Below are 54,168 nucleotides of genomic sequence, written 5' to 3'. Positions count from 1 at the left end.
GAACCGGTCGAGTTCGTCACCGCTAGCACCCGCTTGCCCTTGAGGTCCTGCGGCTTGGTGACGCTCGTATCGCCCTTGCGCGCCATGATCGCGGGCCCGGACACGAAATACGGCCCGGCGAAGGACACCTTTTCCGCGCGGGCGGGCGTGATCGAATAGGTGTGCAGAACCACGTCGACAGTGTTGTTCTGCAGCAACGCCTCACGGATCTGAGATGTGGAATTGACGATCTTGACGTTCGGCTGGCCCAGGATGTACTTCGCCAGCAACCGGCCGAGGATCGCGTCGAACCCCTCGGTCTGGCCGGTCGTCGGGTTCTGCTGGGACAGCAGGGGCGTGTCCAGCTGGCTGCCGATCAGGATCTGCCCGCGCTGCTTGATCGCCTGCGCCGCCGGGCTGGTCGCGAGGTCCGCGTCGGACGCCACCGGCGCGCGGTCGAGGAGGCTCTGCTCCTGGTTCGCGCTCCCGCCGCTGTCCGGTACCGCGCCCCCGCTCGAGGTGCACGCGGTCACTGCGCCGAGCGCGACCGCCGTGAGCAGGACAGCGAGGCGCCGTCGCCGTGTCGAAGCCGTCATGGTGTGGCCGGATCCCTCCTGGAAGTGGAGCCTGTCGCCCCTATCTACTCTCGGTGAGGCAAGGGGTACCCGAACGGGTGGAAGTAGATCACGAGTTAAAGTGCAGGATCGTGCAGCTCCAACGGCTCCGTCAAGCCCCTGTGAGGTCATCGGGGTCCAGTGGGACATTCGCCGCCGACTTGTCACAGCGGTGTCCCACCTTCCGGATGGTGAGATAGATAACACTGGACAGGGGGTGCTCGGCTGCACGCAGCGTGACGTGCAGCCGCTCTGTTCCTGAGACAGTTGGTGAGAATTCGTCACCAGGGTGACCGCTAAAGTTCGTGGTGAGAGCCATCTGCCCGGCTTCCCTTTCATCCCGGCAGCCGATAGCCTCTACCCCAATCGGGTGGCCCCGTGTTAACCGTTCACGTCCTGGTTCTCATGGCTTGGAACCCGAGTGTGGAAACGCGGAAACTGGACAGCTCGAACCGGGAAGGAAGTCCTCGGTGCCCCAGCCCACGAGCGGGGAGCGCGGTCGCAAGGCAGTGTCCCCGGCGGAGTCGCCTGTCGCGCAGAGTAACGACGTCAGTGCGCAGGACAACGCGATCGGAGCATCGACCGGTGGTGGCGGTCGTCGTGTCCGCGGTCTCGCGAACTGGCGCGTCAACGCCAAGATCGCCGCGGTGGTCGCCGTGCCGACCGCCGCCGCGCTGTCCCTGGCCGGCCTGCGCGTGTACGACAGCTTCGACACGATGACCGTCTACCAGCACGCCGAACAACGCATCGAACTCAGCCAGAAGGTCGCCGCCGAGGTCGACGCGTTGCAGCGTGAGCGGGACGCGATGTCGGCCTGGATCGCCTCGGGGCGTCCGACCGACCGGACCGAGCTCGACGACGCCATCAGCACCGCGGAGAACGCGGCCGACACCGTGCGCGGCGCGGTCAGCGAGGTCGCCGCGATCAGCGACGACGCCACGTCCGCGCGCTACCAGCAGGGCCTCGCCCGGCTCGACGGCCTGAGCCAGCTGCGCTCCTCGGCGGGCGCCACGGACTTCCCGAGCCTCGCCGCGCAGGCCGGCTACACCGGGGTCATCGACGCGCTGCAGCTGATCGCCGAGGAGTTCGACGCCGACATCACCGACCAGGGCCTGCAGGACCGGCACGAGGCGCTCGGCTTCCTCGCCGACGCCAAGGAGTTCTCCGCACAGCAGAACTCCTACCTGCGCAGCGCCGCGATCCGCGGCAAGTTCGACCCGGCCGAGCTGAAGAACCTCACCACCGCGCAGTCGAATCTGGTCGCCGCGATCGACCGGTTCAACGCCGTGGCCACCCCGCAGGCCCAGCTGGACTACTCGACCACCCTGTCCGGCCCGCAGGTCTCGCAGCGGTTCACCCTCCAGCAGCTGGCGTTGCTGCGCGCACAGGCGAACCCGCCCCTCGCGCTGGCCATCGAACCGGGCGCGGTCGCGCAGTCCTCGTCGCAGACGCTCGACCTGATCAGCCAGGTCCAGAACCGGCTGCTCGACGACGCCAAGACCTACACCGACGGGCTGATCAGCGCGCAGCAGCAGAACCTGCTGATCACGATCGCGATCATCCTCGCCGGGCTCCTGCTGGTGCTCACGCTGATGTACGTCGTGGCGCGTTCGCTGATCCGGCCGCTGCACACCCTGCGCTCGACCGCGCTGCAGGTCGCCGAGGTGCACCTGCCCGACGCGGTGGAGCGGATCATGCGCGAGGCCGACCCCGCCGCGGCCGCCGCCAAGGCAATCGAGCCGGTGCCGGTCCACACCACCGAGGAGATCGGGCAGGTCGCCAGGTCCTTCGACGTGGTGCACGGCCAGGCCGTCCGCCTCGCCGCCGAGCAGGCCCTGCTCCGGGACAACGTCAACGGCATCTTCGTCAACCTCTCGCGCCGGTCGCAGCGCCTGGTGGAGCGCCAGCTCGCGGTGATCGACCTGCTGGAGGCCGACGAGCAGGACCCCGACCACCTCGCGAGCCTGTTCGAGCTGGACCACCTGGCGACCCGGCTGCGCCGCAACGGCGAGAGCCTGCTGGTGCTCTCCGGCGCGGGGCTGAGCAAGTCGATGCCCAAACCGGTCTCCGCCGCGGACGTGATCGGCGCGGCGGTGTCCGAGATCGAGCAGTACGCGCGGGTCGACGTCGGCGCGATCCCGGAGGTCGCGGTGCGCGGCCCGTCCGTGCACGACCTCGTGCACCTGCTCGCCGAGCTGCTGGACAACGCCACCTACTTCTCCGAGCCGGAGACGAAGGTCAGTGTGCGGGCCGTGGTCACGCGCAAGAAGGCCCTCGCCATCCAGATCACCGACCGCGGTGTCGGCATGTCGCCCGAGCAGATCGCCGAGGCCAACCGGCGCCTCGCCGACCCGCCGGACCTGGACGTGTCGGTGACCAGGCGGATGGGCCTGTACGTGGTAGCGCGACTGGCCCAGCGGCAGGGCATCGAGGTGCGCCTGCGGGAGAACGAGGACATCGACGGTGGCGTGATCGCCCGCATCGTCGTGCCGCCGGACCTGCTCGGCCCCGTCGCGCGGGAGCCGATGCCGCGGCCGGCGGAGACGTCGTCACCGAACCTGCCGCCGGTCCCGGCCCAGCGCACGCCGTCGAACCTGTCGCGCCGCGAGCCGGGCCAGCCGCAGGAGGCCGAGACCGGGGTGCTGCGGCCCCTCGACCAGCCGATCAGCCTCGACGACCTGGTCGCGGGCTCGACCGACGCGGCCTACCTGAGCCGGGGCAAGCCGAGCGCCGAGGAGCCGCCGTCGAACGGCTCCACCCCGCCGCAGCCGGAGGAGCAGCCGAACCACTTCGGCTCGTTGGCGCTGCCCAAGCGCGAGCCGCAGTACGTGCCGGTCACCGAGCAGACCGCCGAGGAACCGCCGTCGAACGAGAGCATCTTCGACGACGACGTGCCGACCAAGCGGCTGCCGATCTACCAGTCGGTTGTGTCGAGGTGGTTCAGTGCGGAGGGGGAGGACCCCGCCTCGGTGAGCGGCGACCTCAAGGAGGAACTCCCCGCGGCGGCCGAGGAAGCCCCCGAGGCCGACGACAAAAGCGCCGATCTTTGGCACAGTGTGTCCGATGAGGGCTGGCGCGCGGCGCAATCCCTGCTCGAGTCGCGGGAAGAGGAGATCACTCCGGCCGGGCTGCCGAAGCGGGTGCCGAACGCGCACCTCGTCCCCGGTTCGATCCCGGCGGGCGAGACCGGCGCCTTCACCGACACGACCGTCGGCAGGCCGGGGCAGGGCGCGCTCGCCCGCTCCGCCGAGGCGGCGCGGGAACGCATGGCGAGCTTCCAGCGCGGCTACGTGAGTGGCCGGCACGCGCTGCAGGAGAACACGCCGGGCCCCTATGACCAGGGAGATCCGGTGAGTGGCGGGGGAACCACCCCGCCGGACGAGGCAGTGAGGAGTGAGGAGTGACACGGGCGGGATCGCTGCAGCCGGGAGGCTCCACGCCGCAGGCGCCGCGGAACGGCTTCGCGTGGCTGATCACGGACTTCGTGCACCGGGTGCCCGGTGCGGCGCACGCCGTCGTGGTGTCGGCGGACGGGCTGCTGCTCGCCGCGTCGCGGGGGCTGCCGAAGGACCGCGCGGACCAGCTGGCCGCGGTGGCGTCGGGGCTGACCAGCCTGGCACGCGGCGCGTCGAAGGTGTTCGAGGGCGGGCCCGTGGCTCAGACGGTGGTCGAGATGGCCAACGGCTTCCTGTTCCTCATGTCTGTTTCGGACGGGTCCTGCCTCGCGGTTCTGGGGTCCCCCGACAGCGACATCGGCCTCGTGGTGTATGAGATGACGCTTCTGGTGGATCGGGTCGGTCAGCAGATGACGCCAGAGATGCGGGCACAGCTCCAGGGAGCCGCGCGCGGTTGAGCGCGCCGGGCACGAGAGGGACTGCAGTGGACGGTGGGCAGCCGACGGGCGTGGGCTCGGGACGGCTGGACGACGACGCCGAAACCGCCCGGCCGGACGAGGCGCAGGCGGCGCGGACCGAGGACTGGAGCACGTTCCGGGCCAAGGTCGACCGCGCCTGGCGCCTGCGCCGGGCCGCCGCGGGCGAAAAGCGGTCCAGTACCCTGAGCGACCCCGAGCCACCGGGCTACGGGGCGACCGAATACCCGGAGTTCAGCGGCGACCGGTTGCTGTCCGGGCCGGCGGCGGACCTGTTCGGCGACCCGGGCGGGCCGCTGGCCCCGGCAGGCGAGCTGCGGCCCAACCCGGCCGCGGAGAGCCACCCGAGCTTCCCGCCGGTGCCCGCACCGGTGGCGGCGGAGGAGACCTCCGGTCTGGTCCGGCCGTACTTCCGCACGCGCGGGCGGACACGTCCCAGCTACGATCTGGCGATCGAAGCACTCGTCTCGACCAGCGAGCGGGGACGGATGCTCGATCGGGTGCGGGTGCCCGAGCACCGGTCCATCTGCGGACTGTGCCTGGACACGCGCTCCGTGGCCGAGGTGGCGGCGTACCTGCGCATGCCGCTGGGGGTCGCGCGGGTGCTGATCGGCGACGCCGTCGATCTCGGCCTGGTCCTGGTCCATTCCACGACGTCGGTCGTCGGCGATCGTCCCAGTATCGAGTTCATGGAGAGGGTGCTCAGTGGGCTTCGGAGAATTTGACTCCGACGCGAACACGTCGGCCGCGACGGGACCGACGCAGTCGGCCAAGATCGTGGTCGCCGGCGGCTTCGGTGCGGGCAAGACGACCCTGGTCGGCGCGGTCTCGGAGATCGATCCGCTGACCACCGAGGCGGTGATGACCGAGGCCAGCGTGTCGGTGGACGACACGACCGCCACGCCCAACAAGGCGACGACGACGGTCGCGATGGACTTCGGCCGCCTCTCGCTCGGCGACGACCTCGTGCTGTACGTCTTCGGCACCCCGGGGCAGCACCGGTTCTGGTTCATGTGGGACGACCTCGCGGTCGGCGCGATCGGCGCGGTCGTGCTGGTCGACACCCGGCGCCTGGCGGACGCGTTCCCCTCGATCGACTTCTTCGAGAACCGGAAGCTGCCCTACATCGTGGCGATCAACTGCTTCGACCGGCTGCTGCACCACCAGATCGAGGACGTCCGCCACGCGCTGACGATCTCCGAGTCGGTGCCGATCATCGCCTGCGACGCGCGGGAGAAGGAGTCGGCCAAGCAGGTGCTGATCACGGTCGTGGAGCACGCGATCAACCGGGACCGCGCGTTACAACCGGGGTGATCGGGTAACCGTGCCGCCGGAAGGGTGAATCGATGTGAGATCACCCAGGGCGGCAGGCCACCAGGGCCTGGTTCGGCAATACCCTGTCGGAATAATCGCAGAACAGGCTCGACTGGTGAGGAGGCACATGACGGCATCGGCACAGCAGTCGAGCGGCTTCGGCTTCGGCTGGCTGATCACCGATTTCGTGCGACGGGTCCCGGGCGCGGCGCACGCCGTGGTCGTCTCCGCCGACGGTTTGTTGCTGGCCGGGTCGCAGGGCTTGCCGAAGGACCGGGCCGACCAGCTGGCCGCGGTCGCATCCGGGCTGGTGAGCCTGACCTCCGGTGCCGCGCGGTGCTTCGAAGCGGGCTTCGTGAACCAGACCGTGGTCGAGATGGAGCGCGGGTACCTGTTCCTGATGGGGATCAGCGACGGGTCGAGCCTGGCTGTGCTGGCCGCGCCCAATTCCGACATCGGGACCGTGGCGTACGAGATGACGTTGCTGGTCGACCGCGTCGGGATGCAGATGACGCCGGAGCTGCGCAACCAGCTCCAGGGTGGCGTGCGCTGATGCGGGGACTTTCGCAGGGGGCGGGCCGCCCCGCGGTGGATGCGTGGGACCGGCTGCACCAGGGCACCGACCGCGAGGGAATTGACTCACCGGCGCGGTTCGTGCTGACGAAGAAGCCGGTGGTGCTGCCGGTGCGCACGCCGGTGCGGCAGTCGCCCGGCGTCGGGCGAGCCGCTTCCCGGGCGTCTGCCGGCTGGCCGACCGCCGCCGATGCCGATTCCCGGGCCGGTTCTGGCCGGGGTGGAGCCACTTCGCTGAGCGGGGCGGGCGCCGGCAGGCACGCGGGTGGCGAGGCTGGCGGGCACGGGGGTCTTGACGCTGGTCGGCACGGAGGGTTCGACGCTGGTGGTCGGCACGGCGGTTCCGATGCGGGCCTTGATGCTGGTCGCACGCGGGACGGGGGTCTGGACGCGGGTGCCGGCTGGGAGGCCGGTACTGGTGCCGGCTGGCAGGCTGGTTCGGAGGCTGGCTGGCAGGCGGGCTCCGAGGCTCGCGGCGGTTGGCAGGCCGGTTCCGAGGCCGGCTGGCAAACTGGTCCGGAGGCTGGCGGCGGTTGGCCCTCCGGCGCCGATCTGGACGCTGCCGCACGCGCCGGCCTGGAGCCGGGCTGGACGACCGGCGCGGGGGCCGCTGTCGGCGTTCGGACCGCTGCTGGCGCCCGCGCGGTAGGGGTGCCGCCCGCACAGACGAGGGGCGCCGAGCCGTCGGTCCGGACGCGGATGATGATGCGCCCGTACGCCCGCACTGGAGGCCGCACCCGGCCGGACTACGAGCTGGCCCTCGAGGCGCTGGTCTCGACCACCGACCGGGGGCGCGTGCCACAGGCCGTGACCGGGGTGCAGCACCGGCGGATCTGCGCGTTGTGCTCGGAGGCCCGTTCGATCGCGGAGATCGCCGCGTACCTGGACTTGCCGCTCAACGTGGTGAAGGTGCTGGTCAGTGACCTGGACGCCGCTGGGATGGTGCTGATCCACCAGTCCGGGCTGTCCTTTGGGGACCGCTCCTCGCGCGAGTTCATGGACCGGGTGCTCCAAGGCCTGCGACGCCTCTGAGCCCGAGCGGCGCCCGCTCCGCCGCGTGAGGGAGCTGCTCGTGCGGGCACGACTGGGCCTGTCGCGCAACCATGGTTGGGCATCTCGTACCCGGGCGCCGTCGGCCCCACCGCGTAAGGGACTACTCGTGTGGGCGCGACTGGACCTGTGGCGTGACCATGATGGGGCATTTCGTACCGCTACGAGATGCCCTTCGCGCGAGCTGCAGGGGCGGATCGGGAGGCCCGCCGTTGGGCAGCTCGCGATGCCGCGAGTGGGTATTTCATAAGGCCGCGGTTGGACAGTCGGTGCGGCGACGGTTGGTCAGTTCGCGCCGCTGCTGCGAGTGGACACCTCGCGACGCGACGACTGGGCACTTCGCGGAGTCGCGGTTGGGTGTCTGGTGGGTCTGCCAGCGGAGGCTTCGTGGAGCTGCGGTTGGGCGCTACCACTGGACAGTTCGTGGAGATGCGGTTGGGCACTTGGTGGGGCTACGGCTGGACAGTTCGTGAAGCCGTGGCTGGGCACCTCGTGAAGCTGCGGCTGGGCAGTTCGTGGAGCTGCGGCTGGACACCTTGCGGGAGCGACGACTGGGCACCTCGTGGAGTCGTGGCTGGGCACCTCGTCAAGCGACGACCGGACACCTCGTGCCTATACAGACCGCAAACCGTCCAACGGCCGCCGACCAATCCGTTCAAGGCAGCCAGCCCACTCAAGGCAGCCAGCCCACTCAAGGCAGCCAGCCCACTCAAGGCAGCCAGCCCGTTCAAGCTGGCCAACCCGCTCAAGCCGACCAACCCGCTCAAGCCAGCCGAACACCTCAGCCCAGTCAAACCCGGCCCCGGCGCAGCTGCACCCCAACAGGATCAGTCGTCCACCAGGGCGGCCGAGGTGATGCGGTGCAGGGGGTACCGCTCATCGTCCCGGCCGATCAGTACTCCGCCGCCCACGTGGGTCGGCGTGACGATCCGCTGGCTGGCCGTTCCGTGGGCGTCCACGAAGCCGATCCAGACCTCCCGCTGCTCCCGGTGCGCCCGGGCCAGCAGGGCCATCGTCGCGGCGGTGTCGGAGCCTCCGCCGCCGCCCGGGAGGCGCACCGCCGTGCCCTTGCGGCTCGCCGCGGCCCGGTCGCCCGCCCGGATGTGCGCGACCACCGAGGCGGCCTGCTCACCGGTCAACCCGGACGGCTCGGGCACCACCCGCCGCGCCGTGCGGGGGCGTGCCGGGATCCTCCTGCCGGACGGGCGCAGGTCCACGACCCGCCCGTCCGGTCCCTCGGCCGCCGGCGCGAACCCGGCCGCCCGCAGCCCGTCGAGCACCTCGGCCAGCGGGTACGGGCTGACCAGCACCGTCGGCGCGATCCGGCGCAACTCGTAGTCGCCAGACACGGAGTTGCCCATCACCTCCGCGAGCAGCACCTCGTCATCACACCGCAGGAACGACCCGGCCGCCCCGCCGCGCAGCCTGCCGTGCCGCCGCGCCACGTCGTCGATCAAGTACGTCAGCGACTGCGGCACCTCGGTGGCCGACCGCTTCCGGAACAGCTCGTGCAACTCGTCGGCGGTCCGGCCGGTGTCCAGCGCCCGCCGCACCGACGCCTCCGTGATCCGGTAGACCGTCGCGTGCCCGGCGGACTCCACATCGGCCACCGCGGCGATCTCCGTAGCCAGGTCCATCTCCAGCGGCCCCGGCGCGACCACCGTCAGATCGGCCTGCACCAGCACGTAGCCGATCGGCTTCGGCATCGCGTCGTACACCGCGTTCAGCGCGCCCGCGCGATCACCGGCCAGCAGTGCGCCGCCCGCCGTCGTCAGCGCCCCGAGCGCGATCACGCCCAGCGCGGACGCCTCGGCGAACGTCCACCGCACCGTCTCGTCCCGCAGCCGCCCGCCCCGCCGCGGTGCCCGCCACGCGAGCAGCTCGACCAGGTCGTCCGCGCCGTGCACACCGGCCCCACGCGGCAGCTCGGCCAGCGTCCCCAGCACCCGCCGCCGCACCGACGGCGCCAGCGGCCGCCGCAGCTCGTCGGACAGCGGCACGATCGGCTTGTCCTTCACATCGCGCTGACCGGCCAGCGCAGGCAGCCGCGGCAGGTCCAGCCACGCCTCGGCGAGGATTACCCACCGCTGCGCAGGCTCGGACGCCAGCCACGAGTCCGCCAGTGTCGTCGGCACCCACTCCGGGCTGGTGCTCTGGCTGTCCGCGACTAGCCCGGCCGCGGCCGCCAGCTCGGCCAGCAGCGTGGCGCGTGCGTCGTCGGTGTCCAGTTCGCGCGCCAGCTTTCGCAGCTCCCGCACCCCGAGACCACCGGACTTCAGCACCGGCGGCGGCTGCTCCGACCACTGCGTCAGCAGCGATTCGGTCTGCCGCAGGAACTCCATCGCCTCACCGGCGGCCGCCTCGTCCACTGTGGACTGCTGGTGCGGGCTCGTCGGCAGTTCCGGCTCGCGCAGCGCCTTCGGCGAGCAGATCCGGCCGCCGCGCAGCGCGATCGCCACCTCGCGGGGCAGTTCGACCGTCTCGTCGTCGCGGCGCAGCAGCAGCCCGCGGGCGAGCAGCTTCTGCACTGGCTTCGCCCCTGCGGCGAGCGACGGTTCGGCCGCCGCGTCCCGGGTGCGCCCGATGGGCGGGCCTGCGGCGAGCGCGCCCAGCAGCCCGCGTTCGTCGTCACCGACCTCGGCGAGCGCGGACTCGACGTCCAGCCCGGGTGCGGACGCGCCGAGCCCGGCTGGGAACGGCCCGGCCAGCTCGCGCGCGGCGGGGACGACGCGGACCGCGTCATCGTCGCCCCAGGCCAGCACCCGCGACCGCAGCCGGTCGACGGCGGGCCGGACGTCGGCGCCGACCAGTTCGGTGATCGCGGCGAGCGGGACGGCTTCGGTGTCCGCGTCGGCGACCAACAGCGCGTCGAGCACGGAAAGGGTGAACGTGTCCAGGTCCTCCATCGCCCTGGCGACCGATCCGGCCGTGCCGGCGCGGGTGGCCAGCACTGTGCTGTCGGATGGTGGCGGGGTCGCCAGGTCGCGCCTGGCCTGCAGGAGCGCGCCCAGCTCGTCGTCGGACGCGGACCGCAGCCAGTCCGCAAGGGAGGTCGCGGGCATCACATCGAGGATACCCGCCCTGACCATCGTGTTCGGGCGGCTGTGAGGCAAACTGGGGACCGTACGTGCCGAGCACTGGAGGATGAAGTGGCGAAGGGCGACAAGGACAAGAAGAGCGGTCGTATCGACCCCACCTGGCCGCATCTGCCGGACGGCGAGCACCCGGTCACCGAGCTCTCGGCGGACCGCCAGGGCGCGCTGTCGCCGTTCGGGAACGTGACGTTCCCCCTCGAGACCGTGCCGTACGTGCACCCCGAGACCGAGATCAACAAGTAGACAGCAGGGGGTTACTGCCGTGCCGGTTCCCGGCCCCGGGTATTCGATCACCGTTCGTGTCGAGGCGCCGCCGTCGGCGAGCGCCGCGGGCGACCTCACTTCGGCGGTGGGCCGGGTCGGCGGCGTGCTGACCGCGTTCGACGTGGTCGAGTCCCACTCCGACGCGATCGTCGTCGACATCACGGCGAACGTCTCCAACGCCGACCACGTCGAGGTCGTCACCGAGGCCCTCGACGCGCTGCCCGGCGTGCGGGTGCGCAAGGTCTCCGACCGCACCTTCCTCATGCACCTCGGCGGCAAGCTGTCGGTGTCGCCGAAGGTCCAGCTCCGCAACCGTGACGACCTGTCCCGCGCGTACACGCCGGGCGTGGCGCGGGTGTGCCAGGCGATCGCGGCCAACCCGGCCGACGCGCGGCGCCTGACGATCAAGCGCAATACGGTCGCGGTAGTCACCGACGGTTCGGCCGTCCTCGGCCTGGGCAACATCGGCCCGGCCGCGGCCCTGCCGGTGATGGAGGGCAAGGCGGCGCTGTTCAAGAAGTTCGCCGACGTCGACGCGTGGCCGGTGTGCCTGGACACCCAGGACACCGAGGAGATCATCAAGATCGTCAAGGCGCTCGCGCCGGTGTACGCGGGCATCAACCTCGAGGACATCGCCGCGCCGCGCTGCTTCGAGATCGAGAAGCGGCTGCGTGAGCAGCTCGACATCCCGGTGTTCCACGACGACCAGCACGGCACCGCGATCGTCGTGGTCGCCGCCCTGCGCAACGCGCTGCGCGTGGTCGGCAAGGAGATCGAGGACTGCAAGATCGTGGTGAGCGGCGCGGGCGCGGCGGGCTCGGCGATCATGCGGCTGCTCATGCACAAGAAGCCGGGCGACATCATCGCCGCCGACATCAACGGCATCGTTCACCTCGGCCGGTCCGATTTGGACGACAACCTGCGGTGGCTGGCCGAGAACACGAACAAGGACAACGTGTCCGGCACGCTGCACGACGCGCTCGTCGGCGCCGACGTGTTCATCGGCGTGTCCGCGCCGAACCTGTTCGGGGCCGAGCAGGTCGCGACGATGGCGCCGAACGCGGTGGTGTTCGCGCTGGCCAATCCGGACCCGGAGATCGACCCGCTCGAGGCGCAGAAGCACGCGGCGGTCGTGGCCACCGGGCGCAGCGACTACCCGAACCAGATCAACAACGTGCTCGCGTTCCCCGGCGTGTTCCGCGGTCTGCTGGACGCGCAGGCGCACGAGATCACCGACGAGATGCTGCTCGCCGCCGCGAACGCGATCGCCGACGTGGTGGACGACCGGCTCAATGCCTCCTACATCGTGCCGAGCGTGTTCGACTCCGCGGTGGCCCCGGCCGTCGCGGAGGCGGTCAAGGCGGCGGCCCGGAAGTCCGGCGCCACGAGCTGATGAGCCGCGCCGTCGAGGAGTCGAACCGGCGGATGCTGCGGGCCCGCGACGCGATGGACCGCGCCTACGCGCAGCCCCTCGACGTCGCGGCCCTGGCCCGGATGGCGTACGTCTCGGAGGCGCACTTCATCCGCACCTTCCGGGCCACCTTCGGGGAGACGCCGCACCGGTACCTGCAACGGCGGCGGGTCGAGCGGTCGATGTTCATGCTGCGGGAGAGCGATCGCAGCGTCACCGACATCTGCCTCGCCGCGGGGTTCACCAGCCTGGGCACGTTCAGCCGCACTTTCCGCGACATCGTGGGGCAGTCGCCGTCGGAGTACCGGGCAGCCGGCGCCGGGGCGGTGGCTGCGCCCACGTGTTTCGCGATGGCCTGGACGCGGCCGAGCAGTTTTGGAGAAGCCAGGGGCCGGGCCCGCTGATTAGCGTTGCGGGCATGTTCAACGCGATCACTCTTTCCCAGATCTTCGTGACCGACCAGGACGAGGCGCTCGACTTCTACGTGGGGAAGCTCGGGCTCGAGGTGAAGGTCGACCAGGACCTCGGCTTCATGCGGTGGCTGACGGTGTGCGTGCCCGGCGAGCCCGGGCGCGAGATCCTCCTGGAGAAGCCCGGCCCGCCCGCGATGGACGAAGGGACCGCCGAGCAGGTGCGGGAGCTGCTCGCGAAGGGCGCGACGGGCGGCTGGATCGGCCTGACGACGGACGACTGCCGCAAGACGTACGAGGAACTGCTGGCGAAGGGCGTGGAGTTCACGCAGGAGCCGATGGAGCGCCCGTACGGCATCGACTGCGGCCTGCGGGACCCATTCGGCAACGCCATCCGCATCAACCAGCCCACACGGTCGGCCTGATGGCCGCCGGGGGAGGGCCGGGACTCCGCCGGCCTGACGGCTGCGGGTGTCTCGGGTGGTGCGGTCGGCCGGTGGGCCGGCCGCCTGGACTGGTCTCGCCCCGCCGCCGCCCGGCCAGGCCGCGTGGCGGCGGGGCGAGATGGTGTGGCCGGTGAGGCGCCAGCTCGGCTTCGCCGAGTGGGCTGGTGGTGCGGGCGGATCGGGTGGTCCGGCGCGGCGGGAGGAGGCCCGACCCGATTCGTGCGGTGGTGCGGCGCGGGCCAGGTGCCGCGGCGGGTGGATTTGCGGCCACGCCGAGTGGGGCGCGGCCCTGGGTGGCGGCGCGGGAGACCGGGTGGTGCGGCGCGGCTGGCGGGCCGGTCGGAGGCCCCGTTGAGGGTCCGTCTGGGTGGCACCCCGGATTGGGTGGCGTGGTGGGCGGTGGGTCTGCCCGGTCTGTTCCGGTGGGGGCCTGGGGTGGTGCTGTCGGCCCTGGGCCGGTCGGCGCCCGTCCGGGCGCCGACGCGAATCGGGTGGTGCGGTGCGGCTGTTGAGGCCGGGTGGACGCTCGGCCGGTCCTTCCGGCTGGAGGCGGGCCGCGGTGGCTCGTGAGCCCCTTCACCGGGCGGGCAGTGCTCGGCGTTTAGCCTTGTCTTCGTGAGTGAACTGAGCCACGTCGACGAGAAGGGCGCTGCCCGGATGGTCGACGTCTCCGGCAAGCAGGCCACCGCTCGGACGGCCGTCGCCACGGGGGTCGTGCACACCACGGCCGAGGTGGTCGATCTGCTGTCGCGGGACGGGTTGCCCAAGGGCGACGCCCTCGCGACCGCGCGCATCGCCGGGATCATGGGCGCCAAGAAGGTGCCGGACCTGATCCCGCTCTGCCACCAGATCGCCCTGTCCGGCGTCAAGGTCGAGTTCGACCTCGGGCCGGCCGAAGTGCGCATCACGGCGACCGTCAAGACCACCGATCGCACCGGGGTCGAGATGGAGGCGCTGACCGCCGTCGCCGTCGCGGGGCTCACCGTGCACGACATGATCAAGGCCGTCGACCCCGCAGCCACCTTGGACGGGGTCCGTTTGGAGCGCAAGCTCGGCGGTAAGTCCGGGGTGTGGGAGCGGCCATGAGCAACGACAAGCGCACCGCGCGGGTGATCGTCGCGTCGAACCGGGCCTCGGCGGGCGTCTACGCCGACCACACGGGCCCGGTGATCGCCGCCTGGCTGGCCGAGCGCGGCTTCGACGTGCCGGAACCGCGAGTGGTGCCCGACGGCGACCCGGTCGCCCAGGCACTCCGCGAGGCGCTCGACGACGACGTGCACGTGGTCATCACGACCGGAGGCACCGGGATCTCGCCCACCGACCGCACCCCGGACGTCACGGCGCCGCTGCTGGACCACCAGCTGCCGGGCCTCGCGGAGGCGATCCGGTCCGCCGGGCTGCCGAAGGTGCCGACCGCGGTGCTGTCCCGCGGCGTGGCCGGCGTCGCCGGCCGAACCCTCGTCGTGAACCTGCCCGGCTCACGCGGCGGGGTGAAGGACGGGCTCGGCGTGCTCGACGGAGTACTCACGCACGCCGTCGACCAGCTCGCGGGCGGCGACCACCCGCGCCCGGCCGCCGAAGCACCCGCCACGAAGACCCCGGAAACGCCGATGGTCACCCAGGCGACCGCGCACATCGCGCGGGCCGAGGTGACCGATCAGCCGTTGTCCGTCGAGGAGCACGCGGCCCTCGTGGACGACCAGTCCGCCGGAGCGGTGGTGACCTTCGGTGGCGTCGTCCGCGACCACGACGGCGGCAAGGGCGTGAAGTCCCTGTTCTACGAGGGGCACCCGAGCGCGGGCGACGTGCTGGCCCGCGTGGTCGCTCAGGTCGCCGGCCGCCGCAGCGGAGTGCGGACGATCGCCGTCAGCCACCGGATCGGGGCCCTGGAGATCGGGGACGTGGCGCTCGCATGCGCCGTGTCCGCCGACCACAGGGCCGAGGCCTTCGCAACCTGCGCCGAACTCGTCGACGAGGTGAAGGCCCAGTTGCCGGTGTGGAAGCACCAGCACTTCACCGATGGCACGGACGAGTGGGTCAACTCGCCCTGACGCCGGCGGCGCGGGCGTAACCCGAACCGCCAGGGCGCCGGCGCCCCACCACCCGGGGGATTGCAGTGGGGCTGCCGGACACCCCTAGTGTCACTTCGTGGCGATCTTCTGCCCGACCAGGATCAGGTTCGGGTTCGAGATGTACTGCGAGTTCAGCTCCTGGAGCTTCTGGTAGCCGCCCTCGACGTTGAACTTCTTCGCGATCCCGGACAGCGTGTCGCCGGCCACCACGGTGTAGTCACCGTTCGGGTTGGAGGCCGGAACGCTCACGGCCGGAGCCGGGGTGCTCTTCTTCGGCGTGCTCTTCGGGGCGGTGGACTTCTTCGGCGTGGTGGCCTTCTTCTGGGTCGAGCCCTGGGTGTTCTTGCCCTTGTAGCTCGTCGAAGAACCGGCCTTCTTGCCGCAGACCGGCCAGGCGCCGATGCCCTGGCCCTGCAGGACGCGCTCGGCGACGGCGATCTGCTCCTCACGGGAAGCGTTCGCCGCGCTGCCGGTGCCGCCGTAGGCCTTCCAGGTGCTGGCGGAGAACTGCAGACCACCGTAGTAGCCGTTGCCGGTGTTGGTGCTCCAGTTGCCACCGCTCTCGCACTGCGCGATGGCGTCCCAGTTGACGCTGGCGGCCTGCGCGGGGGTCGCGGCGATCGCCAGCGGGGTGCCGACCGCGAGGCCCGCGACAGCGACGCGAGCGATGTTGCGAGCGGCGGGGGACATCTTGCGGTGCTTGCCTCGGTAGGACATTCCATCAACTCGGCTTTCGCACCGACGGGCCGAAGCTGCGAGGCGAACCCTCACGGGTCCTGCTCCACCCGGCGGGGTCCGGGCGAGCCAATCGGGCCTTCGCGAAAAACGCTCGGGTCCGACCCTCTCCGTCCCTGTCCGGAAAACCTTCTTTCGCTCGGGGTTTGGTCCGGGATTCCGCCGGACAGGGTTTGGCGCTCGGAATCCCGGTGTTGCCGTGGCCGGTCGGGGCCAGCCGAAAAGCGACGGTACGTAACTGCGAGCGTGATCGGAAATTATTCGAGGTGTGTCCTACATCACAGTAACATCGCGCAACCTATGCCGATCTCCCTGTTTCTCCTGGTCAGCGTGCCGTTACCTGGCCGTTTCCAAGTCGAGATATTTCACCGATCGTGAGGTCTGGATCACGTCGTTCTGGCACGGTTGGGCCGATCGTGAACCGCGTTCAACCCCCCGCGAAGGGCGGCAGGACGTCCAGTTCGGCCCCCTCCGGGAGGGGTCGCGAACGGTCGCGGACGGCCACCCCGTCGACGAGGAAGCTGGCCGCCTGGAGGATCCGCGGGAGGGTCTCCGGATGAAGATCACGGAGAGCGACGACGGCCTCGGCGACCGAGGCGCCGGCAGGCAATTGGAGTACCTCTTCTTCCACGCCCGCGGCCGCGCGCGCGGACGCGAAATAGCGCACCAGGACGCTCACGGTCAAGATCTATCCCCCGATCGCGCTCATCGGCCGGATCGGCTGGGCGAAGCCGGCGTCGTTGATCTCGTGGCCGGCGAGCTTGCCCCACATGGTCGTGCGCCAGGCCTGGGCGATCTCCTCGTCGTCCGCCCCGCCGCGCAGTAGTGCCCGCAGATCCGTCTCGTCGTTGCTGAACAGGCACGACCGCACGGCACCATCGGCCGTCAGGCGGGTGCGCTCGCAGGCCGCGCAGAACGGGCGCGTGACCGACGCGATGATCCCGACGTCGCCGGGGCCGCCGTCGACGAGCCAGCGCTCCGCAGGCGCCCCGCCGCGCGCCTCCGGGCTCGGCGAGAGCGTGAACTCCTTGCTGAGCAAGGAAAAGATCTCCTCCGCGGTCACCATGTCGGCGCGGTTCCAGCCGTGCTGGGCGTCCAGCGGCATCTGCTCGATGAACCGCAGGTGGTAGCCGTGGTCGAGGCAGAACCGCAGCAGCGGCGCGGCCTCGTGCTCGTTGATCCCGCGCAGCAGCACCGCGTTCACCTTGACCGGGTCCAGCCCCGCGTCGCGGGCGGCGGCGAGGCCGTCCAGCACGTGGCTCAGCCGGTCCCGCCGGGTGATCCGCACGAACGTCTCCGGATCGACGGTGTCGAGCGAGATGTTGATCCGGTCCAGGCCCGCTTCGGCGAACGCGCGGGCGCGCTTGGCGAGCCCGATCCCGTTGGTGGTCATGGAAAGCCGGGGCCGCGGGCGCAGCGCGGTGATCTCCGCGACCAGGTGCTCGAGCCCGGGCCGCAGCAGCGGTTCGCCGCCGGTGAGCCGGATGTCGGTGATGCCGAGGCGTTCGACCGCTATCCGCAGCAACCGCAGCAGCTCGCTGTCGGTGAGCACGTCGTCACCGGGCAGCCACGGCAGGCCCTCGGCCGGCATGCAGTACGTGCAGCGGAGGTTGCAGCGGTCGGTCAGCGACACGCGCAGATCCGTCGCGACGCGGCCGAACGTGTCGACGAGGGCGGGGTTGTCAGGGCGGGGCTGCGTGGTTCCGCGTGTGCCCGGCACGCGGGGGAGCCCGAGATCTACCGCACTCATTGACACCAGCCTAACCCGCCGACCGGACCGTGGATCCTCACTAGAATGTCTCGGTAGCAGAGTGTTTCAACTACGAAGACCACTTGGGAAGGGACGCGCCGGATGCCGGAGGAAAAAAGGTACCCGGTGCCCGGCGACGTGCTCGCCCGCTTCGCCGAGATCGGCCGGGAATCGAGCACCCTCGCCGTCCTCCGGCACGCCCAGATCGCCGAGAAGCTGGGGCTGTCCGCCACCGACCACAAGGCCCTCGACCTGGCCGCGCGCGCCGAGGGGCCGCTGACCGCGGGCGAGATCGCCAAGCTCACCGGCCTGTCCACCGGCGCGGTGACCGGCGTGATCGACCGCTTGGAGCGCGCGGGTTTCGTGCGCCGCGTCCGGGACGTCCGGGACCGCCGCAAGGTTCTCGTCGAGGTGCTGCCGCTGGACGAGGAGAAGATCGCGCCGCTCTTCGAGTCGGCGCTCGTGATCACCGAGAAGGTGTTGGAGAAGTTCAGCCCGGCCGAACGTGACGCGATCGAGCGGTACCAGAACGAACTGCTCGATCTGTTGCGTGCGGACGTTCTCGGGGACAACCCATAGCTTTTCCGCAATTGCGGAAGTAACCTCGCCTCCATGCCGCAATTCCGGTTGTCCGAAGCCGCCGAACTGCTCGGCGTCAGCGACGACACCGTCCGGCGCTGGGTGCGGGGCGGGCAGCTGACCGCCACCACCGACGGCGCCGGCCGCAAGGTCGTCGACGGCGCGGAGCTCGCCGCCTTCGCGCGTGAGCAGGCCGCCCGCCCCAACGACCCGTCCGGCGTCGGGCGCTCCGCCCGCAACCGGTTCGTCGGCCTGGTCACCGACCTGGTCGTGGACAAGGTGATGGCGCAGGTCGAGCTGCAGTGCGGGCCGTTCCGCGTGGTGTCGCTGATGAGCGCCGAGGCGGTGCGGGAGCTGGACCTGAAGCCCGGATCGCTGGCCGTTGCGGTGGTGAAGGCGACCACCGTGGTCGTCGAGACTCCGGGAGGACAGAGTTGAAGAAGCTGGGCGCCCTCGTGGCCGCGGCCGCGCTGATGATCACCGGCTGCGGGTCGTCGTCGGGCGGGAGCGGGAGCGAGACGCTGACGGTGTTCGCCGCCGCCTCGCTCACCGAGTCGTTCACCGCGCTGAAGACGTCCTTCGAGTCTTCGCACCCGGGCACCGAGGTCAAGTTCAACTTCGCCGGCTCGTCCGCGCTGGTGCAGCAGCTGTCGAACGGCGCGCGAGCCGACGTGTTCGCCTCGGCCGACCAGACCAACATGGACAAGGCCGTCCAGGCCGGGGTGGTCGACGGCGCGCCGTCGGTGTTCGCGACGAACCGGCTGACCATCGCCGTCGCGCCGGGCAACCCGAAGGGCATCACGGGATTCGCCGACCTCGCGCGGGGCGGGCTGACCGTCATCGTCTGCGCCCCGCAGGTGCCGTGCGGCTCCGCGGCGGAGAAGGTCGAGCGGGGCACCGGGGTCACGCTGCGGCCGGCCAGTGAGGAGCAGGACGTCAAGCAGGCCCTGAACAAGGTGCAGAGCGGGGACGCGGACGCCGGCCTGGTCTACGTCACCGACGCCGCGAGCGCCGCGGGCAAGGTCGGCCAGGTCGACTTCCCGGAGTCGGCGCAGGCGGTCAACTCCTACCCGATCGCCGTCGTCAAGGACGCCCCGCAGGCCGGTCTCGCGAAGCAGTGGGTCGAGTTCGTGCTGGGCGAGCAGGGCAGGGCCGAGCTGCAGAAGGCCGGTTTTGGCGCTCCGTAGGACCCGGCGGGTGCCGTGGGTTCTGTGGGTGCCCGCGACGCTCGCCCTCGCGCTCGTCGTGCTGCCGGTGGTCGGCCTGCTCGTGCGGACCGATCTCCGGCGCGTCCCGGAGCTGATCGTCAGCGACGCCGCACTCACCGCGCTGCGGTTGTCGCTGGAGACCGCGGCCGTGTCGACGCTCGCGTGCATCGTGCTCGGCGTGCCACTGGCGGTCGTGCTCGCCCGCTCGACCGTCCGCGGCATCCGGGTGCTGCGCGCGGTCGTGCTGCTGCCGCTGGTCCTGCCGCCGGTCGTCGGCGGGCTCGCGCTGCTGTACCTGCTCGGCCGCAAGGGGTTCCTCGGCTACCTGCTGGGCGTGACGGCCGGGGTGCAGGTCCCGTTCACCACGGCGGCGGTGATCATCGCCCAGACCTTCGTCGCGATGCCGTTCCTGGTGGTGAGCCTGGAGGGCGCGCTGCGCAGCGGCGGCGACCGGTACGAGCAGATCGCCTCGACGCTGGGCGCGCGCCCGTGGACGGTGTTCCGGCGGGTCACGCTGCCGTTGCTGCTGCCCGCGCTCGGCTCGGGCGCGGTGCTCAGCTTCGCCCGCGCGCTCGGCGAGTTCGGCGCGACCATCACGTTCGCCGGCAGCTACGAAGGCGTGACGAGGACGCTGCCGCTGGAGGTCTACGTGCAGGCCGAGGCTGATGTGGAGAGTGCGGTCGCGCTGGCGCTGCTGCTGATAGTCGTCGCGGTCGTGGTCATCGCGGTCGCCCGGCCGCGGGCGCTGGAGGGGACCGCCCGGTGAGCCTGCACGCCGAGATCGAGCTGACCCGCGGCACCTTCGCGTTGTCCGCGGCGTTCGACGTGCCCGCCGGGAGCGTGCTGGCGATCCTGGGCCCGAACGGCTCCGGCAAGTCGAGCATCCTGGGGTGCCTCGCCGGGCTGTTCCGGCCGGACCGGGCGGTGATCACCCTCGGCGGGCGGGAGTTGCACGACCTGCCCGCGCACGACCGGGCCGTCGGCCTGCTGTCGCAGGACGCGCTGCTCTTCCCGCACCTGTCCGTTGTGGACAACGTGGCGTTCTCGCCGCGGTCCAAGGGGGCGGGGCGCGCGGAGTCGCGGGAGATCGCCCGGCGCTGGCTGGCCGAGGTGGACGCCGCCGAGTTCGCCGAGCGCAAGCCCGCACAGCTCTCCGGTGGTCAGGCGCAGCGGGTCGCGGTCGCCAGGGCGCTGGCCGGGAACCCGGACCTGTTGCTGCTCGACGAGCCGCTCGCGGCGCTCGACGTGGACGCCGCCCCGGCCATCCGCGGCCTGCTGCGGCGGGTGCTGGCCGCCGACCCGCACCGCGCGACGGTGCTGGTCACCCACGATCCGCTGGACGCGCTGGCGCTGGCCGACCACGTCGTGGTGCTGGCCGCGGGCCGGGTCGTCGAACGCGGCCCCACCCGGGAAGTGCTGGCCGCGCCCAGAACGGCGTTCACCGCGCGGATCGCCGGGCTCAACCTGGTGTCCGGCACCGCGGTCGCCGACGGACTGCGGACCGCGGACGGCGGCCTGGTCGCCGGGATCCTGTCGCCGGACGCGGTCACCGGCGAACCGGCCGTGGCGGTGTTCGAGCCGAGCGCGGTGTCGGTGTACCCGGCGGAGGACGGGCATCCGGGCAGCCCGCGCAACACGATCGGGGCCGTCGTCGGCGCGCTCGAACCACACGGACCGGTGATCCGGGTCCGGGCCGCCGGTGAGGGCTGGGCGGCCGGCCTGTCCGCCGACCTCACCCCGGCCGCGGTCGCCGACCTGCGCCTGGAGCCGGGTGCGCCGGTGCGGCTCGCGATCAAGGCCACCGCGGTCACGGTTCACCCGGCTAGTCTTCAGGCATGAGCCGTTGGACGTATCTGACCGACATGGACGGCGTGCTGGTGCACGAGGAGCACCTGGTGCCCGGCGCCGACGAGTTCCTCGCCGAACTGCGGGCCAACGACACCCCGTTCCTGGTGCTGACCAACAACTCCATCTACACCCCGCGTGACCTGCGGGCCCGGCTGCTGCGCACCGGGCTGGACGTGCCAGAGGAACGCATCTGGACCTCCGCGCTGGCGACCGCGAAGTTCCTGCACAGCCAGCGGCCGGGCGGGTCGGCGTTCGTCATCGGCGAGGCCGGGCTGACCACGGCGCTGCACGAGGCCGGGTACGTGCTCACCGACCGCGACCCGGACTACGTGGTGCTGGGCGAGACCCGCACGTACAGCTTCACCGCGATCACCCGCGCCATCCGGCTCATCGAGGCCGGCGCGAAGTTCATCGCCACCAACCCGGACGCGACCGGGCCGAGCCTGGAGGGCAGCCTGCCCGCCACCGGTTCGATAGCGGCCCTCATCGAGCGGGCCACCGGGCGGCAGCCGTACTTCGTGGGCAAGCCGAACCCGCTGATGATGCGGTCGGCGTTGCGCAGCCTCGGCGCGCACTCCGAGGGCACGATCATGATCGGCGACCGGATGGACACCGACGTGCACTCGGGCATCGAGGCCGGGTTGCAGACGATCCTGGTGCTCACCGGCATCTCCACCAAGGAGTCGGCCGAGCGGTACCCGTACCGGCCGACGCTGGTGCTCGACTCGATCGCGGACCTGGTCGGCCGCACGCAGGACCCGTTCGGGGACGGGGCGGTGCTCACCTGACCTGCGGCAACCGCCTATCGTCGAAGGATGAGTGACCATCAGCAGCCCGATGCCCGCACCTACGTCGTCGGCGACGTGCATGGGCACCGGGAACCGCTGGTGGCGGCGCTGCGGCGGGCCGGGCTGGTCGACGAGTCCGGCGACTGGTCCGGCGGGGACGCGCACCTGTGGTTCCTCGGCGACTTCGTGGACCGGGGCCCGGACGGGATCGGCGTGATCGACCTGGTGATGCGGCTGCACCGGCAGGCCGCCGAGGTCGGCGGGTCGACGCGGACGTTGCTGGGCAACCACGAGATCCTGCTGCTGGGCATGCACCGCTTCGGCGACACCGAGGTGCCGTCGGACTTCGGGCCGCGCAGCTTCGCCCGCAGCTGGGAGATCAACGGTGGGCAGCTGTCCGATCAGGACGCGCTGACCGACGGGCACGTCGAGTGGCTGACCAGCCGTCCGCTGATCGCGCACGCCGCAGGCCACCTGCTGATGCACTCGGACACCGTGGAGTACCTCGACTGGGGCGACGACGCGGAGGACATCAACACCACCGTGCGCGAGATCCTGGTCGGCGACGACCTCGTGGAGTGGTGGGACGTGTGGCGCCGCATGACGACGCGCTACGCCTTCCGCGGCCCGCACGGCCCGGACATCGCCGACTACCTGCTGGAGCAGCTCGGCGGCGAGCGGATCGTGCACGGGCACAGCGTGATCGCCGACCAGCTCGGCATCCACCCCAGCCAGATCGAGGCGCCCTACCTGTACGCCGGTGGCAAGGTGCTGGGCATCGACGGCGGGCTGTTCGTCGGCGGGCCCTGCCTGGTGGTGCCGCTGCCGTGGAAGCCGGAGGACTGAGCGCTACCGCAGGTACGTGGTGCGCAGGCCGCTCAGGATGAGGCGCTGTCCGGCTTCGAAGGCGGCGTCGGTGTCCGGGGCGAAGATGTGGCCGACCATGCTCGCGGTGAGCGGGAATTGTTCGCGGTCGATGGATCGGTGCAGTCGCGACCGCGCCGTCCCCGTCCAGGACGAGGATGCCCGGCGCCTCGGCAGGTGCGGGCAGAGCCGTCGCCGCGGTCCGCAGCATCGCGCGACGCAGCCCGTCACCGATCAGCGGTGCCACCGCGGCGACGGCACCGACGTCGCCGTCGCCGAACGGGGTGGCACCGGTCCGGTAGGCGATCAGCGTGCCCCAGCACCCGGCGCTGTCGCTGAACGCCGCGCGGAGCTCGTCCGTCACGCCGATGGGGGCCAGGACCTCGCGCCAGCGCGGTGAGCGATCCAGGTCGCCGCCGGTGGCGGCATGTAGCGACGCGACCGGTTGCGGACGTCGCACCAGGTCGGTGAACCGGTTGACGTCCGGACCGCCGAACTCCGCCTCGAACAGGTCGCGCTCGCGAGCGTGGTCCCCCTCAGGGCCCAGCAGGACGCAGCTGGTGAACAGCAGGGTCGCCGGATCGGTGGACGACGCCGCGAAATCCCATCCGATCTCCGCGCGCAGCACTGCGTCGAGCTCGGCACGCAGCTGGTCCAGGTCGAGCTCGCGATGGGGCAGCCGCAGGACGTGCCGCGTGAGCCGGTCGGCCGTGGTCATGGTGCTCAGGGTAGGCACCGCCGTCGCCGCGGCGATATCCCAGCGAACTGGGATGGGCCTGGCCGCTGACCGGCCCGAAGCTGGTCCCATGACGCACGCAGCGAAGCCGGCCATCGCGCCGCAGACCCGTGCCGAGCGCAACACCGCGACCATGCGCAGGATCTACGAGGAGGTGTTCGACCAGGGCCGGGTGGAGGTGCTGGAGGAACTCTTCGCACCCGATCTCGTCAATCACACCGCGCCGGAGCCGCACCGGCACGGGATCGAGCCGGTGCGTGGCCTGGTGGCCATGCTGCGCGCCGCGTTCCCGGACTGCCGCACGGTGATCGAGGACATGGTGGCAGACGGCGACGTGGTCGTCATGCGCAACTGGTTCGAGGGAACCCATCTCGGTCCGTTCCTGGGGCACGAGGCGGAAACGGAACGGCCGGCCGTTCCGTTTCCGGCAGATGCACTTGATGCGTTTCGGATCGGACGGACGTGTCACCGAACACCGGGGCGTGCGCGACGACGTGACCCACCTTCAGCAGCTCGGGATCATCACCTGAGCCCCAACCCTGAGGTGCCGGCCCCGGTCGGGCCTCAGGGGCGGTAGTACGCCTCGGTGCCGCGGTCGACCGGCACGATCGCCTTGCCAAGCGGCATCAGCGAAACCGGGATCAGCTTGAAGTTCGCCAGCCCGAGCGGGATTCCGATGATCGTGACGCACAGGGCGATCCCGGTGAGGACGTGACCGATCGCGAGCCAGATGCCCGCGAAGATGATCCAGATGACGTTGCCGATCAGCGACCCGACGCCGGCGTCGCGGCGGTCGACGATCGTGCGGCCGAACGGCCACAGCGCGTAGTTCGCGATGCGGAACGACGCGATGCCGAACGGGATCGTGATGATCAGGATGCAGCAGATGATCCCCGCCACCACGTACGCGAGAGCCATCCAGAAGCCGGCCAACACCAGCCAGATCAGGTTCAGGATGATGCGCATCAGGCGTGCAGCTCCCCACTGACTACGGTGACGGCCTGTCCGGACAGCGTCACCCGATCACCGTTCACCAGGACCCGGACGATCCCGCCACGTTCCGACGCCTGCTCGCCGACGAGTTTGACCCGCCCCAGTTTCTCCGCCCAGTACGGCGCCAGCAGGCAGTGCGCCGAACCGGTCACCGGGTCCTCCGGCACGCCGACGGCGGGCCCGAAGACGCGGCTGACGAAGTCCACGTCGTCCCGGTCGCCGGGCGCGGTGACGATCACGCAGCGCGCGTCCCGCCCGGCGATGACGTCGAGGTCCGGCTTCAGCTCGCGGACCTGGGTGGCGTCGGTGGCCTCGACCAGGATGTCCCACTTGCCGCGGGCGACGCCCGCGATCGTCACGCCCGGTAGGGCGTCGAGGACGTCCTCGTCCGCGGCGCGCGGCGGGTCGTTCGGGAAGTCCATGCTGACCCACCCATCGGCGGCCCGGGTGCGCAGTTCGCCGCTGCGGGTGGTGAACACCTGCTCGCCGCCGAGGACGTGTCCGGCGGCGAGGGTGGCGTGCCCGCACAGGTCCACCTCGACCGTCGGCGTGAACCAGCGCAGCGGCTTGGGGCCATCGGCGGTGACCTCGACGAACGCCGTCTCGGAGTGCCGTAGCTCCGCCGCCACCGACTGCATCCACGCGGGGTCGGCCGGCTCGTCGAGCAGCACCACCCCGGCCGGGTTGCCCGCGAACGGGGCGCCGGTGAACGAGTCGACGATGGAGAGCCGCATGCCACCCACTCTAGGGGGTGTCCGGGACGAGCCGGGATTTCTAAACTCGGTCACAGTCAGTGTCGACAGCGTCCGAGGAGGCGTCATGCCAGCCGTGCCGAGTTATGCGTCGGGTATCTCCGAGGTGCCCTTGCTGGGTGACACGATCGGTGACAACTTCGACCGGACCGTGGCCGCGTTCGGTGACCGGGATGCGCTGGTGGAGTTCGCGTCGGGCCGCCGGTGGACCTACCGCGAGCTGGCCGCCGAGGTCGACGCGCTGGCCGCCGGGCTGGCCGGCCGCGGCATCGGCAAGGGCGACCGGGTGGGGATCTGGTCGCCGAACTGTGCCGAGTGGACGTTCCTGCAGTACGCGACGGCGAAGATCGGCGTGGTGCTGGTCAACATCAACCCCGCCTACCGGTCGCACGAGCTGGAGTTCGTGCTGAACCAGGCCGGGGTGAAGATGCTGGTGGCGGCGCGGTCGTTCAAGACGTCCGACTACGCGGCGATGATCGAGGAGGTCCGCCCGCGGTGCGCCGCGCTGGAGCAGGTGGTGCTGCTGGGCTCGGACGAGTGGTCGGAGTTGATGGAGTCCGGGCGGGGCAAGGCGTTGCCGGAGGCCGGTCTGTCCGCCGACGACCCGATCAACATCCAGTACACCTCGGGCACGACGGGCTTCCCGAAGGGCGCGACCCTGTCGCACCACAACATCCTCAACAACGGCTTCTTCGTCGGCGAGCTGTGCCACTACACGGAGGCGGACCGGGTGTGCATCCCGGTGCCGTTCTACCACTGCTTCGGAATGGTGATGGGCAACCTCGCGGCCACCACCCACGGGGCGTGCATGGTGATCCCGGCGCCGTCGTTCGAGCCGAAGGCCACCCTGCAGGCTGTGGAGGCGGAGCGGTGCACGTCGCTGTACGGGGTGCCCACGATGTTCATCGCGGAGCTTGCCGAGCCCGGTTTCGAGGACTACGACCTGAGCAGCCTGCGGACCGGCATCATGGCGGGCTCGCCCTGCCCGGTCGAGGTGATGAAGCAGGTCATCGAGCGGATGGGCATGGCCGAGGTGTCCATTTGCTATGGCATGACGGAAACCTCGCCGGTGTCCACGCAGACCCGGTCGGACGACTCGATCGAGCGGCGGGTGTCGACCGTCGGACGGGTCGGACCGCACCTGGAGGTCAAGATCGTCGACCCGGAGACCGGGCTGACGGTGCCGCGCGGCGAGCCGGGTGAGCTGTGTACCCGGGGCTACTCGGTGATGCTCGGATACTGGGACCAGCCCGACAAGACGGCCGAGGTGATCGACAAGGCGAGGTGGATGCACACCGGCGACCTCGGCGTGATGGACGACGAGGGCTACATCCAGATCACCGGGCGGATCAAGGACATGGTCATCCGCGGCGGCGAGAACATCTACCCTCGGGAGATCGAGGAATTCCTCTACAAGCACCCGGATGTGCTGGACGCGCAGGTGATCGGCGTCCCGGACCAGCGCTACGGCGAAGAGCTGATGGCGTGGATCCGGATGCGCGAAGGAGCCCAGCCACTGACGGCGGAGTCGCTGCGGGAGTTCTGCACGGGGAAGCTGGCGCACTACAAGATCCCGAAGTACGTGCACATAGTGGACGAGTTCCCGATGACCGTGACCGGAAAGGTGCGAAAGGTCGAGATGCGGGAAAAGGCACTGAAGATCCTCGACCTGGAATAACAAGCCACAACAAAAACCGGCACCCGGCGACGCAACGGCACCGACTACCCCAACCAGACCTCCCCCGCCCCCGATCCACAGCCGATCTTTGGTCGGCGACTGAAACACAATCAGGCATCGGGGGCGGGGGTGGTCGTAAGGTGACCTTTCGAGCGCCGTGAGGCGCTGTTTCCGCGCGACAGCGCGGCTTTAAAGATCAAGAGATGTCCTCGCCCGACGGGCAGGCGACGGGATGACCACCCAGCTACCTTGGGTTGTTCAAAGGCTTGCCCTGCGCGCTTTTTAGCTCACTGCGTTCGCGAGTGCCTTGGCGTCTTCTTCGCCGAACGTCTCTTCCAGTTGCTCGGGGGAGTAGTCCAGGTCGATCTGGCCCACCGGGACGCCTCGTGCCGATTCGATGGCGCCCAGCCGGCGTTGTGCCCGGTCGGCCGCGTAGTCGATGAACTCCTGCGGGTCGTTGTCGAACGGGCGCGGCTCTTCGAACTGGTCCTGCACCCATTGGATCATCCCGAGCGCGTGCGGCAGCAGTTCGCCCATGCGCTGCTGGACGGCATCCCAGAGGGAGTCGTCGGCGGCGATGTGCCGTCGGCAGGTGAAGGTGCCCCATGCCATGTGGCGACGTTCGTCGTCGCCGATGTGTTTCACCAGTTGCTGCATGCCGGGCAGAATGCCGCGCGTGGTGCAGACCTTTTGCCACGCGTAGTAGCCCGTCAGCGCCAGGCTGCCTTCGATCACGTGGTTGTAGGTGACGCTCGCGCGGACCTGGTTCAGAGGGCTCGGGTCGTGCTCCAGGACGGCGAGCGACTCCGGCAGCTCCTCGTAGAACAGCTTGCGGTAGTGCGGGTTCTCACTCACGTACGAGGTCAGGTCCTCCGTCAGCCCCACCGCGTCCATCCACCGGCGGAAGACCTCCGTGTGCTTGGCCTCCTCGAAACAGAACTGGGTCAGGTACATCTCGTCGCCGAACCGGCCCTCGGCGGCCATCGCCTTCATGAACGGCTGGATGTCCTCCGTCACCGCCTCCTCGCCGGCGATGAACTGCGCGCACAGGTACGTCGCCGACCGGCGCTCCTCGTCGGTGAGGGTCTGCCAGTCCTCGGCGTCCTTGCTGAAGTCGATGTCGGCCGGGTTCCAGAACTTGCGGTTCCCCTTGACGAACAGGCGCAACGGGAACGAATCCCAGTTCAGGCCGCCCCGGCGCAGCGAGGCGAATCCGGTGCGGTGCGCGGGCAGGGTTCCAGTCATGATCGCTCACTCCATTGTGGACGAGTAGTGGGTGATTGCCGGTGCGAGCGCGGCGCAGACCAGGTCGGCCGCCTCGGCCGCGGAATGGGTCGGCAGCACCAAGTGGCTCAACGAGAGCCGCACCGTGGTCTCGGCGAGCAGGTTCGCGGCGTGGGTGCTGAGGGTGGGCAGGAACTGGCGGTAGTGCGTCGCGGCGGTGGCCATCGCCGCGGACAGCACCGGCTCACCCCGGGTGGTGAGCAGCGGCAGCAGGTCCTCGCCCTGGGGCGTGCCCAGCGCGGAGGCGACCAGGCGGTTCTCCCGGGCGTGCTCGATCGTGTAGGTGACCGCGCCCCGGATGCCGGTCAGCACATCGGGCGCCGACGCGAACCGCTGGTGGATGCCGTCCAGGAACTCGCCCGTGGTGCGCAGGACGACCGCCTGCACGAGCGCGTTCTTGCTGCCGAACTCGTTGTAGACCGTCTGGCGGCTGACCCCGGCCGCCGACGCCACGTCCGCCATCCGCAGGGCCGCGTAGCCCCGCGCCGCCAGGATGTCGGCCGCCGCGTCGAGCAGGGTCTCCCGGAGCGAAGTCCTGGTCCGCTCCACGAACGAGTCGGTGATGTCAGTCACAGGAACAGCTTGACACAGGATGTCCTGGTGTCAAGGAGGTTGACCCAAACGGCGTCAATGTAAAGCGGTGGTGAGACGCCGGCCGGAACCGTCGGTGGGTCCGGCTACCGTGGCTGTCGTGGGAACAGCCGTCGGATTCGACCTGGACATGACGCTCATCGATCCGCGGCCAGGCATGGTCGCGGTGATGAACGCGCTCGGCGAAGAGGCGGGCCTGCCGCTGGACGGTGAGCACTTCGCCGCCAACCTGGGGCCGCCGCTGGACATGGTGCTGCGCGACTTCGGCGCGCCCGAGGACCGCATCGGCGCGCTGGTCGACCGGTTCCGCCAGCTGTACCCCGAGATCGTGATCCCGGAGACCGTCGCCCTGCCCGGCGCGCACGAGGCGCTCGCCGCGGTGCACGAGGCCGGTGGCCGCACGGTCGTCGTCACCGGCAAGTACGGCCCGAACGCGGCGCTGCATGTGAAGGCGCTCGGCCTGGCGGTCGACGTGCTCGTGGGCGAGCTGTGGTCGGACGGCAAGGCGGTGGCCCTGCGCGAGCACGGCGCGACGATCTACGCCGGCGATCACCTGGGTGACGTGCGGGGCGCGCTGGCGGCGGGCGCGGTGCCGGTGGGTGTGACGACGGGCCCCTGCAGCCGCGCGGAGTTGCTGGAGGCGGGGGCCGAGGTGGTCTTCGAGAGCCTGGCGGAGTTCCCGGCCTGGCTCAGCCGGCAGCCGCTTTCCGGTGCTCGCGAACCAGTGAGATGAGCGACAGGGCGATGCCGAGGGGAGTGGCCACCCCGGCGACGGCGCTGAGCCACACCGGGAGGTCCCGCAGGCCGAACGCGAACAGGACGAACACGGCCAGCACGGCCAGCACGCCGACGGCGAACACACCGATCCCGAGCCGCATGAGGAACGGCTTGCGCGGGGAAGTCTTGGCCGGAGTATCCATGGCACAAGGTTAGAACCCATATCTTCTTCACCGGAGGGCGCATACCGGGATAGGCTGGTGGTTACGCGTCCTGGGTACGCCCAGGGCGCGTTCGTCGTGCAGGGCGGTCACGTGCCGCCGGTACGCGAGATGACTTACTCAGAGCGAAGGAACGGTGAGGGCAGTGCCGACCGGCAAGGTCAAGTGGTACGACGCGGAGAAGGGGTTCGGTTTCGTCACCCAGGACGGCGGCCAGGACGTCTACATCCGCAAGACCGCGCTCCCCCAAGGGGTCGAGGCACTCAAGGCGGGCCAGCGGCTGGAGTTCGGCGTCGCCGACGGCCGTCGTGGTCCGCAGGCCCTGTCCGTTCGGCTGATCGACAGCCTGCCCTCGGTCGCCGAAGCGCGCCGCCGCCCGGCGGAGGAGCTGCACGGCCTGATCGAGGACATGATCAAGCTGCTCGAGATGAAGGTGCAGCCGGACCTGCGCCGCGGCCGCTACCCGGACCGGAAGAACACCAAGCGGATCGCCGAAGTGATGCGCGCGGTCGCCCGGGACCTCGATCCGTAAGCCGGCTCACACCGGAGGGGAAACGCAGGGAACGAGCGGGAGTGCGGCAGCGAGCCGCACCCGGCAACGAAACGCAACCAACCCCCCGAGCCACCGGGTCAAGGCACGCTTTCCCGCCTTGACGCGGTGTCTCGGCAACCGAACACTGACAATCGGGGCGTAGCGAAGCGAAGCCGGCGCCTTCAACACCCGCGTAGCGGCAACATCAGCCGGGCTGGACCTGCAAAGACCAGAAGGCCCGCGCCACCAACTGCGGATTCCCGTTCTCGTCCAGAATCGGATTCCCGGCCTGATCAGCCGCATAGGCAGCCCCGAGCTGCTGGACCTCGACCACAACGAGCTGGTCGTCCGCCGCGGCTCCGGTAGCCGTGTAGGCCAGCTTGTCCCCGGGCGAGAAGAACTGCTGCTTCACCGGCTGCAGTTCGCCCTTGGCGTTGGCGTACTGGACGTTCACCAGCCAGGGCGTGTCGCCGATCTCGGACGGCACGGAGATCTGCACCGGCTTGCCGGGCCGCACCTTGAGCGTCACGGCGGCGTCCGGGTTCTCCGAGCACGACTTCAACAGCGCGTCGCAGTTCACGATCGGCTCGGCGTTGACCGTGTGACCGTCACCGAAGAACGTGACCTCGGGCGGGCCGACCGTGGCGGAGCACCCGGTCAGCGCCAGCACACCGGCCGACAGCAACAGCAAAGTTCGCCGCATGCCGGAAACCCTACGGGTCGGCTCACTGCACGCGGGGAGCGGCCCCGCTGCCGGTCCGCGCCGGCCTGCGGTCCCGCCTGCTGCCCAGCCCGGGCAGGAGCGACGAGCCCCGCTCCAGCAGGAACGTCTGCGCCAGCCCCACCGCCAGCAGGATCGACACCACCAGGAACCCGATCCAGTAGGTCGGCGGCAGCAGCAGCCCGATCGCGCCGCCGAACACCCACGCCAGCTGCAGCACCGTCTCCGACCGGCCGAACGCCGACGCCCGCGACTCCTCCGGCAGGTCGCGCTGGATCACCGCGTCGAGGCTGATCTTCGCCAGCGCGCTGGCCGTGGCGCCGACGAGACCGACGATCGCGGCCGTGACGATCCCGGCCATGACCGTCGCGAGGATCGTCGAGGCCAGCGCCGCGCCCACGCAGCCGAGCACGACCTGGCTGGGGTGCCCGAAGCTCAGCCGCGAGCCGAGCGCGTTGCCGACGAACCCGCCGACCCCGGCCGCGCCGCCGATCAGGCCGAGCAGCAGCAGCTGCATGAACGGGCTCTGCCCGGTCTGCTCCGCCTGTGCCTTCACCGCGAACGCCGCGAACATCATCAGGAACCCGGTGAGGATGCGGATGGTCCCGTTGCCCCACAGGGCGAGCACCACGTCACTGCCGAGCGGCTGGCGTTTCTTCTTCCTCGCCGGGTGCGCCTTCAGGGTGGCCGGGACCTCACCCTCGGTCACCTCGACCCACGCCGGGATCCGCATCGCCTGCACGGCGCCCGCCGCGCAGATCAACGCGGTGAACCACAGCGCCCCCGCGGACCCGAACAGCGAGTTCACGCCGGAGGCGATGGCGCCGAAGACACCGCCCGCCGCGAGCCCGAACACCGTCAGCCGCGCGTTGGTCTTCGACAGCGTGATGTCCGGCGGCACCACGCGTGGGGTGACCGCCGACTTCAGGACCGTGAACGACTTGGACAGCACCATCTTCCCGAGCGCGGCGGGGTAGAGGCCCCAGTCGTTGAAGTGCAGCGCCATCAGCACGGCCATCAGCACCTGGCCGACCGAGGTGAGGCACATCGCCAGCCTGCGGCCGCGCTGGATCCGGTCCAGCAGCGGGCCGATGACCGGCGCGACGAGCGCGAACGGCGCGATGGTGATCAGCAGGTACAGCGCGACCTTGCCGCGGCCCTCGCCGCTGGTGGCCGCGAAGAACAGGGTGTTGGCCAGCGCGATGGCCATCGCCGCGTCGCTGGCGTAGTTCAGCATCACCGCGTACGTCAGCGAGGTGAGGCCGGACTTGTCGGCGCCGTCGGCCTTCGTCGCGCGCTGGAACATGCCGACCGCGCGGCCGCCCAGCTCGCGGCTGCGCAGCGCGGCGACGCGGGTGACGGTCAGCTTCTTCGGCATCCGGGGCAGCGGCCCTGCGGTCGCCTCCGTGCGGTGCTCCGCGGCCGGCTCCGGCTCGGGACGCGCGTTGTGGTCGGCGTACCCGTCGGTGTTGTAGTGCTCGTAGAGCGGCTCGGTGCGGCGGGGCGGCGGCTCGCTGTGCCACGGCCGCTGCTGCGGCGGCGGGCTCTGCCGCGGCGGGTACGGCCGCGCGCCACGCGGCGGTGGCGGCGGTGGCGTGCGCCCGCCTGCCGGGAACGCGCTCGTCGGCGCCTCGTCCGCGTTCGGCACCGCGGCCGACTCCGGGTAGAAGCGCCCCTGGGCGCGCCACGGCTGCCCGGCACCCGGTGCCGGTGTCCACTTCCGTTTGCGCCCCACACGTCAATCTTGCCGTATTCCTGCACCGACGCGCTCGGTGATCAGGAAGCGGGCACGAATTTCACCCGGAACATCAACGGCCAGAGCTTCCCGGTGATCAGGAACTCGTCCGTGCCGGGGATCGCGGCGATGCCGTTGAGCACGTCCGCGGCCGACGCCTGGGCCGGAGTGAGCAGCCCGGCCGCGGTGATCTGCCCGGTGACCTCGCCGGTGGCCGGGGCGATCCGCAGGATCCGGTCGGTCTGCCAGACGTTCGCGTACACCGCGCCGCCGACGCACTCCAGCTCGTTGAGCTGCGAGAAGGTCTGCCCGCCGTGGTGCACGGTGACCTCGCCGGTCACCCCGAACGTGGCCGGGTCGCGGAAGGTGAGCCGGTCGGAGCCGTCGCTCATCACCAGACGGCCGCCGTCGTGGCACAGCCCCCAGCCCTCACCGTCGTAGGACACGCGCCGCAGCTCGGCGAGCGTCCGCGCGTCCCGCTCGATCGCGACGCCGTTCTGCCAGGTCAGCTGCCACAGGGTCGGCCCGGTGACGGTGATGCCCTCGCCGAACAGCGGTGCGGGCAGGTCCACGCGCGTGGTGGGCGGCTGCCCTGGCGCGCCCGCCCGCACGGACGACTGACCGACCAGCCCGGTGCCCTCGTACAGGGTGGCGCCGGAGAACTCGAGGCCCTGCGTGAACGCCGCCGGATCATGCGGCAGCGTCTCCAGCACCTGCACCGTGAGCTGCGGAACCGTCGCCGGCGCGGGCGGCGTCGCCGCCGCGCAGCCCGCGAGCGCGACGACCGTGGCGAGGGTCAAGGTGATCAGGGTGCGCACGCCTCCACCCTGACACGGCCGCCGGAGGCGCGCGGGGCACAATTGGGGTATGACGCTGCTGCTCACCCTGGACGACGGCTCCGTGGAGCGCGCTCTCGCCGAGGCAGTCGACCTCGCGCGCGAGGCCGCGGTCGAAGAGGCGGGGGCCGAGCAGGTCGGGGCGCACGTCGGCGTGTCACGTGAGGACGCGGTGTCGGCGAGCCACCTCTTCGAGGCCAACGTGCCGGGCTACCGCGGCTGGCGCTGGTCGGTGACGGTCGCGAGCGCGGGCGCGGACGCCCCGGTGACGGTCAGCGAGGTCGTGCTCGTGCCGGGCCCGGACGCCCTGATCGCGCCGCAGTGGGTGCCGTGGGAGCGGCGGGTGCGGGCCGGCGACCTGGGCGTCGGCGACATCCTCCCGCCGGACAAGGACGACCCGCGGCTGGTCCCGGCGTACCTGCAGTCCGACGACCCGGCGGTCGAGGAGGTCGCGCACGAGGCCGGGCTCGGCCGGGTGCACGTCCTGTCCCGCTTCGGCCGCGAGGAGGCCGCCGCGCGGTGGCACCGCGGCGAGTTCGGGCCGCGGTCGGACATGGCGCGCAGCGCGCCCGCCCACTGCGGCACGTGTGGTTTCTACCTCCCGCTGGCCGGTTCGCTGCGCGCCGCCTTCGGCGTGTGCGGCAACGAGATCGCCCCGGCGGACGGCAACGTCGTGCACGCCGAGTACGGGTGCGGCGCGCATTCCGAGGTCGAGGTCGAGGTGACCTCGTCGGTGCCGGTCGCCGAGCTGGTCTACGATGACTCGCTGCTGGACATGGAGCCGGTCGAGGAGCCGAAGACCGAGACGGGCGCGACCGCGGACGTCGAGACGGCGAGTGAGTCAGCTGAGTGATCCGTTCGGCACCGGGGCGCTGCGGGCCTCGGTGCTGCGGGCCTGGCAGGACTCGCCGACCCGGTTCACCGAAGACACCAACGCCGAGACCGACCTGCGGGTCGGCGGCTACCGCGACCGGCTGTTCGTCGAGCTGGCGCAGAACGCGGCCGACGCCGCCGCGCTCGCCGGCGCCCCCGGCACGCTGCGGGTGTCCGTAGCCGGTGGCGAGCTCCGCGTCGCCAACACCGGCGCGCCGCTCGACGCCGCCGGCGTGGCGTCGCTCGCTTCGCTGCGGGCGTCGGCGAAGCAGGGCGACACCGTGGGGCAGTTCGGCGTCGGCTTCGCGGCGGTGCTCGCGGTCAGCAGCGAACCGCGGGTGATCTCGCGGACCGGCGGCGTCGCGTTCTCCGAGACCCGCACCCGGGAGGCCGCCGGGAGCGAGGGCGCGGTGCCGGTGCTGCGCCTGCCGTGGCCGGTGGACGAGGACCTGCCCGCCGGCTTCGACACCGAGGTGCGGCTGCCCCTGCGCGACGGCGTGGCCGCGGACGAGCTGCTGGCCCGCCTGCACGACGAAGCCGAGGACCTGCTGCTGTCCCTGCCCTGGCTGGCGCGGATCGAGGCGCCCGGCGCGGAGTGGACGAGATCCGAAGTGGACGGTGTGGTGGAGCTGTCCACCCCGTCCGGGACGGTCCGCTGGCTGACCAGGGTCGGCGAGAACGTGGTGTGGGCGAAGCCGGTCGACGGGCGCCTGACCGAGGACGTCCTGCACGCCCCGACGCCCACCGACGAGCGGCTGTCATTGCCTGCCCGGCTGATCGCGACGGTGCCGCTGGAGCCGTCCCGCCGCCGGGTGCTGCCCGGCGCCGACGACGCGCTCGCCGCGGCCGCCCGCGAGTACCCGGCGCTGGTGCGCGAGCTCGCGCCGGAGGACCGGCTGGAGCTGGTGCCCGAAGCGGGTTTCCCGCTGTCCGAAGTGGACGGCAAGCTCCGCGAGCTGGTCGGCAGGCAGCTCGCGACCCAGGCGTGGCTGCCCGCGGCCGAGGGCGACGACCTCGTGCCGTCGAGCGCGCGCGTGCTGTCGGTCGAGTCGCCGCGGCTGCTGGAACTGCTCGCCGGTGTCGTGCCCGGGCTCGCCGGGATCAGCGGCTACGAGCCGGCGCAGCTCCTCGCGACCGTCGACGCCGACCGGCTCGACGTCGCCGACCTGGTCGACCTGCTGATCGGCGTGGACAGGGACCCGGAGTGGTGGCGTTCGCTGTACGACGCCTTCCTGCCCCTGCTGGACAACCACGAGGTGACCGCGGACGAGCTGGGCGCACTGCCCGTGCCGCTGGCGGACGGCCGAACGCTGCCCGGTCCGCGCGGTGCGTTGCTGCTCGGCGCTTCGGAGCTGCTCGACCTGCTGGCTGACGCCGACGTGGGCGGGCTGCGGCTGGTCCACCCGGAGGCGGCGCACCCGTTGCTGGAGCGCCTGGGCGCGAAGCAGGCGGAGGCGGCGGACCTGCTCGACGCGCCCGCGCTGCGGGAGGCGATCGAGCGCAGCGTGGCCGACGCCGAGTCCGGTTTGGACACCCGTCCGCTCGCGGAAGCCGTGCTGCGACTGGTTTCCGACACGTCCGCGGAGGGGCTGGGTGCGCTCGCGTTGCCGTCGGCGGACGGCTGGCGGCGCGCCGACGAGCTGGTACTGCCGAACTCGCCGCTGCGTGAGGTCTTCGACCCCGAGGTGTTCGAAGAGGACGGTCCGTTCTCCGTGCTGGACGCGGAGTTCGCCGAGCAGTGGCCGTCCCGCGTGCTCACCGAACTCGGGGTACTCGACGAGTTCCTGGTCGTGGGCAACTCCGACGAGCAGCCCGAAATCCGCGACCTCGACCTCGTCGCCGACGACGCGTGGCCGCAGGCGCTGCGGCTGATCGCCGGGCAGCGCGAGACCTGGCAGGCGCTGACGATGCCGGACAGCCCGTCCGCGGCGTGGCTGGAGCGCAACGCGCTGCTGGCCGGCCGCGCGCCGGCCGAGTGGCGGCTGCCGGACGCGGCGAGCCTGACCGGCCTGTACGACCCGGTGCCCGACGTCGGGGTGCGCCCGGACGTGCTGGCCGCCGCCGGGGTCCGGGCGGAGCTGGCCGTGCGCAACCTCGACGACGCGGCCGACCTGCTCGACCGGCTCGGCGACCCGGACCGCGAGATCCCGCCTGGCCTGATCCTGCGGGCGCACGCCCTGCTGGCCGCCGCGGACCTGGAGTGGGCTGAGCTGGACGCGCCCGAGCGGGTGCGCACGGTCGACGGGTCCGTGGTCGACGCCGAGCGCACCGCGGTGCTGGACCTGCCGTGGCTGGGCGCGGTGTGGGCGCCGGAACGCCTGGTCGCCGCCGCGCCGGGGGCGGACGTGGCTGCGCTCGCCGAGCTGCTGGACATCCCGCTGCTGTCGGAACACGCGGAGGCCAGGGTCAGCAGCGACGGCGAGTTCGTGCCGTGGGCGGAGATGACCGCGCTGGTCCTGGCCGCGGAGCTGCTGAACATCCCGCTGCCCGAAGGCGGGCTGGTAGTGCACGACGAGTTGACCGTCGAGGTCGACGGAGTCAAGCGCGCCACGCCGTGGTGGGTCGAAAGTGGGACGTTTCACGGGGAACATCACGCGGAAGACTCGCCCGAAGGGCTGGCCCGCGCGTTCGCCTGGGCGGCAGGCCGCTGGTCCGAGCGTTACCTGGTCGAGGCCGTGCTGAACGACCCCGCGACGACGACCTACCTGCTCTGAAACGCCTTGAGCGCGACGGCCGCTCCGGCCACCGTCGGGAGGGTGTTCGCCGTGCGCCGGGCGGCGCCGGCGCCTGCGCTGCGATCGTGCGCGGCCTGGCGGACCACTTCACGGAGGGCGTGCCCGGCGAGGCCGTCGCCGACCTGGCGGTCCACCACGGGTGGATCGCCACCGAGGGGCCCGGTCGGGTTCGCCGATCGTCGATCGCTGGTCGGCGCGCGCCGCGGAGATCCTCTGGATGGCCGTCGCGGCGAACTCGCCGCTGACCGTTAGAGACCCGTCTGGGCGCTGCGGCTGCCGTGGCGGCGCGCCCAGCGCTGCCAGCTCATGATGCCCATGCCCATCAGCCCGAGCACGCTGCCGGAGAGGCAGGTCCACATCCACACGCTCGCCGGCCCGCCCGTCCCGAACAGGCGAATCCCGCCGAGCACGAGGAAACCCGCGAACCACACGAGTGTGCCGACCGCGACGACCGGGTAGAGCACCACCAGCCGCTCGGGTAACTCGGGCACCGGAAGCAACGGACGTCTAACATCCCCGGCGTTGATCGGATCGGCCACGTCAGGAAGGCTACCCGCGGGTCATCCCAGTGGCACCAGGTAAGGCAGGTTGCATGGCTGTGCAGGGCGGCAGGACCGGACTCGACCGGTTCTTCAAGATCACCGAACGTGGGTCGACCGTCGGCCGCGAGGTGCGCGGCGGGCTGGTCACCTTCGTCACGATGGCCTACATCGTGGTGCTCAACCCGCTGATCATCGGTAGTTTCTCGGCCCAGGACGCGGGCGCGCACAAGGACCTGTTCGGCAACATCCTGCCGGTCCCGCAGGTGGCGGCCGTGACCGCGCTGATCGCGGGCGTCATGACGATCCTGATGGGCGTGGTGGCGAACTACCCGTTCGCGATGGCCACCGGGCTCGGCATCAACTCGCTGATCGCGGTCAGCGTCGCGCCGCAGATGAGCTGGCCCGCCGCGATGGGCCTGGTCCTGCTCAACGGCCTGATCATCCTGGTGCTGGTGCTCACCGGCATCCGCACGATGGTGTTCCGCGCCGTGCCGCCCGCGCTGAAGGCCGCGATCGCGGTCGGCATCGGCCTGTTCATCACGCTGATTGGCCTGGTGGACGCCGGTTTCGTGCGGCGCATCCCGGACGCGGCGAACACCACCGTGCCGGTCGGGCTCGGCATCGGCGGATCGATCGCGAGCTGGCCGACGCTGGTGTTCGTGGTCGGGCTGCTGATCACCGGTGTCCTGGTGGCGCGGCGGGTCCGCGGCGCGATCCTCATCGGCGTCCTGGTGACGACGGTGATCGCGATCATCCTGGAGGCGCTCGTCAACGCGGGCCCAGCGGGCGGCACCAACCCGAAGGGCTGGAACCTCGGGTACCCGGCGCTGCCGGACCGGATCGCCGGCTGGCCGGACCTGTCGCTGCTGGGCCAGGTGAACTTCGACGCGTGGGTGCAGGTCCCGGCCATCACCGCCGCGCTGATCGTGTTCACCCTGATCCTCACCGACTTCTTCGACACCATCGGCACGATGACCGGCCTCGGGAAGGAGGCGGGACTGCTGGGCCGCGACGGCGAGCTGCCCAACACCGGCAAGGCGCTGTTCGTGGACAGCCTCGGCGCGGTCGCCGGCGGTGCCGGCTCGTCCAGCTCCAACACCGTGTTCGTGGAGTCGGCGTCCGGCATCGCCGAGGGCGCGCGGACCGGGCTGGCCAACGTGGTCACCGGGCTGCTGTTCCTCGGTGCCATGTTCTTCACGCCGCTGTACGAGGTGATCCCCGTCGAGGCCGCGGCGCCCGCGCTGGTGGTCGTCGGTGCGCTGATGATCAGCCAGGTGCGGGAGATCGACTTCACCGACTTCAAGATCGCGCTGCCCGCGTTCCTGACGATCGTCGTCATGCCGTTCACCTACTCGATCACCAACGGGATCGGCGTCGGGTTCATCTCCTACGTCGTGATCCAGGCCGTGACCGGTGGCGCGCGGAAGGTGCACCCGCTGCTGTGGGGCATCGCCGTGGCGTTCGTGGCCTACTTCGCGGTGGGGCCGATCCAGGATGCGATCGGCTGAGTCACTCCGCCACGAGCCGCTCGACCGCGGCCGCGATGAGCTCGTCCCGCTCGGCTTCGCCGTACACGTCCGGCAGGGTGAGCTGCTCGACGATCATCCAGCTGAGGGTGAGGATCAGCAGCCGCACCGCGGTCGCGTCGCCGGGCAGCCCGGACTGCTCGTGGTAGGTCACGTTCGCGTCGACGTCGGCGCGCACGCGCTCGGTCAGCAGCTTGCGCAGCTCCGGGCGACGGGTGGCCTCCAGGCGTAGTTCGAGCAGCGCGAGGTAGCCGCTGGGGAACGCGGTGATCCGCGCCACGAGTTCGCGCATGAGCTGGGTGTAGGTCGTCCGATCCCGCGGCGCGGTCCGCTGCCGCTCGATCGTCGCCGCGTCCGGCTCCATGCGCTCGTAGAACCGCTGGGCGATCTGGTACAGCAGGTCGTCGCGGTTGGCGAAGTAGTTGGAGGCCGTGCCGGCCGGCACCCCGGCCTCCTTGTCGACGGCGCGGAACGTCAGCCCGCGTGCGCCCTCGGCGGCCAGCACCTCGATCGCGGCGTCCAGCAGGGCCGCCCGTCGCTCCTCGTTCCTGCGCACTATTTTGACACCACTCCAGTTGTAGTACTACGGTTGAACCACTACGGACATAGTACTACGAATGGAGCGATTCATGCGAGAGCTGGTCTACTACGTCGGGGTGAGCATCGACGGCCGGATCGCGGGCCCGGGCGGCGAGTTCGACTTCTATCCCGAGGGCGAGGGCGCCCAGTTCGAGGCCTACCGGGGGTGGATGCTGAAGACCTTCCCGGAAACGGTGCCGACCATGATCCGGGAGGCGGCCGGTATCGCCGACGCCCCCAACGAGAGCATCGACACGCTGGTCATGGGGCTCGGCACCTACCAGCCGGCGCTGGACATCGGTGTCACCAGCCCGTACGCCCACCTGCGGCAGTACGTCGTGTCGAGCACCCTGCGCGAAAGCCCCGACCCCGCCGTCACGGTGGTCGGCGGCGACCCGCTCGGCCTGGTCCGCTCGCTCAAGCAGGAGGAGGGCAAGGACGTCTGGCTCTGCGGCGGCGGCAAGCTGGCCGGGGCGGTCTGGTCGGAGGTCGACCGGCTGGTGATCAAGAGCTATCCCGTGGTCGCCGGGGACGGGATCCCGCTAGTGGACGGGAAGTTCGACCCGACGCGGTTCGCGGTGACCGACCGCAGGATGTTTGACAACGGTGTGGTCGTGAGCTGGTTCAGCCGAAAGTAGGGTGCGATCGATTTCACCCGGTCGCACTGTTTATCGTAAGGTATGCTAACTATGTGTCCGATATGCGGGAGCGTGCCCTGGCGAGCCGGTTGCGGCTCGCGGTGGTGCGGCTGAACCGCAAGCTCCGGGCGCAGCGCACCGACGAGAACGTCTCGCTCACGCAGCTGGCGGCGTTGTCCACGCTGCACAAGTGCGGACCGCTCACGCCGGGCAAGCTCGCGGCGAAGGAGGGTGTCCAGCCGCCGTCGATGACCCGGGTCATCGCGGCGCTGGAGGACTTCGGGTTCGTCGAGCGGAGCCCGCACCCGACGGACGGGCGGCAGTCGATCGTCGCCCTCACGGAGCGGGGCCTGGCGTTCGTCGGCGAGACGATTTCGGTGCGCGAGGCCTGGCTGGACCGGAAGCTGGCAGAACTGAGCGGTGAGGAGCGGGAAGTGCTCGCCCGCGCCGCCGAGATCATCGACAGGATGGCGGGGAACGAATAACGGTGGGGCTCAACACGGGTACTGACGGACAGTCCGAACTGACGAACACAGGTACCCGGGGCCAGGCACCACCCGCCGACCGTGCCGCCTGCACCGCGCCGTCCGGCCGGATGCGGCCCAAGCCCGCCGCCGCCCCGGCCGTGGAGCCAGGGGAGAAGGCGCGGCAGAAGGCGAGCATGTTCGCCTCGCTGCGGGTGCCCAACTACCGGCTGTTCTTCTCCGGCCAGATCATCTCCAACATCGGCACCTGGATGCAGCGCATCGCCCAGGACTGGCTGGTGTTCGAGCTGTCCGGGAACAACCCGGTGGCGCTGGGGATCGCGGTGGCGCTGCAGTTCCTGCCGACGCTGATGCTGTCCCTGTGGGCCGGTGTCCTCGCCGACCGGGTGGACAAGCGCAAGCTGTGCATCGCCATCCAGAGCGGCATCGGCGTGCAGGCGCTGGTGCTCGGGTTGCTCGACGTCTCCGGTGTGGTGACGCTGTGGCAGGTCTACGTCTTGTGTTTCGTGCTGGGCATCTTCAGCTCGCTGGACGTGCCGGCGCGGCAGTCGTTCGTCGCGGAGATGGTGGGGCGCAAGCAGATCACGAACGCGGTCGCGTTGAACTCGTCGGTGTTCAACATGGCCCGGATCGTCGGGCCCGCCATCGCCGGGTTCGCGATCACGTGGGTCGGCACCGGCTGGATGTTCCTGGCGAACGCGGTCAGCACGCTGGCCGTGATCACCGGGTTGCTGCTGATGGACCCGGACAAGCTGTTCCGCGGCCCGGCCGTCGCGCGCGCCAAGGGGCAGCTGCGCGAGGGGCTGGCCTACGTGCGCGGGCGGTCGGACCTGGTTTCGCTGATGGTGCTGGTGTTCTTCGTCAGCACCTTCGGCATCACGTTCTTCACGTCGCTGGCGATCGTGGCGGGCAACGTGTTCGGCACGCAGGCCGACGGGTACGGGCTGCTGTCGACGCTGCTCGCGGTGGGGACGTTCACGGGTTCGCTGATGGCGGCCCGGCGCGGGGCGCGGGGCCGTCCGCGGGTGCGGCTGCTGCTGATCGCGGCGTTCAGCCTTGGCGCGGTCGAGTTCGTCGCCGGGTTCATGCCGACCTACCTGGCGTTCGGCATCGCGCTGATCCCGCTCGGGTTCGCCACGATCACGTTCCTGAACACGGCGAACTCGCTGGTGCAGACGTCGGTGAGCCCGGAGATGCGCGGCCGCGTCATGGGGCTCTACGTGCTCGTGCTGATCGGCGGCAACCCCATCGGCGGCCCGATGGTCGGCTGGATGGCCGACACCTTCGGCGGCCGGTCCCCGTTCCTCATCGGCGGCGTGATCTCCGCGGTGGCCGCCGCGGCCTGCGCCGTGGTGCTGGCCCGCCGCGGCGGCATGACGAGGCCGGTGCGCCTGGCCGGCCTGAGGGTGCTCAACGCGCGGCGCCGTTCGGACCGGTCGCGGGCCGCCTGACCGGCGGCGCTCAGCGTCCGAGGAGGGCGGGCAGCACCGTCTCCGCGAGTGACTTCAGGTCTCGCCCCGTGCCGGTGAATGCCAGTTCCTGGCTTGAGCTCTCGTCGAGCTTCACGGCCACCATCTCGTCGGTGATGAGGGCGGGTCGGCCGGCCAGCGTGTCCGGGTACGCGCGTGGCGTCACGTCGTCCGTCAGGGCGGCCTGCACCGTGCGCACCGTGCAGCGGCCGTCGAACCTCGGCTTCGTCGCAGACGGGCTCGTGCCCATCGTCTTCGCGAGCTGCGTGCACAGCTGCCACGACACCACCGGCCACGGCGCGTCCTGGATGCCGTAACCCGGCACCGGTTCGGTCACCCGCATCGCGATCACCGCGTCGCGGCCCTGTGCGGGCAGGTCCGGGCCGGGCGCCATCGTCGCGTTGATGACGTCCCGCGCGATCGACGTGGCGAGGTCGTCCAGCGTGAGGCCCGGGCGGGTGACGGCGTAGCGCGTGATGTCGAGGCGCAGGTACGGGTGGACCTCGCCGCTGGGCGCGTCGTCGACCAGGTGGACGTTGAGTCGCGCGTTGACGGTGCCGCTCGACTCGACCTCCGCGGCCCGTCCGGACACCGCCACCGACTGCGGCGACCGGAGGGTGGCGGGCACGTTGTCGAGGCGCAGGCTGACGTCGAGGCTTTCGGTGACGAGGTGGCACACGCTGCCCCGCACCTCGCGCAGCGTGGCGCCGCCGAGCAGCGCCTCCCAGCGCTGCTCGGACAACGCCTGGCACAGCACGTGCCCGGAACTGCCGGCGGGCAGCGCGGCCAGCATCTCGCCGGAGGGCATCGGCACGCGGCGCGGCAGTTCGCCGTCCTTGCCCGGCCACACGGCGGGCAGGCCGGGGGCGGGCGGCGGCGCGTCGCTGCCCTGCGACCACAGGTAGCCGGCCGCGCCGGCCACGGAGGCGAAGGACAGCAGCACGCCGAGCACGATCGCGATCACTGTCGTCGTACCTTCTGCGTGGTGCTTTACCCTACTCACCATGTCTCCCCTCGTCGAGCCCGGGGCGGCCGGGTCGTTAGCGCGTCGGTACCTGCGGGTTTCCAAAAAGGCTGCGAACGGTCAGGAAGCGAGCCCCGCGCGGCAGGATAAGGCGCACTTGCGGCGGGCCAAGATCCGGCAGTGGCGAACCGATCACCGAGGGCCATACCGGGACGTCGGCGGTGCGTCACGGCACTCGCGCGGGTCGCGGGGCGACTTCGCGCGGCTGATGCAGGACCTCGAATCTGGCGACTTCGAACGCGGCGAGATCCTGCAGCTGTGGGAGGCGTCGCGGGGGAGCCGCCGCGAATCCGAATGGCTCCGGCTGATCGAGTTGTGCGAGGAACACCAGGTCTACATCTGGGTGGAGGTGATGGGGCGGCTGTTCAACTGCGCGGACTGGCGGGACCGCCGCGCTCTCCTGGACGAAGCGCTGGACGCGTCGGCCGAGGCCTCCAAGACGTCCGAGCGCACGCGCGACCAGCTCGCAGTCAACGCCGCCGAGGGGCTACCGCATGGCATCCCGGGGTTCGGCTTCATCCGGAAGTACGACCCGAAGACCGGCGAGCTTATCGGCCAGTTCCCCGACCCAGAGGCGGCGCCCTGGGTGGAGGAAGCGTTCCGGCGCGTCGCCGCAGGGCACTCGCAGCGTGCGATCGCCGAGGACTTCTACCAGCGCGGCTTGCGCACTCGAAAGGGGACGAAGGTCACCCAGCAGCACATGCGCTCCTGGCTGGTCAACCCGGCATACGCCGGCCTCCGGGTGCACTCGCCAGGCGTGCGAGGGAACCGGAGCCTGAAGAACGCCAAGGCCTTGGTCACCGCCCAGTGGGAAGCGATCGTCCAGCCAGACCTGTTCTACGCAGTGCAGGAACGCCTGCAGGCCAACGCGTGCACCAACACCCGGCCGGGCGCAGCGGTTCACCTGCTGAGCTTGATCGCGCGCTGCGGCGTCTGTGGCAGCCCGGTCGCGTACATCGGTGGCTCCCGTGACGCCTATCGCTGCAACGGGAACACTCACGTGTCGATCCGGAAGGGCCCGTTGGAGGAGCTGGCCACCGACATCGCGTTGCGATTCCTGGCTGACCCGCGCCAGTACGGCGCCCTTGACCAGGCCGACGACGAGCGGGACGCCGAGATTGAACGGATCCGCACCCAGCTCGCGGGCGTGCGGGCGGAACTGGCCGAACTCAAGGCGAAGGTGCGGGCTGGCACCCTGTCCGTCGGGTTCGCGAGCGATGTCGCACCGGGCCTGGAGCAGCGGATCGCCAAGCTCGAACGCGAGCGGGAGCAGCTGGCGAGACCCAGCGTCCTCCGCGGGCTGATCGAGCCGGGGCCGGACGTGGCGGAACGCTGGCAGCACACCCCGATCGCGGCTCGGCGCGCGATCATGCGACTGCTGTTCGCGAAGAACGTGCTAGGTGAGCTGCACGTCATGCCTGCCGGGCGGAGGCAACCGTTTGTGCCCGCGGAGGAACGCGTCGCGCTGGTGCGCGACGAACCGACCGAGCATGGAGGGCTCGCCGGCTAGGCAAGGACCGCGGCGAGCAGAGCGCCGAGGTTGAGCGCCACGCCGTGGGGGGTTCCTTGCGCGCGCTTCTGATCCGCGGGCTGGCCATCCGATGGTGCGGTGTCCCCGTCCTGATCAGTGTCGTCGTTGTTGCCAGGCGCTGGTCGGTCGGACGCGGCCGGCGGCGCTGGCTCGGTTGCGGACGTCGAGGGCGGGGGAGTTCGGGGCGTGCTGCTACGCGCGGTTGAACTGCTCGGTGGCGTCGCTACGCGGGTGCTGGGCGAGCCGTTCCATGCTGCTGGAGCGGTGACTGTGACGGTTGTCGTTGGCGTCGTCGAACTGACCGTCCCGTTTGCTCGTAGCCGCTCCACCTGGATTCTGACGTCGTTCTCGTCGGGCGCGCCGGTCGTCGGGGCGACGCTCAACTCCGGCGCGCGGTCGGGCACAGCCTCATCCGTCGGCGAGGCCGGTGCGCGCAGCGCCACGAGGGTTACCAGCATGACCGCCGCCGTCAGCCCAGACAGGAACCAGCCGCAGAACTCTGCCCGTGGCCGAAGTGCAAGCTTTCGGTGAGCAATTCGTTGCGCCCCGGGCTCCAGGGGCGGCACAACGGTCAGGTGAGCCTTACCTGACCGTTTCGAACTAGGAGACGATCCGCCGGCGACAGCCTCCGCGATCAGCGAAAGGCCCTGCTCATAGGCATCAGCCCTCCGCTTCGACCGCCTCCCCAGTAGGTCGATTCTTTTCACGATTGATGTATCTAAGGTCGCCAGATTGAGTTAGCAACCGTTTCCGGTTCGTGATCAACTACCGCGCGGTAACGACCCATTTGGCCTAGTTGGCGCGGTGGCTCTCACCCGGTGTTACGGAGCTTGGTCGCGCGCTGCGTGCGGTAGAAGATGATCAGGTTCCAGCGCTCCTCTTCGGACAGTTCGGGGAGGTCCCACAGCTTCCGCTCGGTGTCGTCCTCAAGTTGGGCTGGGTAGTTCCGCCGAGGCTCTGCGATTGTGGGCGCGGTCGATGGCAACGGCAGTGCATCAAGATCTTCGGGGCGACCAGTCTCGAGGTAGTGAACCGCTCCGTTGTCGGGCCAACCTAGAGCACCCTCGATCTTCCACAACGTCGACTTGCCCGGGCGCGTATCGCCGCGCTCCACGTCGGCGACACTCTTCTCGCTGAGGTCGGCGGCGTCGGCGAACGCCTTCTGGCTGGAATAGCCGGCGCGCTGACGGGCAAGGGCGACCCGTCTCCCGAGCTTCTTCCGGCGCTCGTCCATGCGTGCAGAGTAGCTCAGAAAAGTACAGGGAGCGAACCGGCGTCCGCTGCGTCGCGTCAACAATCTCTCCGCTTGCGCCATCGTATTTAGCCTCCTGAGCTGGCACTTTGGTGGCGTTAGGTTCAGAAGAGTACAGAAAAGTGCAGGGTAGTGCAACATTGGACCTTGCACGACCCTGAACCTCTCTGTACCTTTCTGCACATGATCGAACCTCCACTCACTCAACCGGCCTACGGCCAGCTCGTGCGGCGCCTCCGCGAGCAGGCCGACAAGTCAACGGTCGAGTTGGCGGCCGAGGTCGGCATGTCGGTCGGGTATCTCCGCAACATCGAGTTGGGCCACGACGGGAAGCCCTCCCGCCGTCGGCAGTTCGCGCTCGCCCGAGCGCTGCGCGACGACCGCCTCGCGCCGGAGGGTGGCGCGTCATTCCCGGACGAACCACCAAAGCAGCCCAAGCGCGAACCGAAAGCCCCACCCCGTCGGGACGACCGGGAGCCTTCGCGCGGCCCCAAACGGGTCGCTGGAGCGGCGGCGTGACGACCGCCCTTCACCGGTTGGCGATCGAACCTGGCGAGTCGCGCGCGCAGTTCATCGACCGCGTGATCGCGCGGGCACCTCGCCCAGACGGAGCGACCCTCGACCGCCTTCGCCTCCTGCTGCCGCCGATCCGCCGCGGCATGACCGAGCGCAAGAGCGCCGCCTAGCACAGCCCACCGACAGAAAAGCCCGCCTCGCGCGGACCAGGCGACGAGACGGGCGCACACCGGAACCCTCGGAAGGAGCAACACCCGGTGATGACGACAAAGGTACAGGCACCGCCCCCGCCCCAGCAGCGCGCGAAGCGCGCCGCGGCAGCCCTGCTCGCCCTCGGCGCGCTGTTCGCGATGACGACGTCATGCGTCCCGCCGAACGGCACAGCGCCGCACACAACTCCGGCCGTCGCACCGGCCACCCCGTCGGGGGTGGGCGCGTGATCGCCGTCTGGCCCGACGACCCCACCGACGTCTTCCCGGTCGCGCGGCGCGAGCCGACCGTGCCGTTCCTCACGATCTGGCAGCGCGAGTCCGGCGAGGTGCCCGTGCCGGACTCGGCCGGTGGCCAGCACCACGGCCGCGCCGACGACCACGTCTCGGTGAACAGCTTCTACGAGGAGCGCGGCGCCTGGCCGCCGCGGCCGCCGGCCGTGCGCGACACCCCAGAGCGGCGCGGGCTGTGGGCGCGACTGGTCGCCGCGCTCCGCCGCGGCCGCCCGGTGCCGCCCGCTCAGCCGGTCGTCTACCGCTGCACCAACAAGCCGCCGGGGTCGACGCACTACTACCGCGAGGCAGCGCCCGGGCGTTGGGAGCTGGCGCTGACCCCCACGTTCGACATTCCCGTCCCTATCGAGGAGCGGACCCGGGCCGAGATCGAGGCCCGGGGGCACATGCTCGTCCCGATCTCCGGAGGTCAGCCCCGTGGATGACACCCAGACCGCCCAAGCTCCTGCGGCTGCCCAGGAGCGGCGGCCACAGACGTTCGCCGACCTCGAGTACGGGCGGCACGCCCTGCGGCCAGTGCCGACGCTCGACCAGTTCGGCAACTGCACGCTGTGCGGCGAGCACCCGCTGATCCACATCCGTGGTGGCGTGGTGGTCGACCCGCGTGAGTTCCACCGCGAGGAGCAGCCCGAGCTGCCGCTGGCTGACGGTGGGGACGCGGCGTGAGCGCGATCCGCATCGAGACCAAGAACCTGCTGGAGCTGCTGGGCAGCCTCGTTTACACCGCTGCCCAGGATCCGGAGGACGGCGCGGTCGCCGGCGTGCTGCTGCACACCGACCGCGGTGAGCGCGGCCTGGAGCCGGGCCGCACGGACCTGCTGGTGGGCACGTCGTGCAACGGGTTCGCCGTGGGCCAGACCTACGTGCACGCGGACGGGCAGCTGCACGAGCCGATGCTGTGGCGGATCGACGACGTCCGCACGGTGATCGACGCGTTCAAGCGGAAAGCCAAGGAGCACAAGGAACACGCGGTCGAGATCCGCATCGACGAGGGCGTGTTCGTCGTGCGGGAGAGCGAGGACGCGCTGTTCGAGGCCGACGGGCTGCGGCTGGAGTTTTCGCCGGGCCGGATCGAGGAGTACCCGCGCACGGTGTGGTCGCTGCTGGTCCGGCGCCCGGACTTCCTCGAGCACCGGGACTCCTCCGGCCGGGTCGTGCCCGCGGTGCCGCGCACCGACTTCGGGTCCGCGGCGCTGGAGCCGTTCGTGCGGGTGGCCAAGGCGCGCAAGTCCGCGCTGGAGACCTACCGCTACCACCAGCGCTCGCCGCTGCTGGTGCAGATCGGCACCAGCTACATCGGCGCGGTCACCTCCTACCGGTGGGACGACGACATCGACGGCGCCGGCCAGGAGCCCGACGCTGCGGTGTACGTGCCAGACCTGCCGCCCCCGCCACGCAAGCCCGAGGCCGACGCGGACCTTCCGCCGGGCAGCAGCATCCTGCGCGACGGCGCCGGAGTCGTGCTGTCCACAGCCGACACCTCCGCTGTGGACGAACCGCTGTCCGAGTTCCCCGACCTCGAGCGAGACCCCGACCTGCTGTGCCAGGCCGCCGAGGTGCTGATCACCGGGCAGCTGGGCTCGGTGACGCTGCTGCAGCGCAAGCTGCGCATCGGCGCGACGAAGGCGAACCGGCTGATCGACCAGCTGGTACAGCGCGGCGTGCTCGGCCCGGCCCGCGGCAGCAAGGCCCGGGAGGTCCTGGTGCCCGTCGACGGGCTCGCCGAGGTCCTCGAGGAGATCCGGGGTGGTGCCCAGTGAGCGCCCACCTTGACCACCGCCGGCGGATGCACGCCTGCCCGTGCGGCTGCGGCGCCGAGATCCCGCACAGCAAGTTCTCCTGCCGCGCTTCCTGGCAGCGCCTGCCCAAGACGATGCGGCAGGCCATCACCGACAACCACGGTCGCGACGCGGCGGCGCACGGGGCCGCGGTCGGTGAGGCGCGGCGGTGGTTGCAGGCCAACCTGCCGGGCCGCTGCGAGTTCCGCGCTCCCCGCGCGGACGGCCGCGGCGAGTCCCGCTGCACGGCCGAGAAGGCGGATGGCACCGACCACTGCCGCGAGCACTGGTGGGCCGAGTCATGACCGCCACGGTCACCGGCCGCGCCGTTCCCGACCCGGAAGTCGTGTTGCGGCGGGAGGACGAGCGCCTGGCCCGCCGCGCCGGCGACGAACCGCTACCGCACCACACGATCACCGCGTTCGCCGCCGCGGTGCGCAAGCAGATCGTGGAGCCGCTGCTGGCCCGCGGCGGCGCTGCCGGTGCGGCGGCCGCCGACCGGGAAGCCACCCAGGCCGAGCTGACCCGGCTGCGGGCCGAGCTGGCCACGGTGCGCGGCAACCTCGACCGCATCACCGCAACCGCCGACCGCGAGCGCGCCGAGCACCAAGCCGCCCACGACCGGACGCGCCGTGAGCTGGTCGACGTCCAGCAGCAGCTCAGCACCGTCGTGCACGAGCGCGACGACCTGCAGGCCGCCGCAGCCCGGCTACAGGCCGAGGCGGTCGAGCTGGCCAACGAGCTCGAGCACGCACGCCGCGCCGGCGCGACCGTCCGGCCGCACCGGCACCTCTATCCGATGGGCGCCTCCGGCGAGGCCTTCGGGCCGTGTGAGGAGCCCGGCGGCGGCAAGCCGTACCCGGGCACATCCTCGGCGGTGGTGCGCCGATGATGCGATACCAGATCGAGCCGATGCCGACCTGGCCCTACCCGGCAACACCGCACCCGCGGGCCAGCCCGTTCCGCGTGAAGTGGGCCGACACCCTCGACCTGCTCAGCCGCGAGCTGGCCCACCTCGGTGTGCAGGGCGCGGTCGCGCTGCGCGTCGTGGCCACCGACGCGGACGTGCGGCGCGACGGGATGCTCCGCTCGAACGCGAAGGTGCGCTACCACGGCGTGGCGCTGGCCTTCCGGAGCAAGCACGGACCGCTGTCCTACCCGTGCGACACCTTCGCGAACTCCTGGCAGGACAACGTGCGGGCCATCGCGCTCGCGCTGCACGCGCTGCGCACCGTCGACCGCTATGGGGTGTCCAGCCGCGGCGAGCAGTACGCCGGGTGGCGCGCGATCGAAGGCGCTCGCCCGGCTGCGCCGTTCTCCACCAAGCGCGAGGCGCTGGACTGGCTCCGCGAGTTCACCGGCGCGGTGCACCCGCTGCAGCTCACCGACTCCGACATCCGCGGCCTGCTCCGGATCGCCGCCCGCAAGTCGCACCCGGACCTCGGCGGCGACCCGGCCGACTGGGCTCGCCTCGACACCGCCCGGCAACTCCTGCGCGGGGGTGACGCGACGTGATGACCAAGCAGTCCGACCAGCACTCGCTGCCGCTGTGGGGCGGCAGCTCGGGCCCTGCGGAGCACCGGCCGCTGTTCGCCGTCGGGGAGCGGGTCGGCTACCACCGGGACGCGTCCTGGCGCGGCCGCGTGGTCCAGGTCGCCGCCGACCCGGACAGCGGCCGGCACCACTTCTGGGTGGTGTGGACGGTCGGCCGCCCCGGCGGCCCGTTCGAGTACACCGCGGCCCCGCTCTACCGGCTCGGCGAGGCGTCCCCGGACGCCCGCCGGACCGAACGGCAGGGCCAGTACCTCGCCGCCGGTGCGCACCCGCTCACCGCCGCGCTGGGCTACCCCGTGAAGCTGCACCCCGGCGCCGCGCCTGCCGCCGACCGGGCCGCGCCCGGGCGCCGCTGCGGCAACTGCCGCTACCGCCGTCCCGGCCGCTACCCCAAGTGCCTCGTCCACGACGGCGACCGGATCACCCGCGGCGCCGGCACCGACGTGCGCGCCTGGTGGCCGGCCTGCACCGACCACGAACTGAGGTCCCGCCCGTGAACGCCGTCGTCGCCCTGGCCCTCGCCCACACCGCGCGCCTGGCCGTCTGGGCCGCCGGCGTGCTTCTCGACTCCGCCGCCGACTACCTGCACGCCCACCGGCGTGCCGAATCCACAAAGGACAACGATGACCGCCGCACTCGCTGACGACGACCGCAGCCGGTACACCGGGCTGCAGATCCACCCTGACGCCGTCCCGCTCGTCATGGGCGTGCTGTCGAGCTACGGCATCGACGTCAAGCGCATCCCCGACGGCCCCGCCCGGCAGCGTCGCTACGTCACCGGCGGCCCCGGCAAGGTCTCCGGGCGCCCGGTCCGCGCGCCCGAACGCCCGGCGCTGTCGGAGACCAACCCGCCCGCCGTGCTGGCCGGCCTCACCGAGCGCGAGGTCGAGGTCCTGCACGGCATGTCCCAGGGCCTCACGAACGCCGACATCGGCCGTGAGCTCCACATCTCCGAGGACACCGTCAAGACCCACGCTCGCCGCATGTTCCACAAGCTCGGCGCCCGCGACCGCGCGCACGCCGTGTTCCTCGCCTGCCAGCGCAACATCCTCGACACCACCGGAGGCCCTCAGTGACCGGCCCGACCGACATCACCGACGACATAGTGCAGCTCGTCCACGACGCCTTGTGCCTCTGCAACACCGGCACCGGGCCGGCCATCCGCGACACTGACCGTGAGAAGGTCCGCACCGCGCTGCGCGCCCGCTACCCGCGCGGCATCGCCTCCGCCCCAGTCCTCACTGGGCAGGTCCTGACGGCGCAGGACCTGTTCAAGCTCAGCGCCGATGCTGAGCAGCGGTTCGGCCGACCGGAGCCCCGGCCCGGCGACCGGGTCCGCGGCTACGGCGGACGGGACTTCCCCGTCGTAGAGGGCACGCTGGTCGACGACGAAGACATCAACCGGCGCGGCTGGCTGGCCGTGCTCAAGCCCGGCGAGCCGACGCCGTACGCCGTGCTGCCCACGACCGTCCGTGTGCTCGAGCGCGGCCCCGAGACCGCTCCGGCTCAGGCCCCTGAGGATGTCGTCATCGTGCTCGACATCCGGATTCCGGACGCCCTCCGCCAGCTGATTCGACGTCCGTGCGAGCCGTGCGACGCGGGTAGGGAGATCGCCGACGAGCTCGCCGCGCTGTGGGACCCCAACGACAACTGGTCGGAGACGCGCTCGCCGTTCAACCCGGGCGTGTCGCTGTGGGAGGACGTCGCCAACACCGCCGCAGCCGTGCTCCACCGACGCGAGGAGCGCAAGCGATGACCGAGAAGTCGAAAATGGCGGGCCCGCGTGCCTCGGCGATCGCCCTGCGCGCCTACGCCGAGAACTGGGCAGCCGGACGCGTGCCGGAGCCGAGCGCCGCGAAGGTCGCCGACCTCGCTGGCAAGATCCTCGCCGAGCTGGAGCGGCTGCACGCGAACTGCCTCCAGTACCGGCAGGAGGCGGTCGAGGACCGCGGCCGGCTCATGGCCACGCGCCGCGAGCGCGACGACCTCCAGGCCCGCATCGACGCTGCGCTCGCCCGGCTGGACCGTGACGAGGCCGAGTTCGAGGACGGCCGCGACCCGGACCCCGCCGACCTGATCCGGGACCTCCGCGCCGCTCTCACCCACCAGGAGACCCCCCGCTGATGCCTGAGCAGCCGCCGATCCCGCCCGCCGCATGGAGCCTCTGGGGCAAACACCCCGTGCCCGCCACCGACGACGCACGCGACGAGAGCGACGGGGCGCACCGCGAGCCGGCGCCGGACCAGCAGACCTGATTACCCGATCTCGGCGCTCGCCTTGAGCGCCGTCACAGCCGACCGGCCGCGCCCCTGCTTCCCCGGGGGCGCGGCCGGTCACCTATCCGAAGTGGACAAGCACGATGCTGGAGGAATCACCGTTGGAGGGCAGCGGCCAGTGCTGCGCGGTGTCCGTGCCGAGCGGCGGGCGGTGACCGATGCCGTGGCTGCGGACGGACGACGTCGAGTACGACGACGTTCTCGTGCGAGCGGTGGGAAACGCCGCCTACGGCGCCGTACAGCGCATGAAGCTGTACTGCTCGGCGCAACGGACGGACGGCTGGATTCCTGCCGACAAGGCCCGGGAGATCGCCTCCCGGGCCGAACTGCGTGCGCTGACCGAGATGCGCGTGGCCGACCGGGGCCCGTTCCTGCACCAACACGGCGACGAGTGCCGCTGCCTGGAGGGCCGCGACTGGCCCGCCGAGCTCGGCGGGTTCTACGTGCACGGGTTCCTCGACCGCAACCCGTCCCGGTCGGAGAACGACGTGCACAAGGCAAAGCGGCGCGAGCTGCGCGACCCGCAGCTCAAGGCCGCGGTGCGCGCCCGCGACGGCAGCCGCTGCCGCTACTGCGGCATCGAGGTCCGCTGGCAGGACCGCAAGACCCCGGCGGGCGGCGTGTTCGACCACGTCGACCCGAAGATCGCCGCCGGAGCGGACAACCTCGTCGTGGCCTGCCGCGGCTGCAATTCGCGCAAGCAGGACTGCACGCCCGAGGTCGCCGGCATGGACCTCCTGCCCCCGCCCGACCCGGACAAGATCAACGACGGACCAACGTCCGATCAGCGCAAGATCAACGCCACATCAGCACCCGGACCCAGATCCGCAGTTGGATCCGATCCAGATCCGGCCAGGACGCCGGATCCACCGGACGGCACGGACACTCCCGCCCCGACCTACACGAATGGGCAGGTCGCGCCCGGAAACGGGCAGATCCGCGACGGCATCAGCGGCGGCACCACGGTCGGGCTGGGTAGGGGCGGGGCCGGGATGGGTGCCGCACTGAAACCGTCCTGGAAAGACCGAGTGGGAGACGCCGGACCAACCGGGAAACGCCCCACCGTCGGACCACCCACCACCGCACGAGGGAACCTCGCCCCCAGCCCCTACGCCAAGGGCATCACCGGCTACACCCCGCCCGCCCCGGACGATGTCGACGAGGACCAGGCCGAGCTGTGCGTGCACGGCTACCCGGTCGACACCGGGTGCGTCGAGTGC

Annotated in this window: 66 protein-coding genes (2 of these 66 running past the window's edge); 47 read left to right on the top strand and 19 right to left on the bottom strand. The window is 71.2% G+C overall.

Annotation, left to right across the window (positions count from 1 at the left end; genetic code table 11):
• Positions 1–575 carry the 5' portion of a glutamate ABC transporter substrate-binding protein gene (locus AMETH_RS32055; RefSeq protein ID WP_017985276.1) on the bottom strand. It extends 355 nt beyond the left edge of the window, so the window shows 575 of its 930 coding nt (coding positions 1–575); it begins with the start codon at positions 573–575; its stop codon lies off the left edge, out of view.
• 527 nt (positions 576–1,102) lie between these two features.
• Between AMETH_RS32055 and AMETH_RS32050 the strand changes: the two genes are divergently transcribed.
• The 6 genes from AMETH_RS32050 to AMETH_RS32025 all read left to right on the top strand — a co-directional run bounded on the left by AMETH_RS32050 (position 1,103) and on the right by AMETH_RS32025 (position 7,383).
• Positions 1,103–3,997: a nitrate- and nitrite sensing domain-containing protein gene (locus AMETH_RS32050; RefSeq protein ID WP_017985275.1), complete on the top strand. Its 2,895-nt coding sequence runs from the start codon at positions 1,103–1,105 to the stop codon at positions 3,995–3,997.
• Positions 3,994–4,446, top strand: a complete 453-nt coding sequence (locus AMETH_RS32045; protein ID WP_017985274.1) for a roadblock/LC7 domain-containing protein — start codon at positions 3,994–3,996, stop codon at positions 4,444–4,446. The genes AMETH_RS32050 and AMETH_RS32045 overlap by 4 nt, the downstream gene beginning before the upstream one ends.
• Positions 4,447–4,472: 26 nt before the next feature.
• Positions 4,473–5,189, top strand: a complete 717-nt coding sequence (locus AMETH_RS32040; protein ID WP_017985273.1) for a DUF742 domain-containing protein — start codon at positions 4,473–4,475, stop codon at positions 5,187–5,189.
• Positions 5,170–5,778 carry a GTP-binding protein gene (locus tag AMETH_RS32035; RefSeq protein ID WP_017985272.1) on the top strand — a complete coding sequence of 203 codons (609 nt, stop codon included), beginning with the start codon at positions 5,170–5,172 and terminating at the stop codon, positions 5,776–5,778. Before AMETH_RS32040 ends, AMETH_RS32035 begins: the two co-directional genes overlap by 20 nt.
• Before the next feature lie 127 nt (positions 5,779–5,905).
• Positions 5,906–6,331 carry a roadblock/LC7 domain-containing protein gene (locus AMETH_RS32030; RefSeq protein ID WP_017985271.1) on the top strand — a complete coding sequence of 142 codons (426 nt, stop codon included), beginning with the start codon at positions 5,906–5,908 and terminating at the stop codon, positions 6,329–6,331.
• Positions 6,332–7,002: 671 nt separating this feature from the next.
• Positions 7,003–7,383, top strand: a complete 381-nt coding sequence (locus AMETH_RS32025) for a DUF742 domain-containing protein (RefSeq protein ID WP_223842987.1) — start codon at positions 7,003–7,005, stop codon at positions 7,381–7,383.
• A gap of 845 nt (positions 7,384–8,228) precedes the next feature.
• On the opposite strand, the gene AMETH_RS32020 is transcribed toward AMETH_RS32025, so the two are convergent.
• Positions 8,229–10,463: a helicase-associated domain-containing protein gene (locus AMETH_RS32020; RefSeq protein ID WP_017985269.1), complete on the bottom strand. Its 2,235-nt coding sequence runs from the start codon at positions 10,461–10,463 to the stop codon at positions 8,229–8,231.
• Between the two features lie 87 nt (positions 10,464–10,550).
• Between AMETH_RS32020 and AMETH_RS32015 the strand changes: the two genes are divergently transcribed.
• From AMETH_RS32015 to AMETH_RS31990, 6 genes are all read left to right on the top strand, one after another.
• Entirely contained in the window at positions 10,551–10,739 is a 189-nt protein-coding gene (locus AMETH_RS32015; RefSeq protein ID WP_017985268.1) for a hypothetical protein, read from the top strand.
• 19 nt (positions 10,740–10,758) lie between these two features.
• Positions 10,759–12,153, top strand: coding sequence for an NAD-dependent malic enzyme (locus AMETH_RS32010; RefSeq protein WP_017985267.1), 1,395 nt, complete (start codon positions 10,759–10,761; stop codon positions 12,151–12,153).
• Complete coding sequence (locus tag AMETH_RS32005) at positions 12,153–12,575, top strand: helix-turn-helix domain-containing protein (RefSeq protein ID WP_017985266.1); 423 nt, start codon at positions 12,153–12,155, stop codon at positions 12,573–12,575. The genes AMETH_RS32010 and AMETH_RS32005 overlap by 1 nt, the downstream gene beginning before the upstream one ends.
• 14 nt (positions 12,576–12,589) lie before the next feature.
• Positions 12,590–13,006 carry a VOC family protein gene (locus AMETH_RS32000; RefSeq protein ID WP_017985265.1) on the top strand — a complete coding sequence of 139 codons (417 nt, stop codon included), beginning with the start codon at positions 12,590–12,592 and terminating at the stop codon, positions 13,004–13,006.
• Positions 13,007–13,642: 636 nt separating this feature from the next.
• Positions 13,643–14,113 (top strand): cyclic pyranopterin monophosphate synthase MoaC, encoded by a 471-nt coding sequence (gene moaC, locus AMETH_RS31995; RefSeq protein ID WP_026153558.1) that lies wholly within the window; start codon positions 13,643–13,645, stop codon positions 14,111–14,113.
• The gene (locus AMETH_RS31990) at positions 14,110–15,078 is read left to right on the top strand and encodes a molybdenum cofactor biosynthesis protein MoaE (RefSeq protein ID WP_017985263.1); all 969 of its coding nucleotides are present in this window, start codon (positions 14,110–14,112) and stop codon (positions 15,076–15,078) included. The genes moaC and AMETH_RS31990 overlap by 4 nt, the downstream gene beginning before the upstream one ends.
• A gap of 90 nt (positions 15,079–15,168) precedes the next feature.
• On the opposite strand, the gene AMETH_RS31985 is transcribed toward AMETH_RS31990, so the two are convergent.
• The 3 genes from AMETH_RS31985 to moaA form a co-directional block, all read right to left on the bottom strand.
• The gene (locus AMETH_RS31985) at positions 15,169–15,816 is read right to left on the bottom strand and encodes a transglycosylase family protein (protein WP_017985262.1); all 648 of its coding nucleotides are present in this window, start codon (positions 15,814–15,816) and stop codon (positions 15,169–15,171) included.
• Between the two features lie 445 nt (positions 15,817–16,261).
• Positions 16,262–16,513: a MoaD/ThiS family protein gene (locus tag AMETH_RS31980; protein WP_017985261.1), complete on the bottom strand. Its 252-nt coding sequence runs from the start codon at positions 16,511–16,513 to the stop codon at positions 16,262–16,264.
• 9 nt (positions 16,514–16,522) lie between these two features.
• On the bottom strand, positions 16,523–17,584 hold the full coding sequence (gene moaA, locus AMETH_RS31975; protein ID WP_038532554.1) for a GTP 3',8-cyclase MoaA: 1,062 nt from the start codon (positions 17,582–17,584) through the stop codon (positions 16,523–16,525).
• A 102-nt stretch (positions 17,585–17,686) separates the two neighbouring features.
• Between moaA and AMETH_RS31970 the strand changes: the two genes are divergently transcribed.
• The 7 genes from AMETH_RS31970 to AMETH_RS31940 are packed head-to-tail and all read left to right on the top strand — an operon-like array spanning position 17,687 to position 22,853.
• Complete coding sequence (locus AMETH_RS31970; RefSeq protein WP_037322875.1) at positions 17,687–18,163, top strand: MarR family transcriptional regulator; 477 nt, start codon at positions 17,687–17,689, stop codon at positions 18,161–18,163.
• A 33-nt stretch (positions 18,164–18,196) separates the two neighbouring features.
• Complete coding sequence (locus AMETH_RS31965) at positions 18,197–18,601, top strand: TOBE domain-containing protein (protein ID WP_017985258.1); 405 nt, start codon at positions 18,197–18,199, stop codon at positions 18,599–18,601.
• Positions 18,598–19,350 (top strand): molybdate ABC transporter substrate-binding protein, encoded by a 753-nt coding sequence (modA, locus tag AMETH_RS31960; protein WP_017985257.1) that lies wholly within the window; start codon positions 18,598–18,600, stop codon positions 19,348–19,350. Before AMETH_RS31965 ends, modA begins: the two co-directional genes overlap by 4 nt.
• Positions 19,351–19,360: 10 nt before the next feature.
• Entirely contained in the window at positions 19,361–20,137 is a 777-nt protein-coding gene (locus AMETH_RS31955; RefSeq protein ID WP_017985256.1) for an ABC transporter permease, read from the top strand.
• Complete coding sequence (locus AMETH_RS31950; RefSeq protein ID WP_017985255.1) at positions 20,134–21,210, top strand: sulfate/molybdate ABC transporter ATP-binding protein; 1,077 nt, start codon at positions 20,134–20,136, stop codon at positions 21,208–21,210. Before AMETH_RS31955 ends, AMETH_RS31950 begins: the two co-directional genes overlap by 4 nt.
• Positions 21,207–22,007, top strand: a complete 801-nt coding sequence (locus tag AMETH_RS31945) for an HAD-IIA family hydrolase (RefSeq protein WP_026153557.1) — start codon at positions 21,207–21,209, stop codon at positions 22,005–22,007. Before AMETH_RS31950 ends, AMETH_RS31945 begins: the two co-directional genes overlap by 4 nt.
• Positions 22,008–22,034: 27 nt before the next feature.
• Positions 22,035–22,853, top strand: coding sequence for a metallophosphoesterase family protein (locus AMETH_RS31940; protein WP_017985253.1), 819 nt, complete (start codon positions 22,035–22,037; stop codon positions 22,851–22,853).
• Positions 22,854–22,856: 3 nt separating this feature from the next.
• On the opposite strand, the gene AMETH_RS41080 is transcribed toward AMETH_RS31940, so the two are convergent.
• On the bottom strand, positions 22,857–23,102 hold the full coding sequence (locus tag AMETH_RS41080; RefSeq protein WP_223842986.1) for a TetR/AcrR family transcriptional regulator C-terminal domain-containing protein: 246 nt from the start codon (positions 23,100–23,102) through the stop codon (positions 22,857–22,859).
• A gap of 575 nt (positions 23,103–23,677) precedes the next feature.
• Here AMETH_RS41080 and AMETH_RS38895 point away from each other — a divergent pair.
• Entirely contained in the window at positions 23,678–24,184 is a 507-nt protein-coding gene (locus AMETH_RS38895; RefSeq protein WP_167345530.1) for an ester cyclase, read from the top strand.
• Here the strand turns inward: AMETH_RS38895 and AMETH_RS31930 are convergent.
• Together AMETH_RS31930 and AMETH_RS31925 are read right to left on the bottom strand one after the other, a co-directional pair.
• Positions 24,172–24,573 (bottom strand): YccF domain-containing protein, encoded by a 402-nt coding sequence (locus AMETH_RS31930; RefSeq protein WP_017985251.1) that lies wholly within the window; start codon positions 24,571–24,573, stop codon positions 24,172–24,174. The genes AMETH_RS38895 and AMETH_RS31930 overlap by 13 nt on opposite strands.
• Positions 24,573–25,334 carry a PhzF family phenazine biosynthesis protein gene (locus AMETH_RS31925; RefSeq protein ID WP_017985250.1) on the bottom strand — a complete coding sequence of 254 codons (762 nt, stop codon included), beginning with the start codon at positions 25,332–25,334 and terminating at the stop codon, positions 24,573–24,575. The genes AMETH_RS31930 and AMETH_RS31925 overlap by 1 nt, the downstream gene beginning before the upstream one ends.
• 85 nt (positions 25,335–25,419) lie before the next feature.
• Between AMETH_RS31925 and AMETH_RS31920 the strand changes: the two genes are divergently transcribed.
• Positions 25,420–27,030, top strand: coding sequence for an AMP-binding protein (locus AMETH_RS31920; protein WP_026153556.1), 1,611 nt, complete (start codon positions 25,420–25,422; stop codon positions 27,028–27,030).
• A gap of 282 nt (positions 27,031–27,312) precedes the next feature.
• Here AMETH_RS31920 and AMETH_RS31915 read toward each other — a convergent pair whose 3' ends face one another.
• Complete coding sequence (locus AMETH_RS31915) at positions 27,313–28,275, bottom strand: R2-like ligand-binding oxidase (protein WP_017985248.1); 963 nt, start codon at positions 28,273–28,275, stop codon at positions 27,313–27,315.
• A gap of 6 nt (positions 28,276–28,281) precedes the next feature.
• Positions 28,282–28,887, bottom strand: coding sequence for a TetR/AcrR family transcriptional regulator (locus AMETH_RS31910; protein ID WP_017985247.1), 606 nt, complete (start codon positions 28,885–28,887; stop codon positions 28,282–28,284).
• A 118-nt stretch (positions 28,888–29,005) separates the two neighbouring features.
• On the opposite strand from AMETH_RS31910, the gene AMETH_RS31905 reads away from it, so the two are divergent.
• Positions 29,006–29,638: an HAD family hydrolase gene (locus AMETH_RS31905; protein ID WP_017985246.1), complete on the top strand. Its 633-nt coding sequence runs from the start codon at positions 29,006–29,008 to the stop codon at positions 29,636–29,638.
• Here AMETH_RS31905 and AMETH_RS31900 read toward each other — a convergent pair.
• On the bottom strand, positions 29,595–29,825 hold the full coding sequence (locus AMETH_RS31900; RefSeq protein ID WP_017985245.1) for a hypothetical protein: 231 nt from the start codon (positions 29,823–29,825) through the stop codon (positions 29,595–29,597). The two genes, AMETH_RS31905 and AMETH_RS31900, sit on opposite strands and share 44 nt — an antisense overlap.
• A gap of 163 nt (positions 29,826–29,988) precedes the next feature.
• Between AMETH_RS31900 and AMETH_RS31895 the strand changes: the two genes are divergently transcribed.
• Positions 29,989–30,375 (top strand): cold-shock protein, encoded by a 387-nt coding sequence (locus AMETH_RS31895; protein ID WP_017985244.1) that lies wholly within the window; start codon positions 29,989–29,991, stop codon positions 30,373–30,375.
• Positions 30,376–30,580: 205 nt separating this feature from the next.
• Here AMETH_RS31895 and AMETH_RS31890 read toward each other — a convergent pair whose 3' ends face one another.
• From AMETH_RS31890 to AMETH_RS31880, 3 genes are read right to left on the bottom strand one after another with little or no spacing between them, the layout of a single operon-like run.
• A complete protein-coding gene (locus AMETH_RS31890; RefSeq protein ID WP_026153555.1) occupies positions 30,581–31,078 on the bottom strand; it encodes a DUF2771 family protein in 498 nt (165 codons plus the stop codon).
• A 22-nt stretch (positions 31,079–31,100) separates the two neighbouring features.
• Positions 31,101–32,831, bottom strand: coding sequence for an MFS transporter (locus tag AMETH_RS31885; RefSeq protein ID WP_017985242.1), 1,731 nt, complete (start codon positions 32,829–32,831; stop codon positions 31,101–31,103).
• 41 nt (positions 32,832–32,872) lie between these two features.
• Positions 32,873–33,649 carry a glutaminyl-peptide cyclotransferase gene (locus tag AMETH_RS31880; protein WP_017985241.1) on the bottom strand — a complete coding sequence of 259 codons (777 nt, stop codon included), beginning with the start codon at positions 33,647–33,649 and terminating at the stop codon, positions 32,873–32,875.
• Between the two features lie 49 nt (positions 33,650–33,698).
• On the opposite strand from AMETH_RS31880, the gene AMETH_RS31875 reads away from it, so the two are divergent.
• Together AMETH_RS31875 and AMETH_RS31870 are read left to right on the top strand one after the other, a co-directional pair.
• Positions 33,699–34,520: a DUF3027 domain-containing protein gene (locus AMETH_RS31875; protein WP_017985240.1), complete on the top strand. Its 822-nt coding sequence runs from the start codon at positions 33,699–33,701 to the stop codon at positions 34,518–34,520.
• Entirely contained in the window at positions 34,504–37,254 is a 2,751-nt protein-coding gene (locus tag AMETH_RS31870) for a sacsin N-terminal ATP-binding-like domain-containing protein (protein WP_017985239.1), read from the top strand. Before AMETH_RS31875 ends, AMETH_RS31870 begins: the two co-directional genes overlap by 17 nt.
• Here the strand turns inward: AMETH_RS31870 and AMETH_RS38430 are convergent.
• Both AMETH_RS38430 and AMETH_RS31865 read right to left on the bottom strand, forming a co-directional pair.
• Positions 37,242–37,412 carry a hypothetical protein gene (locus AMETH_RS38430; protein ID WP_017985238.1) on the bottom strand — a complete coding sequence of 57 codons (171 nt, stop codon included), beginning with the start codon at positions 37,410–37,412 and terminating at the stop codon, positions 37,242–37,244. The genes AMETH_RS31870 and AMETH_RS38430 overlap by 13 nt on opposite strands.
• 111 nt (positions 37,413–37,523) lie before the next feature.
• Positions 37,524–37,766 carry a DUF2530 domain-containing protein gene (locus tag AMETH_RS31865; protein WP_017985237.1) on the bottom strand — a complete coding sequence of 81 codons (243 nt, stop codon included), beginning with the start codon at positions 37,764–37,766 and terminating at the stop codon, positions 37,524–37,526.
• 101 nt (positions 37,767–37,867) lie between these two features.
• Here AMETH_RS31865 and AMETH_RS31860 point away from each other — a divergent pair, with 101 nt between their 5' ends.
• Complete coding sequence (locus AMETH_RS31860) at positions 37,868–39,325, top strand: NCS2 family permease (RefSeq protein ID WP_017985236.1); 1,458 nt, start codon at positions 37,868–37,870, stop codon at positions 39,323–39,325.
• A 1-nt stretch (position 39,326) separates the two neighbouring features.
• On the opposite strand, the gene AMETH_RS31855 is transcribed toward AMETH_RS31860, so the two are convergent.
• Positions 39,327–39,902, bottom strand: a complete 576-nt coding sequence (locus tag AMETH_RS31855) for a TetR/AcrR family transcriptional regulator (protein ID WP_026153554.1) — start codon at positions 39,900–39,902, stop codon at positions 39,327–39,329.
• A gap of 70 nt (positions 39,903–39,972) precedes the next feature.
• Here AMETH_RS31855 and AMETH_RS31850 point away from each other — a divergent pair, with 70 nt between their 5' ends.
• From AMETH_RS31850 to AMETH_RS31840, 3 genes are all read left to right on the top strand, one after another.
• Positions 39,973–40,560, top strand: a complete 588-nt coding sequence (locus tag AMETH_RS31850; RefSeq protein ID WP_017985234.1) for a dihydrofolate reductase family protein — start codon at positions 39,973–39,975, stop codon at positions 40,558–40,560.
• 62 nt (positions 40,561–40,622) lie between these two features.
• Positions 40,623–41,045, top strand: a complete 423-nt coding sequence (locus tag AMETH_RS31845) for a MarR family winged helix-turn-helix transcriptional regulator (RefSeq protein WP_017985233.1) — start codon at positions 40,623–40,625, stop codon at positions 41,043–41,045.
• Between the two features lie 176 nt (positions 41,046–41,221).
• A complete protein-coding gene (locus tag AMETH_RS31840; protein ID WP_051079565.1) occupies positions 41,222–42,496 on the top strand; it encodes an MFS transporter in 1,275 nt (424 codons plus the stop codon).
• 10 nt (positions 42,497–42,506) lie between these two features.
• Here AMETH_RS31840 and AMETH_RS31835 read toward each other — a convergent pair whose 3' ends face one another.
• Positions 42,507–43,478 carry a hypothetical protein gene (locus AMETH_RS31835; protein ID WP_017985231.1) on the bottom strand — a complete coding sequence of 324 codons (972 nt, stop codon included), beginning with the start codon at positions 43,476–43,478 and terminating at the stop codon, positions 42,507–42,509.
• Positions 43,479–43,518: 40 nt separating this feature from the next.
• Between AMETH_RS31835 and AMETH_RS31830 the strand changes: the two genes are divergently transcribed.
• Positions 43,519–45,048 (top strand): recombinase family protein, encoded by a 1,530-nt coding sequence (locus AMETH_RS31830; RefSeq protein WP_081617623.1) that lies wholly within the window; start codon positions 43,519–43,521, stop codon positions 45,046–45,048.
• A 207-nt stretch (positions 45,049–45,255) separates the two neighbouring features.
• Positions 45,256–45,600 carry a hypothetical protein gene (locus tag AMETH_RS38425; protein ID WP_156131758.1) on the top strand — a complete coding sequence of 115 codons (345 nt, stop codon included), beginning with the start codon at positions 45,256–45,258 and terminating at the stop codon, positions 45,598–45,600.
• A 280-nt stretch (positions 45,601–45,880) separates the two neighbouring features.
• Here the strand turns inward: AMETH_RS38425 and AMETH_RS31825 are convergent, their stop codons facing one another.
• A complete protein-coding gene (locus AMETH_RS31825) occupies positions 45,881–46,303 on the bottom strand; it encodes a helix-turn-helix domain-containing protein (RefSeq protein ID WP_017985229.1) in 423 nt (140 codons plus the stop codon).
• A gap of 201 nt (positions 46,304–46,504) precedes the next feature.
• Between AMETH_RS31825 and AMETH_RS31820 the strand changes: the two genes are divergently transcribed.
• The 16 genes from AMETH_RS31820 to AMETH_RS31765 all read left to right on the top strand — a co-directional run.
• Entirely contained in the window at positions 46,505–46,840 is a 336-nt protein-coding gene (locus tag AMETH_RS31820; RefSeq protein WP_017985228.1) for a helix-turn-helix domain-containing protein, read from the top strand.
• Entirely contained in the window at positions 46,837–47,007 is a 171-nt protein-coding gene (locus tag AMETH_RS38420; protein ID WP_017985227.1) for a hypothetical protein, read from the top strand. The genes AMETH_RS31820 and AMETH_RS38420 overlap by 4 nt, the downstream gene beginning before the upstream one ends.
• 90 nt (positions 47,008–47,097) lie before the next feature.
• Complete coding sequence (locus AMETH_RS38415) at positions 47,098–47,277, top strand: hypothetical protein (protein ID WP_156131757.1); 180 nt, start codon at positions 47,098–47,100, stop codon at positions 47,275–47,277.
• Positions 47,274–47,765, top strand: coding sequence for a hypothetical protein (locus AMETH_RS31815; protein ID WP_156131756.1), 492 nt, complete (start codon positions 47,274–47,276; stop codon positions 47,763–47,765). The genes AMETH_RS38415 and AMETH_RS31815 overlap by 4 nt, the downstream gene beginning before the upstream one ends.
• Positions 47,758–48,006 carry a hypothetical protein gene (locus AMETH_RS31810; RefSeq protein ID WP_017985225.1) on the top strand — a complete coding sequence of 83 codons (249 nt, stop codon included), beginning with the start codon at positions 47,758–47,760 and terminating at the stop codon, positions 48,004–48,006. The genes AMETH_RS31815 and AMETH_RS31810 overlap by 8 nt, the downstream gene beginning before the upstream one ends.
• Complete coding sequence (locus tag AMETH_RS39475; protein WP_017985224.1) at positions 48,003–49,100, top strand: DNA translocase FtsK; 1,098 nt, start codon at positions 48,003–48,005, stop codon at positions 49,098–49,100. Before AMETH_RS31810 ends, AMETH_RS39475 begins: the two co-directional genes overlap by 4 nt.
• Entirely contained in the window at positions 49,097–49,423 is a 327-nt protein-coding gene (locus tag AMETH_RS31800) for a hypothetical protein (protein ID WP_017985223.1), read from the top strand. Before AMETH_RS39475 ends, AMETH_RS31800 begins: the two co-directional genes overlap by 4 nt.
• Positions 49,420–50,010, top strand: coding sequence for a hypothetical protein (locus AMETH_RS31795; protein WP_017985222.1), 591 nt, complete (start codon positions 49,420–49,422; stop codon positions 50,008–50,010). Before AMETH_RS31800 ends, AMETH_RS31795 begins: the two co-directional genes overlap by 4 nt.
• Entirely contained in the window at positions 50,007–50,633 is a 627-nt protein-coding gene (locus AMETH_RS31790; protein WP_017985221.1) for a hypothetical protein, read from the top strand. The genes AMETH_RS31795 and AMETH_RS31790 overlap by 4 nt, the downstream gene beginning before the upstream one ends.
• A complete protein-coding gene (locus AMETH_RS31785; RefSeq protein WP_017985220.1) occupies positions 50,633–51,169 on the top strand; it encodes a hypothetical protein in 537 nt (178 codons plus the stop codon). The genes AMETH_RS31790 and AMETH_RS31785 overlap by 1 nt, the downstream gene beginning before the upstream one ends.
• Positions 51,166–51,315: a hypothetical protein gene (locus AMETH_RS38405; protein WP_017985219.1), complete on the top strand. Its 150-nt coding sequence runs from the start codon at positions 51,166–51,168 to the stop codon at positions 51,313–51,315. Before AMETH_RS31785 ends, AMETH_RS38405 begins: the two co-directional genes overlap by 4 nt.
• Positions 51,296–51,748 (top strand): helix-turn-helix domain-containing protein, encoded by a 453-nt coding sequence (locus AMETH_RS42975; RefSeq protein WP_051079467.1) that lies wholly within the window; start codon positions 51,296–51,298, stop codon positions 51,746–51,748. The genes AMETH_RS38405 and AMETH_RS42975 overlap by 20 nt, the downstream gene beginning before the upstream one ends.
• A complete protein-coding gene (locus tag AMETH_RS31775; RefSeq protein WP_017985218.1) occupies positions 51,745–52,428 on the top strand; it encodes a hypothetical protein in 684 nt (227 codons plus the stop codon). The genes AMETH_RS42975 and AMETH_RS31775 overlap by 4 nt, the downstream gene beginning before the upstream one ends.
• Positions 52,425–52,796, top strand: coding sequence for a hypothetical protein (locus AMETH_RS31770; protein ID WP_017985217.1), 372 nt, complete (start codon positions 52,425–52,427; stop codon positions 52,794–52,796). Before AMETH_RS31775 ends, AMETH_RS31770 begins: the two co-directional genes overlap by 4 nt.
• Positions 52,796–52,927, top strand: coding sequence for a hypothetical protein (locus AMETH_RS41815; RefSeq protein WP_017985216.1), 132 nt, complete (start codon positions 52,796–52,798; stop codon positions 52,925–52,927). The genes AMETH_RS31770 and AMETH_RS41815 overlap by 1 nt, the downstream gene beginning before the upstream one ends.
• 179 nt (positions 52,928–53,106) lie before the next feature.
• Positions 53,107–54,168, top strand: partial view of an HNH endonuclease gene (locus tag AMETH_RS31765; protein WP_026153552.1) — the 5' portion only. 36 nt of this gene lie beyond the right edge of the window; the window shows 1,062 of its 1,098 coding nt (coding positions 1–1,062); the start codon lies at positions 53,107–53,109; its stop codon lies beyond the right edge, outside the window.

The organism is Amycolatopsis methanolica 239 (assembly GCF_000739085.1).
Taxonomy (GTDB): Bacteria; Actinomycetota; Actinomycetes; order Mycobacteriales; family Pseudonocardiaceae; genus Amycolatopsis_E; species Amycolatopsis_E methanolica.
Note: the sequence above shows the minus strand (reverse complement) of the source record. Positions and strands in the feature narration are given on the sequence as shown.

Bases quoted from the DNA above. Each gene is read 5' to 3' on its own strand.
- AMETH_RS32030 (WP_017985271.1), top strand. From the start codon at position 5,906: ATGACGGCATCGGCACAGCAGTCGAGCGGCTTCGGCTTCGGCTGGCTG.
- AMETH_RS32020 (WP_017985269.1), bottom strand. From the start codon at position 10,463: ATGCCCGCGACCTCCCTTGCGGACTGGCTGCGGTCCGCGTCCGACGAC.
- AMETH_RS32005 (WP_017985266.1), top strand. From the start codon at position 12,153: ATGAGCCGCGCCGTCGAGGAGTCGAACCGGCGGATGCTGCGGGCCCGC.
- AMETH_RS32000 (WP_017985265.1), top strand. From the start codon at position 12,590: ATGTTCAACGCGATCACTCTTTCCCAGATCTTCGTGACCGACCAGGAC.
- AMETH_RS31990 (WP_017985263.1), top strand. From the start codon at position 14,110: ATGAGCAACGACAAGCGCACCGCGCGGGTGATCGTCGCGTCGAACCGG.
- AMETH_RS31985 (WP_017985262.1), bottom strand. From the start codon at position 15,816: ATGTCCTACCGAGGCAAGCACCGCAAGATGTCCCCCGCCGCTCGCAAC.
- moaA (WP_038532554.1), bottom strand. From the start codon at position 17,584: ATGAGTGCGGTAGATCTCGGGCTCCCCCGCGTGCCGGGCACACGCGGA.
- AMETH_RS31970 (WP_037322875.1), top strand. From the start codon at position 17,687: ATGCCGGAGGAAAAAAGGTACCCGGTGCCCGGCGACGTGCTCGCCCGC.
- AMETH_RS31965 (WP_017985258.1), top strand. From the start codon at position 18,197: ATGCCGCAATTCCGGTTGTCCGAAGCCGCCGAACTGCTCGGCGTCAGC.
- AMETH_RS31945 (WP_026153557.1), top strand. From the start codon at position 21,207: ATGAGCCGTTGGACGTATCTGACCGACATGGACGGCGTGCTGGTGCAC.
- AMETH_RS31940 (WP_017985253.1), top strand. From the start codon at position 22,035: ATGAGTGACCATCAGCAGCCCGATGCCCGCACCTACGTCGTCGGCGAC.
- AMETH_RS38895 (WP_167345530.1), top strand. From the start codon at position 23,678: ATGACGCACGCAGCGAAGCCGGCCATCGCGCCGCAGACCCGTGCCGAG.
- AMETH_RS31930 (WP_017985251.1), bottom strand. From the start codon at position 24,573: ATGCGCATCATCCTGAACCTGATCTGGCTGGTGTTGGCCGGCTTCTGG.
- AMETH_RS31925 (WP_017985250.1), bottom strand. From the start codon at position 25,334: ATGCGGCTCTCCATCGTCGACTCGTTCACCGGCGCCCCGTTCGCGGGC.
- AMETH_RS31920 (WP_026153556.1), top strand. From the start codon at position 25,420: ATGCCAGCCGTGCCGAGTTATGCGTCGGGTATCTCCGAGGTGCCCTTG.
- AMETH_RS31915 (WP_017985248.1), bottom strand. From the start codon at position 28,275: ATGACTGGAACCCTGCCCGCGCACCGCACCGGATTCGCCTCGCTGCGC.
- AMETH_RS31900 (WP_017985245.1), bottom strand. From the start codon at position 29,825: ATGGATACTCCGGCCAAGACTTCCCCGCGCAAGCCGTTCCTCATGCGG.
- AMETH_RS31890 (WP_026153555.1), bottom strand. From the start codon at position 31,078: ATGCGGCGAACTTTGCTGTTGCTGTCGGCCGGTGTGCTGGCGCTGACC.
- AMETH_RS31875 (WP_017985240.1), top strand. From the start codon at position 33,699: ATGACGCTGCTGCTCACCCTGGACGACGGCTCCGTGGAGCGCGCTCTC.
- AMETH_RS31860 (WP_017985236.1), top strand. From the start codon at position 37,868: ATGGCTGTGCAGGGCGGCAGGACCGGACTCGACCGGTTCTTCAAGATC.
- AMETH_RS31850 (WP_017985234.1), top strand. From the start codon at position 39,973: ATGCGAGAGCTGGTCTACTACGTCGGGGTGAGCATCGACGGCCGGATC.
- AMETH_RS31845 (WP_017985233.1), top strand. From the start codon at position 40,623: ATGCGGGAGCGTGCCCTGGCGAGCCGGTTGCGGCTCGCGGTGGTGCGG.
- AMETH_RS31840 (WP_051079565.1), top strand. From the start codon at position 41,222: ATGTTCGCCTCGCTGCGGGTGCCCAACTACCGGCTGTTCTTCTCCGGC.
- AMETH_RS31830 (WP_081617623.1), top strand. From the start codon at position 43,519: ATGTCTCCCCTCGTCGAGCCCGGGGCGGCCGGGTCGTTAGCGCGTCGG.
- AMETH_RS31825 (WP_017985229.1), bottom strand. From the start codon at position 46,303: ATGGACGAGCGCCGGAAGAAGCTCGGGAGACGGGTCGCCCTTGCCCGT.
- AMETH_RS31820 (WP_017985228.1), top strand. From the start codon at position 46,505: ATGATCGAACCTCCACTCACTCAACCGGCCTACGGCCAGCTCGTGCGG.
- AMETH_RS38415 (WP_156131757.1), top strand. From the start codon at position 47,098: ATGACGACAAAGGTACAGGCACCGCCCCCGCCCCAGCAGCGCGCGAAG.
- AMETH_RS31795 (WP_017985222.1), top strand. From the start codon at position 49,420: ATGACCGCCACGGTCACCGGCCGCGCCGTTCCCGACCCGGAAGTCGTG.
- AMETH_RS31790 (WP_017985221.1), top strand. From the start codon at position 50,007: ATGATGCGATACCAGATCGAGCCGATGCCGACCTGGCCCTACCCGGCA.
- AMETH_RS31785 (WP_017985220.1), top strand. From the start codon at position 50,633: ATGACCAAGCAGTCCGACCAGCACTCGCTGCCGCTGTGGGGCGGCAGC.
- AMETH_RS42975 (WP_051079467.1), top strand. From the start codon at position 51,296: ATGACCGCCGCACTCGCTGACGACGACCGCAGCCGGTACACCGGGCTG.
- AMETH_RS31770 (WP_017985217.1), top strand. From the start codon at position 52,425: ATGACCGAGAAGTCGAAAATGGCGGGCCCGCGTGCCTCGGCGATCGCC.
- AMETH_RS41815 (WP_017985216.1), top strand. From the start codon at position 52,796: ATGCCTGAGCAGCCGCCGATCCCGCCCGCCGCATGGAGCCTCTGGGGC.